Annotated in this window: 51 protein-coding genes (2 of these 51 running past the window's edge); 34 read left to right on the top strand and 17 right to left on the bottom strand. The window is 70.7% G+C overall.

Features of this window, described 5'->3' with window-relative positions:
- The 6 genes from BST11_RS01070 to BST11_RS01045 form a co-directional block, all read left to right on the top strand.
- Positions 1–1,163 carry the 3' portion of a glutamyl-tRNA reductase gene (locus BST11_RS01070; RefSeq protein ID WP_083136169.1) on the top strand. The gene continues 217 nt to the left of window position 1, outside the view, so 1,163 of the gene's 1,380 nt are visible here — the last part of the coding sequence; its start codon lies off the left edge, out of view; it ends in the stop codon at positions 1,161–1,163.
- A gap of 13 nt (positions 1,164–1,176) precedes the next feature.
- Complete coding sequence (gene hemC, locus BST11_RS01065; RefSeq protein WP_083136234.1) at positions 1,177–2,124, top strand: hydroxymethylbilane synthase; 948 nt, start codon at positions 1,177–1,179, stop codon at positions 2,122–2,124.
- Between the two features lie 54 nt (positions 2,125–2,178).
- On the top strand, positions 2,179–3,846 hold the full coding sequence (locus tag BST11_RS01060) for a bifunctional uroporphyrinogen-III C-methyltransferase/uroporphyrinogen-III synthase (RefSeq protein WP_142276153.1): 1,668 nt from the start codon (positions 2,179–2,181) through the stop codon (positions 3,844–3,846).
- A 91-nt stretch (positions 3,847–3,937) separates the two neighbouring features.
- Entirely contained in the window at positions 3,938–4,927 is a 990-nt protein-coding gene (gene hemB, locus BST11_RS01055) for a porphobilinogen synthase (RefSeq protein ID WP_083136167.1), read from the top strand.
- A 23-nt stretch (positions 4,928–4,950) separates the two neighbouring features.
- Complete coding sequence (locus BST11_RS01050; RefSeq protein ID WP_083136233.1) at positions 4,951–5,475, top strand: DUF3093 domain-containing protein; 525 nt, start codon at positions 4,951–4,953, stop codon at positions 5,473–5,475.
- Positions 5,472–5,735, top strand: a complete 264-nt coding sequence (locus BST11_RS01045) for a hypothetical protein (protein WP_083136166.1) — start codon at positions 5,472–5,474, stop codon at positions 5,733–5,735. Before BST11_RS01050 ends, BST11_RS01045 begins: the two co-directional genes overlap by 4 nt.
- Here BST11_RS01045 and BST11_RS01040 read toward each other — a convergent pair.
- Positions 5,732–6,184, bottom strand: coding sequence for an STAS domain-containing protein (locus BST11_RS01040; protein ID WP_083136165.1), 453 nt, complete (start codon positions 6,182–6,184; stop codon positions 5,732–5,734). The two genes, BST11_RS01045 and BST11_RS01040, sit on opposite strands and share 4 nt — an antisense overlap.
- Positions 6,185–6,448: 264 nt before the next feature.
- Here BST11_RS01040 and BST11_RS01035 point away from each other — a divergent pair, with 264 nt between their 5' ends.
- From BST11_RS01035 to BST11_RS01025, 3 genes are all read left to right on the top strand, one after another.
- Positions 6,449–7,687, top strand: a complete 1,239-nt coding sequence (locus BST11_RS01035; RefSeq protein WP_083136164.1) for an acyltransferase family protein — start codon at positions 6,449–6,451, stop codon at positions 7,685–7,687.
- A 5-nt stretch (positions 7,688–7,692) separates the two neighbouring features.
- Complete coding sequence (locus tag BST11_RS01030) at positions 7,693–8,388, top strand: Rv0518 family GDSL lipase (RefSeq protein WP_083136232.1); 696 nt, start codon at positions 7,693–7,695, stop codon at positions 8,386–8,388.
- Positions 8,389–8,450: 62 nt separating this feature from the next.
- Complete coding sequence (locus BST11_RS01025) at positions 8,451–9,602, top strand: NDMA-dependent alcohol dehydrogenase (RefSeq protein WP_083136230.1); 1,152 nt, start codon at positions 8,451–8,453, stop codon at positions 9,600–9,602.
- Here the strand turns inward: BST11_RS01025 and BST11_RS01020 are convergent.
- From BST11_RS01020 to BST11_RS01000, 5 genes are read right to left on the bottom strand one after another with little or no spacing between them, the layout of a single operon-like run.
- On the bottom strand, positions 9,571–11,067 hold the full coding sequence (locus tag BST11_RS01020) for an AMP-binding protein (protein ID WP_083136231.1): 1,497 nt from the start codon (positions 11,065–11,067) through the stop codon (positions 9,571–9,573). The two genes, BST11_RS01025 and BST11_RS01020, sit on opposite strands and share 32 nt — an antisense overlap.
- On the bottom strand, positions 11,064–11,846 hold the full coding sequence (locus tag BST11_RS01015) for an SDR family NAD(P)-dependent oxidoreductase (RefSeq protein ID WP_083136163.1): 783 nt from the start codon (positions 11,844–11,846) through the stop codon (positions 11,064–11,066). The genes BST11_RS01020 and BST11_RS01015 overlap by 4 nt, the downstream gene beginning before the upstream one ends.
- Entirely contained in the window at positions 11,839–13,446 is a 1,608-nt protein-coding gene (locus tag BST11_RS01010; RefSeq protein ID WP_083136162.1) for an AMP-binding protein, read from the bottom strand. Before BST11_RS01010 ends, BST11_RS01015 begins: the two co-directional genes overlap by 8 nt.
- Positions 13,439–14,179, bottom strand: a complete 741-nt coding sequence (locus BST11_RS01005) for a GntR family transcriptional regulator (RefSeq protein ID WP_083136161.1) — start codon at positions 14,177–14,179, stop codon at positions 13,439–13,441. Before BST11_RS01005 ends, BST11_RS01010 begins: the two co-directional genes overlap by 8 nt.
- Positions 14,179–15,810: an SMP-30/gluconolactonase/LRE family protein gene (locus tag BST11_RS01000; protein ID WP_083136160.1), complete on the bottom strand. Its 1,632-nt coding sequence runs from the start codon at positions 15,808–15,810 to the stop codon at positions 14,179–14,181. The genes BST11_RS01005 and BST11_RS01000 overlap by 1 nt, the downstream gene beginning before the upstream one ends.
- A gap of 207 nt (positions 15,811–16,017) precedes the next feature.
- Here BST11_RS01000 and BST11_RS00995 point away from each other — a divergent pair, with 207 nt between their 5' ends.
- Genes BST11_RS00995 through BST11_RS00950 form a run of 10 tightly spaced genes read left to right on the top strand, consistent with a single transcriptional unit; the run spans position 16,018 to position 29,216 of the window.
- Positions 16,018–16,872, top strand: a complete 855-nt coding sequence (locus BST11_RS00995; RefSeq protein ID WP_083136159.1) for an SDR family NAD(P)-dependent oxidoreductase — start codon at positions 16,018–16,020, stop codon at positions 16,870–16,872.
- Positions 16,872–18,260 (top strand): aromatic ring-hydroxylating oxygenase subunit alpha, encoded by a 1,389-nt coding sequence (locus tag BST11_RS00990; protein WP_083136158.1) that lies wholly within the window; start codon positions 16,872–16,874, stop codon positions 18,258–18,260. Before BST11_RS00995 ends, BST11_RS00990 begins: the two co-directional genes overlap by 1 nt.
- Before the next feature lie 4 nt (positions 18,261–18,264).
- Positions 18,265–20,115: a flavin-containing monooxygenase gene (locus BST11_RS00985; protein ID WP_083136157.1), complete on the top strand. Its 1,851-nt coding sequence runs from the start codon at positions 18,265–18,267 to the stop codon at positions 20,113–20,115.
- Positions 20,116–21,051: an SDR family NAD(P)-dependent oxidoreductase gene (locus tag BST11_RS00980; protein ID WP_083136156.1), complete on the top strand. Its 936-nt coding sequence runs from the start codon at positions 20,116–20,118 to the stop codon at positions 21,049–21,051.
- Positions 21,044–22,210, top strand: a complete 1,167-nt coding sequence (locus BST11_RS00975) for a CaiB/BaiF CoA transferase family protein (RefSeq protein WP_083136155.1) — start codon at positions 21,044–21,046, stop codon at positions 22,208–22,210. The genes BST11_RS00980 and BST11_RS00975 overlap by 8 nt, the downstream gene beginning before the upstream one ends.
- Before the next feature lie 2 nt (positions 22,211–22,212).
- Positions 22,213–23,925 (top strand): thiamine pyrophosphate-binding protein, encoded by a 1,713-nt coding sequence (locus BST11_RS00970; RefSeq protein WP_083136154.1) that lies wholly within the window; start codon positions 22,213–22,215, stop codon positions 23,923–23,925.
- Positions 23,926–23,940: 15 nt separating this feature from the next.
- Positions 23,941–25,386, top strand: a complete 1,446-nt coding sequence (locus tag BST11_RS00965) for an aldehyde dehydrogenase family protein (protein ID WP_083136153.1) — start codon at positions 23,941–23,943, stop codon at positions 25,384–25,386.
- A 7-nt stretch (positions 25,387–25,393) separates the two neighbouring features.
- Positions 25,394–26,377: an acrylyl-CoA reductase (NADPH) gene (gene acuI, locus BST11_RS00960; protein WP_083136152.1), complete on the top strand. Its 984-nt coding sequence runs from the start codon at positions 25,394–25,396 to the stop codon at positions 26,375–26,377.
- 11 nt (positions 26,378–26,388) lie between these two features.
- Positions 26,389–27,579, top strand: a complete 1,191-nt coding sequence (locus BST11_RS00955; protein WP_083136151.1) for an FAS1-like dehydratase domain-containing protein — start codon at positions 26,389–26,391, stop codon at positions 27,577–27,579.
- A 17-nt stretch (positions 27,580–27,596) separates the two neighbouring features.
- Positions 27,597–29,216, top strand: a complete 1,620-nt coding sequence (locus BST11_RS00950; protein WP_244897438.1) for a class I adenylate-forming enzyme family protein — start codon at positions 27,597–27,599, stop codon at positions 29,214–29,216.
- Between the two features lie 85 nt (positions 29,217–29,301).
- On the opposite strand, the gene BST11_RS00945 is transcribed toward BST11_RS00950, so the two are convergent.
- From BST11_RS00945 to BST11_RS00935, 3 genes are all read right to left on the bottom strand, one after another.
- Positions 29,302–32,592 carry a helix-turn-helix transcriptional regulator gene (locus tag BST11_RS00945; RefSeq protein ID WP_083136149.1) on the bottom strand — a complete coding sequence of 1,097 codons (3,291 nt, stop codon included), beginning with the start codon at positions 32,590–32,592 and terminating at the stop codon, positions 29,302–29,304.
- Positions 32,593–32,842: 250 nt separating this feature from the next.
- Positions 32,843–34,948, bottom strand: a complete 2,106-nt coding sequence (locus BST11_RS00940) for an acyltransferase family protein (RefSeq protein ID WP_244897436.1) — start codon at positions 34,946–34,948, stop codon at positions 32,843–32,845.
- 48 nt (positions 34,949–34,996) lie between these two features.
- Positions 34,997–35,857 carry an alpha/beta hydrolase gene (locus BST11_RS00935; protein WP_142276142.1) on the bottom strand — a complete coding sequence of 287 codons (861 nt, stop codon included), beginning with the start codon at positions 35,855–35,857 and terminating at the stop codon, positions 34,997–34,999.
- Between the two features lie 216 nt (positions 35,858–36,073).
- On the opposite strand from BST11_RS00935, the gene BST11_RS00930 reads away from it, so the two are divergent.
- Positions 36,074–37,432 (top strand): amino acid permease, encoded by a 1,359-nt coding sequence (locus BST11_RS00930; protein WP_083136147.1) that lies wholly within the window; start codon positions 36,074–36,076, stop codon positions 37,430–37,432.
- On the opposite strand, the gene BST11_RS00925 is transcribed toward BST11_RS00930, so the two are convergent.
- Positions 37,429–37,641 (bottom strand): hypothetical protein, encoded by a 213-nt coding sequence (locus BST11_RS00925; RefSeq protein ID WP_083136146.1) that lies wholly within the window; start codon positions 37,639–37,641, stop codon positions 37,429–37,431. The genes BST11_RS00930 and BST11_RS00925 overlap by 4 nt on opposite strands.
- Positions 37,642–37,798: 157 nt before the next feature.
- Positions 37,799–38,194, bottom strand: coding sequence for a nitroreductase family deazaflavin-dependent oxidoreductase (locus tag BST11_RS00920; protein ID WP_083136228.1), 396 nt, complete (start codon positions 38,192–38,194; stop codon positions 37,799–37,801).
- A gap of 73 nt (positions 38,195–38,267) precedes the next feature.
- Here BST11_RS00920 and BST11_RS00915 point away from each other — a divergent pair, with 73 nt between their 5' ends.
- From BST11_RS00915 to BST11_RS00880, 8 genes are read left to right on the top strand one after another with little or no spacing between them, the layout of a single operon-like run.
- Entirely contained in the window at positions 38,268–38,609 is a 342-nt protein-coding gene (locus BST11_RS00915) for a hypothetical protein (protein WP_083136145.1), read from the top strand.
- 51 nt (positions 38,610–38,660) lie between these two features.
- The gene (hemL, locus tag BST11_RS00910) at positions 38,661–39,998 is read left to right on the top strand and encodes a glutamate-1-semialdehyde 2,1-aminomutase (protein WP_083136144.1); all 1,338 of its coding nucleotides are present in this window, start codon (positions 38,661–38,663) and stop codon (positions 39,996–39,998) included.
- Positions 39,998–40,606, top strand: a complete 609-nt coding sequence (locus BST11_RS00905; protein WP_083136143.1) for a histidine phosphatase family protein — start codon at positions 39,998–40,000, stop codon at positions 40,604–40,606. Before hemL ends, BST11_RS00905 begins: the two co-directional genes overlap by 1 nt.
- A gap of 38 nt (positions 40,607–40,644) precedes the next feature.
- Complete coding sequence (locus BST11_RS00900) at positions 40,645–41,199, top strand: TlpA disulfide reductase family protein (RefSeq protein ID WP_158086759.1); 555 nt, start codon at positions 40,645–40,647, stop codon at positions 41,197–41,199.
- Positions 41,196–41,981, top strand: coding sequence for a cytochrome c biogenesis CcdA family protein (locus BST11_RS00895; protein WP_083136141.1), 786 nt, complete (start codon positions 41,196–41,198; stop codon positions 41,979–41,981). Before BST11_RS00900 ends, BST11_RS00895 begins: the two co-directional genes overlap by 4 nt.
- 56 nt (positions 41,982–42,037) lie before the next feature.
- Positions 42,038–43,618: a cytochrome c biogenesis protein ResB gene (locus tag BST11_RS00890; RefSeq protein ID WP_083136227.1), complete on the top strand. Its 1,581-nt coding sequence runs from the start codon at positions 42,038–42,040 to the stop codon at positions 43,616–43,618.
- Positions 43,615–44,616: a c-type cytochrome biogenesis protein CcsB gene (gene ccsB, locus BST11_RS00885; protein ID WP_083136140.1), complete on the top strand. Its 1,002-nt coding sequence runs from the start codon at positions 43,615–43,617 to the stop codon at positions 44,614–44,616. The genes BST11_RS00890 and ccsB overlap by 4 nt, the downstream gene beginning before the upstream one ends.
- 43 nt (positions 44,617–44,659) lie before the next feature.
- Positions 44,660–45,946, top strand: coding sequence for a MinD/ParA family ATP-binding protein (locus BST11_RS00880; protein ID WP_372509618.1), 1,287 nt, complete (start codon positions 44,660–44,662; stop codon positions 45,944–45,946).
- A gap of 41 nt (positions 45,947–45,987) precedes the next feature.
- Here the strand turns inward: BST11_RS00880 and BST11_RS26965 are convergent, their stop codons facing one another.
- Complete coding sequence (locus BST11_RS26965; RefSeq protein WP_120313655.1) at positions 45,988–46,146, bottom strand: hypothetical protein; 159 nt, start codon at positions 46,144–46,146, stop codon at positions 45,988–45,990.
- 46 nt (positions 46,147–46,192) lie between these two features.
- Here BST11_RS26965 and BST11_RS00875 point away from each other — a divergent pair, with 46 nt between their 5' ends.
- A complete protein-coding gene (locus BST11_RS00875; protein WP_083136138.1) occupies positions 46,193–46,525 on the top strand; it encodes a DUF4229 domain-containing protein in 333 nt (110 codons plus the stop codon).
- A 14-nt stretch (positions 46,526–46,539) separates the two neighbouring features.
- On the opposite strand, the gene BST11_RS00870 is transcribed toward BST11_RS00875, so the two are convergent.
- Positions 46,540–47,412, bottom strand: a complete 873-nt coding sequence (locus BST11_RS00870) for a 1,4-dihydroxy-2-naphthoate polyprenyltransferase (RefSeq protein WP_083136137.1) — start codon at positions 47,410–47,412, stop codon at positions 46,540–46,542.
- 16 nt (positions 47,413–47,428) lie between these two features.
- On the opposite strand from BST11_RS00870, the gene BST11_RS00865 reads away from it, so the two are divergent.
- Together BST11_RS00865 and BST11_RS00860 are read left to right on the top strand one after the other, a co-directional pair.
- A complete protein-coding gene (locus BST11_RS00865) occupies positions 47,429–48,232 on the top strand; it encodes an S-methyl-5'-thioadenosine phosphorylase (protein ID WP_083136136.1) in 804 nt (267 codons plus the stop codon).
- Positions 48,233–48,240: 8 nt separating this feature from the next.
- On the top strand, positions 48,241–49,287 hold the full coding sequence (locus BST11_RS00860) for an NAD-dependent epimerase/dehydratase family protein (protein ID WP_083136135.1): 1,047 nt from the start codon (positions 48,241–48,243) through the stop codon (positions 49,285–49,287).
- Here BST11_RS00860 and BST11_RS00855 read toward each other — a convergent pair.
- Positions 49,284–50,774 carry a DUF7937 domain-containing protein gene (locus BST11_RS00855; RefSeq protein ID WP_244897433.1) on the bottom strand — a complete coding sequence of 497 codons (1,491 nt, stop codon included), beginning with the start codon at positions 50,772–50,774 and terminating at the stop codon, positions 49,284–49,286. The two genes, BST11_RS00860 and BST11_RS00855, sit on opposite strands and share 4 nt — an antisense overlap.
- A gap of 416 nt (positions 50,775–51,190) precedes the next feature.
- Between BST11_RS00855 and BST11_RS00850 the strand changes: the two genes are divergently transcribed.
- On the top strand, positions 51,191–52,918 hold the full coding sequence (locus BST11_RS00850; protein ID WP_083136133.1) for a DUF7159 family protein: 1,728 nt from the start codon (positions 51,191–51,193) through the stop codon (positions 52,916–52,918).
- 41 nt (positions 52,919–52,959) lie between these two features.
- Here the strand turns inward: BST11_RS00850 and BST11_RS00845 are convergent, their stop codons facing one another.
- The gene (locus tag BST11_RS00845) at positions 52,960–54,597 is read right to left on the bottom strand and encodes a PPE family protein (protein ID WP_083136132.1); all 1,638 of its coding nucleotides are present in this window, start codon (positions 54,595–54,597) and stop codon (positions 52,960–52,962) included.
- A 235-nt stretch (positions 54,598–54,832) separates the two neighbouring features.
- Here BST11_RS00845 and BST11_RS00840 point away from each other — a divergent pair, with 235 nt between their 5' ends.
- The gene (locus tag BST11_RS00840; RefSeq protein WP_083136131.1) at positions 54,833–55,489 is read left to right on the top strand and encodes a glycosyltransferase family 2 protein; all 657 of its coding nucleotides are present in this window, start codon (positions 54,833–54,835) and stop codon (positions 55,487–55,489) included.
- Positions 55,486–56,148, top strand: coding sequence for a TIGR04282 family arsenosugar biosynthesis glycosyltransferase (locus BST11_RS00835; protein ID WP_083136130.1), 663 nt, complete (start codon positions 55,486–55,488; stop codon positions 56,146–56,148). The genes BST11_RS00840 and BST11_RS00835 overlap by 4 nt, the downstream gene beginning before the upstream one ends.
- A 90-nt stretch (positions 56,149–56,238) precedes the next feature.
- Here BST11_RS00835 and BST11_RS00830 read toward each other — a convergent pair whose 3' ends face one another.
- Together BST11_RS00830 and menE are read right to left on the bottom strand one after the other, a co-directional pair.
- Complete coding sequence (locus BST11_RS00830) at positions 56,239–57,591, bottom strand: hypothetical protein (RefSeq protein WP_083136226.1); 1,353 nt, start codon at positions 57,589–57,591, stop codon at positions 56,239–56,241.
- An 11-nt stretch (positions 57,592–57,602) separates the two neighbouring features.
- Positions 57,603–57,671, bottom strand: partial view of an o-succinylbenzoate--CoA ligase gene (gene menE / locus BST11_RS00825; RefSeq protein WP_244897431.1) — the end only. 1,002 nt of this gene lie beyond the right edge of the window; 69 of the gene's 1,071 nt are visible here — the last part of the coding sequence; the start codon falls outside the window, past its right edge; it ends in the stop codon at positions 57,603–57,605.

Raw genomic sequence — 57,671 nt, 5'->3', positions numbered from 1 at the left:
TGTCGGACCATTCCGGGATGTCGATGGGCGACCTGACCAAGTACGCCTACGTGCGCTACAGCGAGGCCGCCGTCGAGCACCTGTTTACGGTGGCCAGCGGCCTGGACTCGGCGGTGGTCGGCGAGCAGCAGGTGCTGGGCCAGGTGCGCCGCGCCTACGCGGCCGCCGAGACCAACCGCACCGTCGGCCGCGTTCTGCACGAGCTGGCCCAGCGGGCGCTGTCGGTGGGCAAGCGGGTCCATTCCGAGACCGCCATCGACGCCGCCGGCGCCTCGGTGGTGTCGGTCGCCCTGAGCATCGCCGAACGCAGGCTGGGCCGACTGGCCGGCAAGAACGCCGTGGTCATCGGCGCCGGATCGATGGGTGCGCTGTCATCGGCGCACCTGGCCCGGGCCGGCATCGAGCGCATCCGGGTGCTCAACCGGTCGCTGCCGCGGGCCCAGCGGCTGGCCCGCAAGATCCGCGAAGCCGGCGTGCGGGCCGATGCGCTGACCCTGGACCGGCTGGCCGACGCGCTGGCCGACGCCGATGTGGTGGTCAGCTGCACGGGTGCGGTCAGCCCGGTGGTTTCGCTGGCCGACGTGCACCACGCGCTGGCGGCCACCGGCCGTGACGAATCGGCCCATCCCCTGGTGATCTGCGACCTGGGCATGCCGCGCGACGTCGATCCGGCGGTGACCGGGCTGCCCGGCGTCTGGGTGGTCGACGTGGACCGCGTGCAGCGCGAACCGTCGGCCCACGCCGCGGCCGCCGACGTCGACGCCGCCCGCCACATCGTGGCGGCCGAGGTCGCCACCTACCTGGCCACGCAGCGCATGGCCGAGGTCACCCCGACCGTGACCGCCCTGCGCCAGCGCGCCGCCGACGTCGTCGAGGCGGAGCTGCTGCGCCTGGACAACCGCTTGCCGGGCCTCGACAGCACCCACCGCGAGGAGGTGGCCCGCACCGTGCGGCGGGTGGTCGACAAGCTGCTGCACGCGCCCACGGTGCGCATCAAGCAGCTCGCCAGCGCCCCGGGCGGGGACAGCTACGCCGAGGCCCTGCGCGAGCTGTTCGAACTCGACCAGACCGCCATCGACTCGGTGGCCGCCGTCGCCGCAGCCGAATTGCCAGTCATGCCAACCGGATTCGACGCGGGCGCCCAGGCCCAGCCGGGCGAGTAGCCGATTGGCGCACGTGATCCGGATAGGCACGCGGGGCAGCCTGTTGGCCACCACCCAGGCCGGGGTCGTCAGGGACGCTTTGATCGCCAACGGCCACCCCGCGGAGCTGGTCACCATCAGCACCGCCGGCGATCGGTCGTCGGCACCCATCCAGACCCTGGGCGTGGGCGCGTTCACCACCGCGCTGCGGGAGGCCATCGAGGACGGCCGCGTCGACGCCGCGGTGCACTCCCACAAGGATTTGCCGACCGCCGATGACCCCCGGTTCACCATCGCGGCGATACCCCCGCGCAACGACCCCCGCGACGCGCTCGTCGCCCGCGACGGGCTGGTGCTCGGGGAGTTGCCGGCGGGCTCGCTGGTGGGCACGTCGTCGCCCCGGCGGGCCGCACAGCTTAGAGCATTGGGTCTCGGTTTGGAAATCCGCCCCCTACGAGGCAACCTAGATACCAGGTTGAACAGGGTAAGCAGTGGTGAACTAGACGCCATCGTGGTGGCCCGGGCCGGTCTCGCCCGGCTGGGCCGCCTCGGCGATGTCACCGAGACGCTAGAGCCGGTGCAGATGTTGCCCGCACCGGCTCAGGGAGCGCTCGCCGTCGAATGCCGGGCCGGTGATCAGCTGGCCGCGGTCCTGGCGGAGTTGGACGACGCCGACACCCGCGCGGCGGTCACCGCGGAGCGAGCCCTGCTGGCCGAACTGGAGGCCGGTTGCTCCGCGCCGGTGGGCGCCATCGCCGAGGTGGTCGAGTCCATCGATGAGGAAGGCCGCGTCTTCGAAGAGCTGTCGCTGCGCGGCTGCGTGGCGGCGCTGGACGGGTCCGATGTGATCCGCGCGTCCGGCATCGGCACTCCCGGTCGGGCTCGAGAGCTTGGGCTTTCGGTCGCCGCGGAGCTGTTCGAACTGGGGGCGCGGGAGCTGATGTCGGCGGCGCGGCAGGGCCCGCCCACCGAAAGCGAATGACTTGAAAAAGTTGAGTGAGATGAACTGGGAGCGACAATGACTCGCCAACCGAGCATGCGTGGGCGCAAACCGAGGCCGGGCCACATCACGTTCGTGGGATCCGGCCCCGGCGATCCCGGCCTGTTGACGGCTCGGGCCGCCTCGGTGCTGGCCAACGCCGTCCTGGTGTTCACCGACCCCGACGTGCCCGAAACCGTGCTCGCGCTGATCGGCAAGGACCTGCCACCCGTGTCCGGCCCGGCGCCGGCCGACCCGGCCCCCGCCAACGGCGAGGGCGCCCCCGACGGCGACCCCGGCCAGGCCGCGCCCGCGGTGATCCCCGGCGGACCCGACATCCGCCCGGCCCTGGGCGAACCCGCCGAGGTCGCCAAGACGCTGACCGCCGAGGCCCGTTCCGGCGCCGACGTGGTGCGGCTGGTGGCCGGGGACCCACTGACGGTCGATGCGGTGATCGCCGAGGTGAACGCCGTCGCGCGCAGCCACCTGCGCATCGAGATCGTGCCCGGCCTGGCCGCCACCAGCGCCGTCCCCACCTACGCGGGGCTGCCGTTGGGCTCGTCGCACACGGTGGCCGACGTGCGCGTCGACGCCAAGGACATCGACTACGAAGCGCTGGCCGCGGCCCCCGGGCCACTGATCCTGCAGGCAGGCGCGGCGGACCTGCCCGACGCCGCCCGCGCCCTGATCGAGCACGAGCTGGCCGAGACGACCCCCTGCGTGGTGACCGCGCAGGGCACCACCTGCCAGCAGCGTTCGGTGGAGACGACGCTGGCGGGCCTGACCGATCCGGCCGCGCTGGGCGGGAGCGACCCGGCCGGCCCGATGACCGGTCCGCTGGTCGTGACCATCGGCAAGACGGTGGCCAGCCGGGCGAAGCTGAACTGGTGGGAAAGCCGCGCGCTGTACGGCTGGACGGTGCTGGTGCCGCGCACCAAGGACCAGGCCGGCGAGATGAGCGAGCGCCTGACCTCTTACGGCGCGGTGCCGATCGAGGTGCCGACCATCGCCGTCGAGCCGCCGCGCAGCCCCGCCCAGATGGAGCGGGCGGTCAAGGGGCTGGTCGACGGCCGATTCCAGTGGGTGGTCTTCACCTCCACCAACGCGGTGCGCGCGGTGTGGGAGAAGTTCGGCGAGTTCGGCCTGGACGCCCGCGCGTTCTCCGGGGTGAAGATCGCCTGCGTCGGCGAGTCGACCGCCGACCGGGTCCGCGCCTTCGGCATCAGCCCGGAGCTGGTGCCGGCCGGGGAACAGTCCTCGCTGGGCCTGCTCGACGACTTCCCGCCCTACGACAGCGTTTTCGACCCGGTGAACCGGGTCCTGCTGCCGCGGGCCGATATCGCCACCGAGACGCTGGCCGAGGGGCTGCGCGAGCGCGGCTGGGAGATCGAGGACGTCACCGCCTACCGGACCGTGCGCGCCGCGCCGCCGCCGGCGGCCACCCGCGAGATGATCAAGACGGGCGGCTTCGACGCGGTGTGCTTCACCTCCAGCTCGACCGTGCGCAACCTGGTCGGCATCGCCGGAAAGCCGCACGCGCGCACGATCATCGCCTGCATCGGCCCCAAGACCGCCGAGACCGCCGCCGAGTTCGGCCTGCGGGTGGACGTCCAGCCCGACACCGCCGCCGTCGGCCCCCTGGTCGACGCGCTGGCCGAGCACGCCGCGCGGCTGCGCGCCGAGGGGGCGCTGCCGCCGCCGCGCAAGAAGAGCCGCAGGCGCTAGTGGCGCCCCCGCCGGCGAGCGAGCGTGTCTATACAGCGACACGCCGTCGAGGCTGGCATTTTGCGGACGCTCGCGGCTGCGAAACCGCGCGATGAGCATGGACGCCTACCCCCGGCAGCGCCCGCGACGGCTCCGCTCGACCGCCGCGCTGCGTCGCCTGGTGGCGCAAACGTCTCTGGAGCCAAGGCATTTGGTGTTGCCGATGTTTGTCGCCGACGGCATCGACGAGCCTAGGCCCATCCCATCCATGCCCAAGGTTGTTCAGCACAGCCGGGATTCGCTGCGCAAGGCCGCCGAAGCCGCCGTCGCCGCCGGGGTGGGCGGGCTGATGCTGTTCGGGGTGCCGCGCGACCAGGACAAGGACTCGACCGGCTCGGCCGGCGCCGACCCCGACGGCATCCTCAACGTCGCGCTGCGCGAGCTGGCCAAGGACCTCGGCGACTCCACCGTGTTGATGGCCGACACCTGCCTCGACGAGTTCACCGATCACGGGCACTGCGGGATATTGGACCGGGCGGGCAGGGTCGACAACGACGCCACGCTGGCGCAGTACGTCAAACTTGCGGTGGCGCAAGCGGAATCGGGTGCCCACGTGGTCGGACCGAGCGGGATGATGGACGGCCAGGTGGCGGCGATCCGCGACGGCCTGGACGCCGCGGGCCACAGCGACGTGGTGATCCTGGCGTACGCCGCCAAGTTCGCCTCGGCGTTCTACGGACCCTTCCGCGAGGCGGTGAGCTCGAGCCTGTCCGGGGACCGGCGCACCTACCAGCAGGAGCCGGGCAACTTCCGCGAGGCGCTGCGCGAGGTCCGGCTCGATCTGGACGAGGGCGCCGACATCGTGATGGTCAAGCCCGCGATGGGCTATCTGGATGTGGTGTCGGCCGCGGCCTCGATCTCGCCGGTGCCGGTGGCCGCCTATCAGGTCTCGGGGGAGTACGCGATGATCTGCGCGGCGGCCGCTAACGACTGGATCGACGAGCGGGCCGCGGCGCTGGAATCGTTGACCAGCATCCGGCGCGCCGGCGCGGACATCGTGCTCACCTACTGGGCCGCGGATGCGGCAGGCTGGCTTTCGTGACAGCAGACAACCAACAAGAGCCGCTGTTCTACGAGCGCGGCGCCAGCTGGTGGTGGGTGGCGCTGGGCCCGGCCGCGGCCGGGGCCATGGTCGTGATTCAGATCTGGAGCGGCGCCCCGGTGTCGTTCGTCGTCCCGGCGATCTTTTTGGTGCTGGTGTCGTCGTTCGTCGGACTGCAGGTGAAGGCGGCCCGGATCCATGTCTCGGTCGAGCTCACCCCGGAGGCCCTGCGCCAGGGCACCGAAACCATCCTGGTGCGCGAGATCGTCAAGGTCTATCCGGAGCCCGAGCACCACGAGGCCTCCGGCAAGGAGCTCGCGCGCTGGCAGTCGGCGCGGGCGCTCGGCGAGCTGACCGGGGTGCCACGCCACCGGATCGGCATCGGGCTCAAGCTCACGGGGGATCGCACCGCCCAGGCCTGGGCGCGTCGCCACCGCCAGCTGCGGGCGGCGCTGACCCCGCTCGTCCAGGAACGGGTCGAACCCGCCGGATCCGACGTCCCCGACGACGCCGGCGACGACCGGTTCGACGACGGGCCACTGCCGTGACCGCCCGCCTCGGCGGCGTCAAGGCCTGGATCCAGCTCGTGCTGGCCTGCACCGCGCTGGTGGGCGCGGGCGTTTGCTGGATGCACGCGCGCCGCATAGTGAGCGTGGCGCCGATCGCGGACGGGGAGCCGTCCACGACGTCGCTGGTCTATAGCCCGCAGATGCTGCTGCTGACCACGGTGCTGGCGACGACCGCCGGAGTGCTGGCGGTGCTGGGGGCCGCCCGGCTGGTGCGGGGGCGGCGGGCCGGCAAAGGCTAAGCCGTCTTCTTGATGAGCGGCAGCACGAGCTGACGGCGGTCGACGATCGCGTCCGCCAGGGTGCGAAGCGCCTCGCGCACCGAGCGCGCGATCGGGAACATCTCCGCGGTGTCGTCCTGGTCGCGGCGGACGCCCAGCAGCTCCATGGCCGCCGGGCCGGCGACCAGTGTCCACTCCACCCCGGCGGCGCGGCAGGCCTCGTCGAGCCGGTGCACCAGCGAAATGCCCGCCGCGGCAAAGTGATTGACGTCGCTCAGGTCGAGCACCAGCGGGTTGCCCCCGAGGACGAAGCGCCGAACGTGCTCGCCGACCCGGTCGACGTTGACGGCGTCGATGTCACCGCGGATGGTCACCACGGTCGCCAGGTGCCGGCAATGGGCCCGGATCTGGGCGCCATCGCACTCAATCGTGCCGTAACCGCGTCGAGTCGCGACGTGTGCGATTGTCATGTGCGCCCCATTCGAAGAACCTGTCTACTACGGTGCCCGCAAAACCTAAGGGGACCGAAAGCCGCCTCTAACTCTTTGCTAAGAAGCCACTCGAGGCGTTTTCGGCCACCACGCCACGGCCCCTCACGCCGTCGCCGCGCCGGCGCTGTTAGGCTGCGTGGGCTGCCGGGTGCTCGGTCGGGGGGCTGCTGTGATGCCGAGATCGCCCGGTCGCCAGGCTAATCGGATACGAAAGCGGCGCGGCCCAGACGGAAAGAAAGCCCTGTGGGGACGATAGAGATCAAGGGCGAGATCAAGGCACTGACGGGACTTCGCATCGTCGCCGCGGTGTGGGTGGTGCTGTTCCACTTCCGGCCGATGCTGGGCGACGCCTCGCCCGGCCTCCTGCAGGCCCTGGCGCCGGTGCTCAATTGCGGGGCCCAGGGCGTCGACCTCTTCTTCATCCTCAGCGGATTCGTCCTCACCTGGAACTACCTCGAGCGCCTGGGCCGGAGGTGGTCGACGCGTGCCACCCTGCACTTCCTGTGGCTGCGGCTGGCCCGGGTGTGGCCGGTGTACCTGGTCACGCTGCACCTCGCCGCCCTGTGGGTGATCTTCACGCTCCACGTCGGTCACGTGCCGTCGCCCGACGCCGGCCAGCTCACCGCGGTCAGCTACGTGCGCCAGATCCTGTTGGTGCAGTTGTGGTTTGTGCCGTTCTTCGACGACTCCAGCTGGGACGGGCCCGCCTGGTCGATCAGCGCGGAATGGCTGGCGTACCTGCTGTTCGGCCTGCTGGTGCTGGTGATCTTGCGGATGAAGCAGACGACCAGGGCGCGCAACCTGATGTTGCTGGCGTTCGCGGCGTCGCTGCCGCCGATGGTCATGTTGCTGGCCAGCGGCCACTTCTACACGCCGTGGAGCTGGCTGCCGCGCATCGTGACGCAGTTCACCGCCGGCGCCCTGGCCTGCGCGGCCGTGCGCAGGCTGCGGATGACCGATCGCGGTCGCCGCGTCGCCGGCCACGTCGCCCTGTTGCTGTTGGCGGCCATGGTCGGCGTCCTCTACTGGTTCGACGCGCACCCGATAGCGGGCGTCGTGGAGAACGACAGCGGCGGGGTGGTCGACGTGCTGTTCGTTCCGCTGGTGATCGCCCTGGCGATCGGCCTGGGCGGCCTGCCGCGGCTGCTGTCGACGCGGGCGATGGTGTACGGCGGACAGATCTCGTTTTGCCTGTACATGGTCCACGAGCTGGTGCACACGGGTTGGGGGTGGGCGGTCGAGCAGTTCGAGCTCGCCCCGCAGGACAATCCGTGGAAATGGAACGTCGTCGGCCTGCTGGCGATCGCGGTGGTCCTCTCGATCCTGATGTATCACTTCGTCGAGGAGCCCGCCCGCCGATGGATGCGCAAGATGGTCCACATCCGCCCCGCCGACGACAAAGTCGAGTCCGCCGAGCCGGTCAGCGCCAAGCTGCACCCGATCGACGGTGGGCTGGAAGCGGTTTCGGCCCGAGCGGTGTGACGCTCGTGAGTCGCCTGGTCACCTTCGCCGTCAGCTTGGCCGTTGTGGTCGCCACCTTCCTCGGCAAGCATCCACATTCGGCACCCGCGCGCGGCTACAACATCCTGACCATCGACATGCGGCTCAATCACGTCGCCGTCGTCAGCGACTCCTACACCACCGGCACCGAGGAGGGCGGGCTGGGGCCGCGGTCGTGGCCCGCCCGCGCCTGGCAGATGCTGGGCGCCGAAGGCGAGCGGATCGCGCCCGACGTGGCCGCGGAGAAACGGGCCGGCTACGTCACCCCGGGCGACCACCACAGCATCTTCTACGACCTGACCGACAGGGCGGTGAAGGACGACGACGCGCTGGTGGTGTTCTTCGGCTCCCGCAACGACGAGAGCGCCGACCCGCAACTGCTGGCCGGGAAGGTCCGCGACACCTTCGGGCTGGCGCGCACCCGCGCACCGGCGGCGCGGCTGCTGGTGATCGGGCCGGCGTGGCCGACCGCTGACGTGCCCGCCACGATATTGCGGATACGCGACGTGCTCTTCGGCGCGGCCCTGGGCGCGGGGGCGGCGTGGGTCGACCCGATCGCCGAGCGCTGGTTTGTCGGCCGGCCCGAGCTGATCGGCGCCGACGGCGTGCACCCCACCGACGCGGGACACCAGTACCTGGCGGACATGATCGCGCCGCTGATCCGGGCGCAGCTGTCCACCTGAACGAGCCTGAACGAGCCTGGACGAGCCTGAACAAGGAGGTCGCCATGAAGTGTCGCGCCGCCGTGCTGCGCGGTGTGGGCGAGGACTGGGAGGTCCGCGAGGTGGTTCTCGACCCGCCGCACGCCGGTGAGGTACTGGTGCGGATGGCCGTCGCCGGCGTCTGCCACTCCGACGACCACCTCGCCACCGGCGACGTGGTGCCCACCCCCGAGGTGCTGGCCGCGACCGGAATGCCCGCGCCCGACTGGTTCCCGGTGCTCGGCGGTCACGAGGGCGCCGGGGTCGTCGAGGAGGTCGGGCCCGGCGTGACGGCGGTGCGGCCGGGCGACCACGTGGCGATGTCGTTCATTCCCGCCTGCGGGCGCTGCCGATTCTGTGTCAACGGCCAGAGCTACATCTGTGATGCCGGCGCGAGCCTGTTCGCCAAGGAGATGCCCTCCGACGGGACCTGCCGCCGGCATCTCGGCGACGAAAACCTGTTGGCCTATGGCCAACTCGGCACGTTCGCCGAATACGCGGTGCTCTCGGAAATGTCGGTCATCAAGATCGACGACGCGATCCCGTTCCACGCCGCCTCCCTGGTGTCCTGCGGCGTCAGCACCGGCTGGGGCTCGGCCACGATCTCGGCGGGCACCGAGCCCGGCGACACCGTCGTCGTCCTGGGCACCGGCGGAGTCGGGATGAACGCACTGCAGGGGGCGCGCGCCGCCGGCGCGACCTACGTCGTCGGGGTGGATCCCGTTGAGTACAAGCGGGATTCGGCCAAGATCTTCGGCGCGACCCACACCGCGGCATCCGCCGAGGAGGCGCTGCCGCTGGTGTCGGAGATCACCGCCGGGGTGATGGCCGACCGCGTCGTGGTGACCGTCGGTGTCCTGCATGTGGACCTGATCCCGTTGGCGCTGAGGCTACTTCGCAAGGGCGGCACGTGCGTGCTCACCGGCATCACCCCGTTCAGCGAGCCCCTGGTCCCGCTGATCCTGCAGGAGATGGTGCTCTCGGCCAAGCAACTCAAGGGGGTGCTCTACGGCGGGATGAATCCGCGTACCAGCGTGCCGACGCTGCTGTCGATGTATCGGGCGGGCGCGCTGAAGCTCGACGAGCTGGTCACCCGCCACTACCGGCTGGACCAGATCAACGAGGCGTTCGCGGACCTGCGCGAGGGCCGCAACATCCGCGGAGTCATCGACTTCGCGCACGCAGTTCCCGCCTGAGCACCTTGCCGTAGCTGTTCTTCGGCAGCTCGTCGACGAATTCGTAGCGCTTGGGCCGCTTGAAGCGCGCGATCCGGGTCAACAGGTGGGCGTCCAGCTCCGCTGGGTCGACGGCACCGCCGGTGCCGTCCGCGCCGACGATGAATGCGACCACCACCTCGCCCCACTCGGCGTCGGGCGCGCCGACCACGCACGCCTCCGACACGGACGGGTGCTCGAGCAGGACCTCTTCCACCTCGCGCGGGTAGATGTTGGTGCCGCCGCTGATGACGACGTCCTTGGAGCGGTCCCGCAGTGTCAAGAACCCGCGCGCGTCGAACGAGCCCATGTCGCCGGTGTAGAGCCAGCCGTCCTTCAGGGTGGCACGGGTCGCGTCCGGGTTGCGCCAGTAGCCCGACATGACCGCGTCGCCCCGGCACACGATTTCGCCGATCTCGCCGGGGGACGCGGGGCGGCCGTCCGCGCGCAGCACCGCGACCTCCATCCCCGAGCGCGGATAGCCGACCGAGCCGAGGATCGCGTCGTCGCCGGGCTGCGCGGACTCGTGGTCGGCGCGGCGCAAACCGGTGATCGTCATCGGCGCCTCGCCCTGCCCGTAGATCTGCGCGAAGATCGGGCCGAACGCCGCCATCGCGCCCTTCAGGCTGTCGACGTACATGGGACCGCCGCCGTAGACGATGGTCCGGAGGTTGGCCGGGCGCCCGCGTCCGGTGCGCACCAGGCGCTGGACCATCGTCGGGGCGAGAAAGGCGCTGGCGGCGGGGTGGTTTCCGCACAGGTCGAGGAACTCGTCGGGGTCGAAGGCACCCGACTCGGGCACCACCTGGCGGGCCGCGCGCAGCACGTAGGGAACGACGTAGAGCCCCGAGCCGTGCGACATCGGGGCCGCGTGCACCAGGCTGCAGTCCTCGTTCGGTGCGTCGATGTCGGCCAGGTGGGCGACGGCCATCGCGGTGAGGCTGCGATGCGACAGCATCGCGCCCTTGGGCCGGCCCGTGGTTCCGCTGGTGTAGAACAGCCATGCCAGGGTGGACGGGTCCGTGTGCGGCGGGGCCGACGGGTCGGCCTCGAAGCGGCGCGAATAGCCCTCGGAGTCAAGGGTTTCGACCGGCGCGGAGGTGACCGACGCGAGCCCGGCGCCGATCGTCGGGGAGGTGAAGACCTGCGACGCGCCGGCGTCGTCGAGGATCTGGGCCATCTCCAGGGGATGCAGCTTGTAGTTGATCGGGACGACGACGCATTCGGCGGCCCAGGTCGCGAACATCAACTCGACGATTTCGGGGCGGTTGTGGCTCGCGATCGCGACGCGCGCACCGGCGCCCACCCGCTCCCGGATGGACGTCGCCAAACGCAGTGCGCGGTCGCGCAATTCGCCCCACGTGCACACCAGGCGGTCCCCGTGGTACACCGCTCCCCGGTCGGCGAACCGGCGCGCGGCCTGATCGAGCGCCGCGAACAGGTTCACCGAGGGGTCCACTCCGAGTTCAGCGCGAAGTCCGACAGATACTTTGTCGAACTCCATCCACCGTCGACGACGATCGTCTGCCCGTTGATGAAACTTCCGCCCGGCGAACACAGGAACGCGACGGTGCTGGCGATGTCGTCGACGCGGCCCAGCCGCTGATGCGGCGTCATCTCGGTGTTGATCTTGCGGAATCGCTCGTCCTCGAGGCGCTTTTCGACCATCGGGGTCAGCGTCACCCCGGGCGCGACGGCGTTGCAGCGGATGCCGGACGCCCCGTACTGGCAGGCGATGTGCGTGGTCAGCGCGGTCAGCCCGCCCTTGGCCGCCGAGTAGGCGCCGCCGCGCAGGCCCCCGACGACCGCGAACGTCGACGTGACGTTGATGATCGCCGAACCGGGCCGCATGTGGGGCAGCACGTCGCGCGCGAGCCGGAACGGGGCGCGCAGCATCAAACCCAGGAACTCGTCCAGCGTTTCGTCGTCGGTCTCGTGCAGCGGCTTGGGGTTGCCCACCCCGGCGTTGTTGACCAGGAAGTCGATGCGGCCCCACCGGGACACGGCGAGGCCGACGATGCGTCGCGGCGCGTCGTCGTCGGTGAGGTCGACGGCGAGGGTCGCGACGCGATCCGGATCGCCGACGGCGCTTTCGAGGGCGGCCAGCCTGGCTTCGTCGCGCCCGGTGCCCAGGACCGCCATGCCCATCCCGGCGAGCCTCGTCGCGCAGCCCAGGCCGATGCCGCTGCTCGCACCCGTGACGATCGCGACCTGCATCTCACCCATCCTCGGTCTCCGCCCGTGTCGCCGCCTGTGTTAAAGCCGCCCGGATCTCATGCTTGAGTATCTTCCCCGCGTCGTTCTTCGGCAGCGAATCCCAGATGACCACGCGTTCGGGCGCCTTGAACTTCGCGACTCCCTTGCTTTCCAGCAGCGAAAGCAGGCTCGCGACGTCGGGCCGCGCCGCGCCCGCGGGCACGATCACCGCGCACGCGCGCTCGCCGGTGCGCTCGTCGGGCAGTCCGACGACCGCGATCTCGGCGATGCCCGGGTGGTCGGCGAGCAGGTCCTCGACCTCCCTCGCCGAGATGTTCTCGCCGTTGCGGATGATCACGTCCTTGGCCCGGCCGGTCACGAGCAGGTATTGCCCGTCGACCCAGCGGCCCAGATCCCCGGTGCGGAAATATCCCTCGGCGTCGAAAGATTCGGCGTCGTCTTCGGGATGCCGATAGCCGAGCAGCATCTGCGGGCCGCGCACGCGGATCTCGCCGGTGCCCGGCGCGAGTCTGACGTCGGCCACGCCGACCCGCCCATCGGTGTCCGCGGCGCGGTCGGCGTCGTCCAGCGAGCCCACCGTCGTGACCGGCACTTCCGTCGAGCCGTACACGCGGGTGACGGCCGCGGATTCGAAATAGGCCGCGGCCCTGCGGATCAGCGGCGGCGACACCGCGGCGCCGCCGCAGATGAACACCCTCAGCTCCGGCAGGCGGGTGCCGGCGCGCTCGGCGGCCGACAACAGCTGCTGGAGGAACGGCGTGGCCCCGGCCATGTGGGTGCACCGCTCGGCGCTGATCAGCGCCACCGCCGCCGCCGGGTCCCACCGGTCCATCAGCACCGCGGTGGTGCCCAGCAGCAGCGGGCACTCGAACGCGTAGATCGAGCCGCCGATGTGGGCGATCGGCGACGGGACCAAAAAGGTGTCGCCCGGTTCGATGGCCCAGTAGTCGCGGAGCTGACGGATCAGGGCGTGTATCGAATTGTGGCTGTGCAGCACGCCTTTGGGCCGGCCGGTGGTGCCCGACGTGTAGAGAACCATCCGCACGGCGTCGGGGTCCAGCGCCGGCAGCCGCCCGGCGTCCGGCCGCTCGCCCAGCAGCCCGGCGTACGGCGTGTGCGCACCGGCGGTTTCAGGGCCCCGCAGCACCACGACCTCGGGGGCCGCGGGCCCCATCGCCCCGGTCACGCGTTCGAGCATCGCCGCGTAGTCGTGGCCGCCGAAGCGGTGCGGGACGAAGATCATCGCCGTTTGGGCGTCCTCGAGGATGAAACGCAGGTCGTTGTCGCGCAGCGACGGCAGGATCGGGTTCACCACCATCCCGGCCAGCGTCGCCCCCAGATAGATCACGGCGGCCTCGTGCCAGTTCGGCAGCATGAACGACACGACGCTGCCGGCGGGCACGCGCGCCAGCAGGGCGCCGGCCAGCGCGCCGGCCCGAACCTGCAGTGTGGCGCAGTCGAGGCGGGTGTCGTTGTCCACCAACACCGTTCGCTCCGAGGTGGCCTCCGCCGCCGAGCGCAGCGTGTCGGCCAGCGTGGTGTGCACCCACAGCCCGCGCCGGTATGCGTCTGCCGCGCGTGCGGGGTCCGTTCGGGTCGGCCTAGCCATTCACGCGTCGCATGGTCATCGCGTAGCGGAAGCTCGACGACAGGTGGGTGTTGATCGTGACTTGCGCGATCTCGCCGTCGGAGGTCCGGTAGGTGCGCCGCATCTGCAGCGCGGCGGTCCCCGCCTCGGCGCCGAGGCCGGCGGCCAGCTCCGGAGACAGCAGCACCGCGGCGATCTCCTGGCGCAGCTCGGCGACGCTCACGCCGAACAGGTCCTCGATCAACGGGAAGATCGGTCCGGTGTGGCGCTGCAGCAGCCTGCCGACCGCGGCGAAGGTGCGGTTGATGTAGTACTCCGCGCGGCACAGCGGCAGCGGCGCGCCGTCGGCCTGCCGGTAGCCCCGCACGGACAGCCACTGGCTGCCGGCCTCCAGCCCGCTCCGGGCGGCGAGGTCGTCGTCGACGGTCACCATCTCGTTGGACTCGATGGTGAGCTGGGCGCCGGACGCGAACGCGAGCAGGTCGTCGATCGACATCGCGTCCTGCGCATACGAACTCGACGCCGGCCGGGGAACCACCCGGGTACCCGCCCGCGGCCGCGATGCGACCAGGTTGTCCTCCCGCAGCCGGCGCAGCGCCTCGCGGATGGTATAGCGGCTGACCGCGAACCGCTCACACAGCTGGTGTTCGGTCGGCAGCTGCGAGCCCACCGGATACACCCCGTCGACGATCTCCTTGCGCAGCGTGCGCGCGATCTGCAGGTAGCGGTGGTCGCTGGAGATGGTTTGGGGCATCAGCGGCCGCCCGGATCCGGGCGCAGGGCCAGCACGCTGCCTTCGCCGTCGGCCGAGAGGTACAGCGTCCCGTCGGGCGCGGCGGCGATACCGGCAAACGGGCCCTGCGGGCCGGAGAACGGCGGCATCCCCTTGAGCGGCTTGGGCACCACCCCCGGTGGGGGGCCGACCGGCAACCCGGACGCGATGGTGCGCGCGGCGTTCTTTTCCCGGTTGTTCAGGTCAAAAGCGATCAACTCCCTGGCGCCGGCGTCGACGATGTAGAGCACGCCGTCGCGCACCGAGATGCCTTGCGGGCGTTGCAGATCGGCGACGACGGTGTCGGTCTTGGATCCGTCGACCCTGACCACGCGCCCGGCGCCCGACTCCGCCACCAGGCACGCCCCGTCCGCGCCGATTGCGACGCCCACCGGGTCGCGCAGGCCGGCGGCCAGCACCTCGATGTTCCCCGCCCGCAACGACAACACCCGCCCGGTGCCCAGCTCGGCGAAGACCGTCGCGGTGGGGCTCACCGCGACGCCGTAGAGCTGATCGAAACCGTCGGCCAGCACCTCGCTTTCGCTCGCCGCCGGGCGGTAGCGCGCGACCTGGCCCCCCGACGTCGTCACCACGAACTCGCCCGGCCCGCCGGCGGCGACGCCGCGCAGGAACCCGGGATAGCCGGGGCTGAACAGCATCCCGACGGTTCGCAGCGATCCGTCGGGTGCGGCGGCGTAAAAGTACGTGCCGTCGGCGATGTGGAGATCGCCCTCGTCGCCCACGGCCAGGTCCAGCGGCCAGTTCAGCCCGCCGGGCAACACCGTGCGCGTCGCGCCGTCCGGCGATATCTCGGTGATCTCGCCGGTGAAGTTGGACACCAGCACCGTCTCACCGACGAAGGTGCAGTTGTCCAGCCCCGGATTGAGCTGGGCCAGCAGCCGCCGTTCCCCGCTGCGCGGATCGATGCGCAGCACCTGCCCGCTGGCCACCTGGGTCGAGACGAGGTGGCCGTGCGGGTCGAACTTCACCGAGTCGGGAACACCGAGACCGGCCGCGACGCATTGTGGTTCGCCGCCGTCGGGGTCGATGCGCCAGATCTCGTTGGCGCCCATCACCGGGAAATACAGCAGGCCGTCCGGCCCGACCTCCATCGCGTTCGGCGAGGGCACGTTCGCCAGCAGCACCCGCGGCGGCCCGCCGCCCAGGTCGAATTCCAGCAGGCGCCCACCCTCGCGGCATTCGCCGACGAACAGCCGGCCCCGATGAAAGGTGATGCCGTTGGCCGACGGGATGTCGTCGCGCAGCACGCGGGTGCGGCCGGCGGTGTCGAGCATGCTGACGCGGCCGTCCATCACCTCGGTCGCATAAAGGTTGCCGCTCGCGTCGAATGCGACGTCGTCGGGCGCGACGATGTCGCCGCCCTTGGCGCTCACGGTCTCCAGGTGGCCGGTGCGGTGATCGAGCGCGCTGATCTGGCTGCCCGTCACCTGCGCGATGTAGATGCGGCCGTCGGGACCCGTCCGCAGGCCGTTGGCGCCGAACAGGCGGCTGGGCGCGGTGACCCGTTCGAGGCGCCAGCCGTTCGCCACGTCGACCGGCCGACGGACCGCGGGATCCACCGCGTACCGCGACGGATGCGTCGTGCTGGACATGTTTTCGCCGAGATCCTTCCCGCCGGCCCGAAGTGCCCGTTGGGGCTGGACGTTATCAACTCCGGCTAGTCCAGACAATAGCCGCCAAAGCCCCCGCAACGCCCTTGACAGGCATGTCCGCCGATGGGAATAGTGTTCTCCGAGGGACAGAACCCAATATGTTGTCCGGACAATTGCGGGAGTTTTCGCCGCGGACGAAAGCAGGTAATGCAGGACTTCCTCGGACACCTCAGGCTGGACGGTCGCATCGTGGTGGTGTCCGGCGCCGGCGGCGGCGGCATCGGCACGACCGTGACCGCGATGGCGGCCGGGGCCGGAGCGACGGTGATCGCGGTGAGCCGCTCGAAGGAAAACCTCGACGAGCACGTCGCGCCGCTCGCGCGGCAGGGCCTGGCGGTGCTGCCCGTCGCGGCAGACGCGTCCACCGACGACGGCATCGCCGCGGTCCTCGACCGGGCGCGGCGCGCCGAGGGGATCCTGTACGGGTTGGTCAACGTCGCCGGTGGCGCCGACCCGTCGACGTGGATGCCGTCGACCCGCGTCACGCGCGAGGACTGGCGCAAGATCTTCGCCGACAACCTCGAGACGGCGTTCTTCATGAGCCGGGCCGTGGCGGCCGAACTCGTCGCGCAGCAGCGGCCCGGATCGATCGTGTCGATCTCCTCGATCAGCGGCATGAACACCGCCCCGTTCCACATCGCCTACGGGACCGCCAAGGCGGCGATCGCGGCGATGACCCGCACCATGGCGCTGGAGCTGGCGCTGGCCGGGATCCGGGTCAACGCCGTGGCGCCGGGCGTCACCGAGACCGCGGCGTCGCGCACCTACGTCGACGAGGACCCCGAGCGCGATCGCCAGGCGATCGCGATGGGCCGCCGCGGACGCCCCGAGGAGCAGGCCGGCGCCATCCTGTTCCTGCTCTCGGAGCTGTCGAGCTACGTCACCGGCCAGACGCTGCTCGTCGACGGCGGGCTCGACCTCAGGTGGAGCCACCTCGGCGCCGACAACACCTCGCTGTTCCTCAAAGACGAATCCTTCCGCGCGGCCATAAGGAGGATGTGATGACCGATCTGGCCAAGGACGCGAAACCCGCGGCGAACGGCCCAGGGGCCGAGGAACTTTCGAAGCCGATGACGATCGGCGTCGAGGCGTACGTCAGCGAGGACTACGCCCGCGCGGAGCGCGACAGGCTTTGGCGCAAGGTCTGGCAGCAGGTGGGCCGCGTCGAGGAGCTGCCCGAGGTCGGCAGCTACCTGACCTACGACATCCTCGACGACTCGATCATCGTGGTGCGCAGCGGAGCCAACGAATTTCGGGCCCACCACAACGTCTGCATGCACCGCGGCCGCCGCCTGATCGACACGCCCGAGGGCGCGAAGAACGCGTGCGGCCGCACCCGCAAGTCGTTCGTGTGCGGCTTCCACGGCTGGACCTACGGCCTGGACGGGGCCTGCACCCACATCCGCGAGCGGCAGGACTGGCAGGACACGCTGACGCCGGACAACACCCACCTGCGCCCGGTCAGGGTCGACACGTGGGGCGGCTGGCTGTGGATCAACATGGACCCGGACTGCGAGCCGCTGGCCGACTACCTATTCCCGGCCGCGAAGATCCTCGACCCGTTCGGCCTGGAGAACATGCGCTACAAATGGCGCAAATGGCTGACGTTCGACTGCAATTGGAAGGTCGCGCTGGAGGCCTTCAACGAGACCTACCACGTATTCACCACGCACCCGGAGTTCAACAAGTTCGGCGAATTCAAGGGCTGGGCCAAGGCGCAGGGCAAGCACAGCAACATCGGCTACGACGCCCCGGACGATCTCGCCGCGACCAAGTCCAAGATCCGCCTCGGCACCGGCGCCGATCCGCGGGTGTCGACCGCGGAGATGCAGATCTACACGATGGAAGAAACGAACACCTCCACCACCGAGACATTGGTGAACGCCGCCAAGCGGCTGGTCGACGAGTTGCCCGAGGGCACACCGGCCGACAAGGTCCTCGAGCACTGGCTGGCGTCGGCGCGCCGCGACGACGAGGCCCGCGGCGTGATCTGGCCGACGATTCCGCCCGACATCCTCGGGCAGGCGGGCACCGCGTGGCAGATCTTCCCGAACTTCCAGATCGGCCAGGGCCTGACGGTCGCGCTCTGCTACGGCGCGCGGCCGCACCCCAGCTACAACCCCGACAAGTGCATCTTCGAGGTGTCGGTGTTCGAGCTATACCCGAAGGGCCAAGAGCCGCAAACGGAATGGGAACACACACCGGTCGGCGACCCCAGGTGGCTGTCGGTCTTGCCCCAGGACTTCTCCAACATGGCCGCCGTGCAACAGGGCATGAAATCCCTGGGCTTTCCGGGCACCAAGCCCAACCCCTACCGCGAGCGCAGCACGGTCAACCTGCACTACCAATTGTCCAAGTACATGGGCACCGGCGAACCGCGGGAGCTTTAGACGTATGACACTTTTCGAGACGTGCGGACCGACGCGGACGCCCGACGACATCGACATCGACGCGCTGCGCGCCAAGTACCTTCACGAACGCGACAAGCGCCTGCGCCCGGAGGGTTCGAAGCAGTACCTGGAGCTCAAGGACGAGTTCGCCGAATTCGCCGAGGTCGATCCCCACACGCCGGTGACGCCGCGGACGCCGCTTTCCGAAGACGTCGAGGTGGCGGTGCTCGGCGGCGGCATCGCCGGGCTGCTGGCCGGCGCGTACCTGAAGAAGGCCGGCGTCGGCGACGTCCACGTCATCGAGATGGGCGGGGACTTCGGCGGGGTCTGGTATTGGAATCGATTTCCCGGAATCCAGTGCGACAACGACGCCTACTGCTACATGCCGATGCTGGAAGAACTCAACTACATGCCGTCGAAAAAGTTCGCCGACGGCGCCGAGATCTACGAGCATTGCCGGCGTATCGCAAAGCATTTCGGGCTCTACGACGGCGCGATCCTGTCGACCCAGGTGCGCCAGGCGCGGTGGGACGAGACGATCAAGCGCTGGCGGTTGAGCACCAACCGCGGCGACGACATCCGCGCCCGGTTCGTGGTGATGGCGCAGGGCTCGTTCAATCGACCGAAGCTGCCCGGCGTTCCAGGCATCAAGGACTTCAAGGGGCACATGTTCCATTCCGCCCGCTGGGACTACGACTACACGGGCGGGGACGCCAACGGTGGGCTGCACAGGCTGCACGACAAGCGGGTCGCGCTGGTCGGCACCGGCGCGACCGGCGTGCAGCTGGTTCCCCATCTGGGCCGGGATGCCCAGCACCTCTTCGTGTTTCAGCGGACGCCGTCGTCGGTCGACGTTCGCGGCAACGAGCCGACCGACCCCCAGTGGGCTGCGTCGCTGCGGCCGGGCTGGCAGGAGGAACGCAAGCGCAATTTCCACCGCTGGTCGCCGCTGGGCGAGGGCGCGGTGTTCGACGAGCCGGATCTGGTGTGTGACTTCTGGACCGAGCTGGGGCGCAACCTGACCGCGCGGATCGCGGCCGCCGACGATCCCGCGTCGCTGACCATCGAGCAGATCATGGCCATCCGCGAAGAAGAGGATTACAAGGTCATGGAGCGGTTGCGGCGCCGCGTCGGGGAACTCGTCGACGACTCGGAGACGGCCGAGGCGCTCAAACCGTATTACCGCTTCATGTGCAAGCGTCCCTGCAGCAGCGACGAATACCTGCCGACGTTCAACCGCCCGAACGTCACGCTGGTCGACGTGTCGGAATCCAAAGGCGTGGAACGGCTCACCGAAAAGGGGATCGTCGCGGGCGGCGTCGAGTACGAAGTCGACTGCATCATCTTCGCCAGCGGCTTCGAGATCACCACGGATATCAGCCGTCGTTACGCGATCGAGGTGATCGAGGGCCGCGACGGCCTGTCGCTCTTCGATCACTGGCGCGACGGCTACAAGTCACTGCACGGGATGACCAGCGTGGGCTTCCCCAACCAGTTCTTCACCGGCTTCATTCAGGGCGGGGTGGCGGGCAACACCACCGCGATGCTCGAGCAGCAGGCCGAACACATCGCATACCTCATCTCCGAGGCGATAGCGCGCGGCGCGACAACCGTCGAGCCGAGCCAGGAGGCCCAGGACAACTGGATCAGGACGATCCGCGAAACCTCGATCGACGCCTCGGATTTCGCGGTCTCCTGCACGCCGGGCTACTACAACAACGAGGGCGGCGGTGGCGGCGAGGGCATCCGCTCGGCCATCGGAGACCCCTACATGCCGGGCTTCTACGTGTTCGACGACCTGCTCAAACAGTGGCGCGCCAAGGGTGATCTCGATGGCCTCGAACTCGGGCGCTAAATGGCCGAGTTGAGATTCGACGATCGGGTCGCCGTCGTGACCGGGGCCGGCCGAGGGCTCGGCCGCTCCTATGCCCTGCTGCTCGCCTCGCGCGGGGCGAAGGTCGTCGTCAACGACCCCGGGGGCGCGCTGACCGGCGACGGCGGCGACGCGGGACCCGCCGACGACGTGGTCGCCGAGATCACCGCGGCCGGCGGGGACGCCGTCGCGTGCACCGAGTCGGTCGCGACCCGGGCGGGCGGCGACGCCATCGTCGCGACCGCGCTCGACCGCTACGGCCGCATCGACGTGCTGATCCACAACGCCGGCAACGTGCGCCGCGGCTCGCTGAAACAGATGAGCGACGAGGACTTCGACGCCGTGCTCGACGTCCACCTGCGCGGCGCGTTCCACGTCGTGCGCCCGGCGTTTCCGGTGATGTGCGGGGCCGGTTACGGGCGCATCGTGCTCACCTCGTCGATCGGCGGCCTGTACGGAAACCACGACGTGGCCAACTATGCGGCCGCCAAGGCCGGCGTGATCGGGCTGGCCAACGTCGCGGCGCTCGAGGGTGCCGCCGAGGGTGTGACGTGCAACGTGATCGTGCCGGCCGCGGTGACCAGGATGGCCGAGGGCATCGACATCTCGGCCTACCCGCCGATGGGCCCGGAACTCGTTGCGCCCGTGGTGGGTTGGCTCGCGCACGAAGCCTGCTCGGTCACCGGCGAGATCTTCATCGCGCTGGCGGGCCGGGTGGCGCGGGCCGTCGTCGCCGAAAGCCCGGGCGTGTACCGGCCCTCGTGGACGGTCGAGGAGGTGGGCGAGCACCTCGACGCGATCCGCAACGTCGAGGCGCCGCTGGTCTTCCCGGTCGTGCCCGACGGCCACGACCGCCACATCCGCTACAGCTTCGATCTGGCGCACCGCTGCAGCGAACGGGGCGCGTTGCATGGCTGACCGGACAGGCGCGGGCCCGCTGGCCGGCGTGCGGGTGATCGACCTCACCGCGATGGTGATGGGACCGTACTGTACGCAGATCATGGCCGACATGGGCGCCGACGTGATCAAAGTCGAACCGCCGCAGGGCGACAACACCCGATACATCTCGGTCGGGCCCGCGCCGGGAATGAGCGGCGTGTTCGTCAACGTCAACCGCGGCAAGCGCAGCGTCGTGCTCGACCTGCGGACCGACGCCGGAACGGCCGCGCTGCGCGCGCTGGTGCAGACCGCGGACGTGTTCATCCACTCGATGCGCGCCAAGGCGATCGCCAAGCTCGGCTTCGGCTACGACGACGTCGCCGCGCTCAACCCGGCGATCGTCTACACCAACTGCTACGGCTACGGGCACCGCGGACCCGACCGCGACCGGCCGGCCTACGACGACACGATCCAGGCCGAATGCGGGCTGCCGGCCGTCCAGCAGCAACTGACCGGCGAGGCCGACTACGTCGGAACGATCATGGCCGACAAGGTCGCCGGCCTGACGGCGCTGTATGCGACCACCATGGCGCTGTTCCACCGCGAACGCACCGGGCAGGGCCAGGAGGTCGAGGTCGCCATGTTCGAGACCATGGCCTCGTTCATCCTCGTCGAACACGCCAACGGCGCCATGTTCGACCCCCCGCTGGGGCCCGCGGTGTACCCGCGCACGGTGGCGCCCAACCGCCGCCCCTACCGCACCAGCGACGGGCACATCGCCGCGCTGATCTACAACGACAAGCACTGGAACGCCTTCGTGGCGGCCGTGCAGCCACCGTGGGCCGGCGAGCTGTACGCGACGCTCGAACAGCGCGCGCACCAGATCGATACCGTCTACGGGCTGCTCGCCGAGACGATGAAGGAGCGATCGACGCAGGAGTGGCTGGAGCTGTTCCACGAACTCGAGATACCGGCCGCGCCCCTGAACACGCCCGGCGCGCTGTTCGACGACCCGCATCTGAACGCCGTCGGCATGTTCGAGACGGTGGACACCCAGCACGGGCCGGTGCGATTCCCCGGCGTGCCCACCTGGTTCTCCCGGACGCCGGGTCGGGTCGCGGGGCCCGCGCCGGAGCTCGGCGCCCACACCGACGAAGTACTCGCCGAACTCGGCGCGCGCGGGAGAAAGGAACTTTGACCATGGCCGTGCCCGTCTACAAGCGCATCCTCGACCTGTTCGAGGCCGAGGGCGTGAACACGCTGTTCGGCATACCGGATCCGAACTTCGTGCACATGTTCATGGAGGCGGATTCGCGCGGATGGTCCGTGGTCGCGCCGCATCACGAACTGAGCGCGGGGTTCATGGCCGAGGCGGCGTCGCGCATCACGGGCAAGCCGGGCCTGTGCATCGGCACGCTGGGGCCGGGCATGGCCAACATCGCGGGGGCGATCCAGTGCGCGCTCGTGGAGAACTCGCCGGTGATCTTTCTCGGCGGCCAGCGCGCCCGCGTCACCGAGCGCCGGGTTCGGCGCGGGCGCATTCAATTCGTCCGTCAGGAACCGCTTTTCGCCGCGTCCGTCAAGTACAGCGCGTCCATCGAGTACGCGGACCAAACCGATGAGATCGTCCGCGAGGCGATCCGCCGGGCCATGTCGGGAACACCCGGCCCGGCCTACATCGAGTACCCGTCGCACGTCATCCTCGAGGAGCTCGACGTGCCGGATCCGTTGCCGCCCAACCGGTACCGGCTCGTCAACCAGGGGGCCGGCGCCCCCGAGATCGCCGAGGCCGCGAAACTGATCCGGGAGGCCAAGAGCCCCATCCTGTTGGTCGGGCACGCCGTCCACACCTCGCGCACCGGTGCGGCGGTCAAAGAGCTGGCCGAGCTGATGGCCTGCCCGGTCATCCAGACCTCCGGCGGCACCTCGTACATCCCCGGCCTAGAGGAGCGCACCTTCGCCTACCTGTTCTCCCCGGCCGCCAACGAGGCCGTCGAGGAATCCGACCTGTGCGTCGCGCTGGGAACCGAACTCGGTGAGCCCATGCACTACGGCCGGACCCAGCATTGGGCGGGCAACGATGCGAACCGCAAATGGGTGTACGTCGAGCAGGACCCGGCCGCAATCGGCGTCAACCGCCAGTTCGACGTGCCGCTGGTGGGGGACCTGCGCGGCGTCGTGCCGCAGCTCGTCGACGCGCTGCGGGACACGCCGCGCACTCCGTCGGCGAACCTCGAGAAGTTGGTCAGCGCAGACGCCGAGGAACTCGCGCAGCTTGCCGAGAGTGCGCCGTCGGGCCGTTCGCCGATCCACCCGGCGCGATTCATCGTCGAGGCCACCAAGGCGTTCAACGATCTCGACGACGGCATCATGGTCCGCGATGGCGGCGCGACCGTCATCTTCGGGTGGACCTACTCGCAGGCCAAGCCGCGCGACGTCATCTGGAACCAGAACTTCGGTCACCTGGGCACCGGCCTGCCCTACGCGGTCGGGGCATCGGTCGCCGAGGGCCGCAAGCGCCCGGTGATGCTGATGACCAGTGATTCGGCGTTCCTGTTCCACATCGCCGAACTGGAAACCGCTGCGCGGCAAAATCTTCCGTTGGTCTGCGTGGTGGGGGTCGACCACCAGTGGGGCCTTGAGGTGGGCGTCTACAAGCGCACATTCGAGCAGCCGTCGCCGCAGCCCGGCGTGCACTGGAGCAAGGACGTCCGCCTCGACAAGGTCGCCGAGGGTTTCGGGTGCCACGGCGAGTTCGTCGAAAAGGAAGACGAGATCCGCCCGGCGATCGCCCGCGCCTACGCCAGCGGCAAAGTCGGTGTGGTACACGTGTGCATCGACCCGAAGGCCAACTCCGAGGAGATGCCGAAGTACGACCGATTCCGCACCTGGTATGCCGAAGGTACCCAGTAAGAGAAGGATGAGCTGATGCGCGAATACCTGAAGTTCTACATCGACGGACAGTGGGTGGACCCCGTGCGGCCCAACCCCTTTGACGTCGAGAACCCGGCGACCGAGCAGGTCGGCGGCAAGATCTCGCTCGGGTCGGCCGCCGACGTCGACGTGGCGGTCAACGCCGCCCGACGAGCCTTCGCGAGCTGGTCGCAGAGCAGCCGCGAGCAACGCCTGGACCTGCTGCAGGCCATCCTCGCCGAATACCAGAAGCGCGCGGGCGACCTCGCGGACGCGGTCACCGAGGAAATGGGCGCCCCGCCCTCGCTGGCCGCCGGCCCGCAGGTCCAACTCGGGATCGGGCACCTGGCGACGGCGATCGACGTGCTGAAGAACTACCCGTTCGAGGAACAGCACGGCGCCACGCTGATCGTCAAGGAACCGATCGGCGTGTGCGGGCTGATCACGCCGTGGAACTGGCCGCTGAACCAGATCGCGGTCAAGGTGTACCCGGCGCTGGCGACCGGGTGCACCATGATCCTCAAACCCTCCGAGGTGGCGCCGTTCTCGGCCTACATCTTCACCGAGATCCTCGACGCCGCCGGCGTGCCCGCCGGGGTGTACAACCTGGTCAACGGCGACGGGCCCGGGGTGGGTGTCGCCCTGGCCGCCCACCCCGACATCGACATGGTCTCGTTCACCGGATCCACCCGGGCGGGCGTCGAGGTGGCCCGCAACGCCGCCGCGACGGTGAAGCGGGTGACCCAGGAGCTCGGCGGCAAGAGCCCCAACGTCGTGCTCGACGATGCGGGCTTCGCCGACAGCGTGCGCGCGGGCGTGACGAACATGATGCCGAACTCCGGGCAGAGCTGCAACGCGCCGTCGCGCATGTTGGTACCGAATTCGCGCATGGCCGAAGCGATCTCGATCGCGCGCGAGGTCGCCGAACAGGTACGGGTGGGCAGCGCCGACGACGCGAGGGCGATCGGGCCGGTGGCGTCGAAGGCGCAGTTCGAAAAGGTCCAACGCCTGATCCAGCAGGGCATCGACGAGGGTGCGAGCGTTGTCGCCGGCGGCCCGGGCCGTCCGGCGGGGCTGGAAACGGGCTACTACGTAAAGCCGACCGTCTTCGCGAACGTCACCAACGACATGACGATCGCGCGCGAGGAGATCTTCGGCCCGGTGCTGTGCATGCTCGGCTACGACGACCTCGACCAGGCCGTCGAGATCGCCAACGACACCGACTACGGCCTGGCCGGGTACGTCTCGGGCGCCGACCTCGACAAGGCGCGGGAGGTGGCCCGCAAGATCCGGGCGGGGTGGGTGACGATCAACCACGCCTTCGACATGAACGCGCCGTTCGGCGGCTACAAGCGCAGCGGCAACGGCCGGGAGTGGTGCGAGTTCGGGTTCCACGAATACCTGGAAGTCAAGAGCACATTGGGCTACGGGCCTGAAGAAGCGCCCGAGCAGAAGGGATGAGACACAGGTGTTTTCAGCAGTTCTGATCGAAAAGGGTGATACGGGCCAGTCCGTCGGGGTCACCGACGTGGACGAGGCGCAGCTGCCCGAGGGCGACGTTGCGGTCGACGTCGAGTACTCCACCCTGAACTACAAGGACGGCCTGGCGATCACGGGCAAATCGCCGGTGGTGCGCAAGTTCCCGATGGTCCCCGGCATCGACCTCGCGGGCGTGGTGACCGACAGCAGCCACGCCGACTGGAAGAAGGGCGACCGTGTGGTCCTCAACGGCTGGGGCGTGGGCGAAACGCATTGGGGCGGGCTGGCTCAGCGCGCCCGCCTCAACGGCGACTGGCTGGTGCCCTTGCCGTCCGCATTCACCACCCGCCAGGCGATGGCGATCGGCACCGCCGGCTACACCGCCAGCCTGTGCGTGGACGCCCTGCTGCAGCACGGGGTGTCCCCCGAGCAGGGCGAGGTGCTGGTGACCGGCGCGACGGGCGGCGTCGGTAGCGTCGCGATCGCGTTGCTCACCGCGGCCGGGTTCAAAGTGGCTGCCGCGACCGGGAAGTCGTCGGAACAGGCGTACCTGCAGCAACTCGGCGCCGTCACGGTGCTGGATCGCGCCGAGCTCGGCGAGGCCGGCAAGCCGCTGCAGAAGGAGCGCTGGGCCGGCGTCGTCGACACCGCCGGCAGCCACACCCTGGCGAACGCCTGCGCGCAGACGCGGTACGGCGGCGCGGTGGCCGCCTGCGGTCTGGCCCAGGGCATGGATTTCCCGGCCACGGTCGCGCCGTTCATCCTGCGCGGCGTTTCGCTGCTCGGCATCGACAGCGTGATGGCGCCCAAGCAGCGGCGCCTGACGGCCTGGGAGCGCCTCGCGCGCGACCTGGATACCGGCGCGCTGGATTCGATCGCCCGCGACATCGCGCTGGGCGAGGCCATCGCCGCGGCCGGCGAACTCATGAACGGCAAGGTGCGGGGCCGCATCGTCGTCGACGTCAACCGCTAGTGGGACGGGAGATGGCTGATAGCGGCGCCAAGAGCGTCCAGCTGGATCTGTCCGACGTCGATCACCGGGTGGGTAAGCCGGTGGGCGGGGGACAGCTGTGGGATCCCTGTAGTTCCTCGGACATTCGGCGCTGGGTGATGGCGATGGACTACCCCAACCCGCTGCACTGGGACGAGCAGTTCGCCCGCGCCTCGAAGTTCGGCGGGATCGTCGCGCCGCAGTCCATCGCGGTGGCCCTGGACTACGGGCACGGCGCCGCGCCGGCGTGCGTGGGCCACATTCCCAACAGCCACTTGATCTTCGGCGGCGAGGAATGGTGGTTCTACGGCTGCCCGGTGCGGCCCGGCGACAAGTTGTTCCAGCAGCGCCGGTTCCACGACTACAAGGTGACCGAGACGAAATTCGCCGGCCCCACGATGTTCTCGCGGGGTGACACCGTCCACACCAACCAGCACGGCGCCCTGGTGGCACGCGAGCGGTCCACCGCCATCCGCTACCTCTACGAGGAGGCGACCAAGCGCGGGATGTTCGAAAACCAGCTGGGCGAGATCAAACGCTGGACGCAGCCGGAGCTCGAGGCCGTCGAGCGGCTCCGCCGGGAATGGCTCGAGTCCAACCGGCTGGGCGTCTCGCCGCGCTTCGACGAGGTGAAGGTCGGGGACACGCTGCCGCGCCGGGTGATCGGCCCGCACAGCATCGCGAGCTTCACCACCGAATACCGCGCCTTCCTGTTCAACATCTGGGGCACCTTCGAATGGGTGGCGCCGCCGGGCATCGAGGACCCCTGGGTGTATCAGGATCCGGGCTGGGGCAAGGACTTCGCGTTCGACGAGGAGGACGCGAAGATCGACCCGCGCAAGCGCGACGGGTTGTACGTCGGCCCCTCGCGCGGGCACATCGATGCCGAGCGGGCCAGCGAGGTCGGCATGGCGCGCGCCTACGGCTACGGCGCGACGATGGGCGCGTGGTGCACCGACTACCTCGCGTACTGGGCCGGCCACGACGGCATGGTGCGCCACTCCAAGGCCGACTTCCGCACGCCCGCCTTCGAGGGCGACGTCACCTATTTCGACGCCGAGATCGTCGACAAGCAACCGGAGTCGACGTGGGGCGTGCCGCTCGTACAGGTGAAGCTGCGCCTGACCAACCAGAACGGGGACATGCTGGTGGGTTGCACGGCCGAGGTCGAGCTGCCGCTGTAGCGATGCAACAGCTTTCGATGGTGTCCGGGCCGCCCCTCGCGGAGGAGCCTGGGCTGGGGCCGCTGACGCTGCCCGGCTTCCTGCGCGAGGTGACGCGGGCGTACGGCGAGCGGGAGGCGGTGGTGTGGCGCACCGCCGACGGCGTCGTGCGCTGGACGTACGCGCAGCTGTGGGAACGCGCGATGGAGGTGGCGCGCGCGCTGCGCGGCTGCGGGCTGGGCAAGGACGGCCGCGTCGGGATCCTGATGACCAACCGGCCGGAATGGCTTGCCGCGGTGTTCGGTACGTCGCTGGCGGGCGGGCTGGCCGTCACCCTCAGCACGTTTTCCACGCCGTCCGAGCTGGACTACCTGCTGCGGGCGTCGGCCGTTTCGGTACTGCTGTTCGAGCGCAAGGTGCCATCGAAGGACTTCGCGGCCATCCTGGCCGGGCTGGACCCGGCGAACTATCCCTTCCTGCGTCGCCTCGTCGCGGTCGGCGAGCCGGCGGAGGGCATCGAATCCTGGGACGAGTTTCTGGCGTCCGGCGACGCGGTACCCCGCGAGTTGGTCCAGGCGACCGCCGCGGCCGCGCTGCCCAGCGACCCCGCCGTGCTGTTCTTCTCGTCGGGCTCTACGAGCAAGCCCAAGGGCATCCTCAGCGCGCATCGCGGCGTGTGCATCCAGCTCTGGCGTTTCCGGCGCATGTACGGGTTCACCCCGGACGACCACGTCCGGGGATGGACCGCGAACGGCTTTTTCTGGTCCGGCAATTTTGCCATGGTGCTCGGCTCGACGCTGGCCAGCGGCGGGGCGCTGGTGCTGCAGTCGACGTTCGACGCGGCCGAGGCGCTCGAGCTCATGCAGGCCGAGCGGGTGAACTTCCCATTCGCCTGGCCGCACCAGTGGGCCCAGCTGGAGGGCGCGCCCAACTGGGACCGGGTGGATCTGAGCAGCGTGCGGTTCGCGGACTTCAAGACCCCGATCGCCCACCATCCCACGGTGTCGGGCGAGTGGCACGAGCCCGGGCACGCCTACGGCAACACCGAAACGTTCACGATCACAACGGGTTACCCCGCCAACACCCCGCCCGACGTCCACGCCGACAGCTTCGGGGTGGCGCTGCCGGGCGTGACCCTCAAGATCACCGACCCGCTGACCGGCGCCATCGTGGCCCGCGGCCAGCCGGGCGAGATCCACGTCAAGGGCCCCACCCTGATGCTCGGCTACATCGGCGTGCCGCTCGACGAAACCCTCGACGCCGAGGGCTTTTTCCCCACCGGTGACGGCGGCTACCTCGACGACGAGGGCCGGCTGTACTGGCAGGGCCGGCTCACCGACATCATCAAGACCGGCGGGGCCAATGTCTCGCCCCGCGAGGTCGACGAGGCCCTGATGGCGCACCCCGGCGTCAAGGTGGCGCAGACCGTCGGCGTTCCGCACGAGACGCTCGGCGAGGCCGTCGTCGCCTGCGTGGTGCCGCACGACGGCGTGATCGTCGACACCGAAGAGCTTTTGGGTTTCCTGCGCCAGCGCCTGGCGAGCTACAAGGTGCCCCGTCATGTGCTGTTCTTCCGTGAGGACGAGGTGGCGGTGACCGGCAACGCCAAGATCAAGGCCGGCGAGCTTCGCGAGTTGGCCGCCAAACGGCTGGCGTGAGCTCGGGGGCGCCGCCCTCGCCGAGCGTGCAGCTGCTGCGAAAAATCGCGAAAATTATCGCGGTAGCTTCACATTCGGCGCAACGCTAGGCGTGCCGGTCGGCTTCGCGGAGGAGTTGCACCCGCGACGACACCCCGAGCTTCGCGTAGACATGCGTAAGGTGCGAATGCACGGTGCGCGGCGAGATGAACAACCGGGCGGCAATGTCTTTGTTGGACAGCCCTTCTCCCACCAACCGAACGACGTCGCGCTCGCTGGGCGTCAGGGACTCCCAGCCGCTGGCCGGGCGCCCGCGCGCCCCGCGGCCGCGCCGCGCGTAGGCGATGGCCTCGCCGGTGGTAAGCGCGCTTCCTTCAGACCAGGCGACGTCAAAGGACCCCTGTCCCCCCAACGCATCACGCACCGCCGCGACCGACGCGTCATAGTCCTCTTGGAAGACCTTGAAGCGCACCTCGCCGTGCCGCTGTCGCATGCCCTCGGCCGCGCCGAACAGGCGCGCGGCGTGCTCGGGGTCGCCAACCAGCCCGGCCAGGCATTCGAGCGCATCGGGCAGGCGCAGGTACCCGCCGGTGCGCTCGGCGACCTCGATGGCGTGGTGCAGGTCGCGCTCGGCCTGCTGCGGCTCGCCCTGGGCCATCGCGACGCGGGCGCGCGCGATAAGGGCCCACGCCCGGTAGGCCCCCGGGACGACCGCGACGGTGCCGTCCGCCCAGCCGCGGGCGGCGCTCAGATCGCCGCAGCACATGGCCGCCTCGGCCATCGGTACCAGGCTCCGGGTGAACAGTTCCTTCAGCGGATAGGTGTGTCGCCAGGCCGCATCGCAGAACTCCTTCGCCGCGGCGGCGTCGCCACGGGCCAGCGCGGAATAGGCCAGGCCCACATAGACGCTGTCCTCGTGGAAGCCCCCCATCGCGGCGCCGACTTCGAGCGCGGCCTGCGCGGCCGCGCGCGCGGCGGCGGCATCGCCCGTGTACACGAGCGGGTTCCCCAAGGACATCAGACCGAACGCCTCCATCGTGCGGTCCCCGGCCGCCCGCGCCTCGTCCACCAGCGAACGGGCCACGAGAAGGCTTTCGGCCAGTTTGCCCTGCAGCGCCAGCGAGCCGACGAGGAACGTCCGGGTGTACCGGGACATGAAGCTGTCGCCGAGCGCGTCGGCCACAGCAATCGCCTCCTCGCCCGCCGCTTGCGAGGCGATGGGGTCGCCGGCGGCATTGCGGGCGAAGCATTCGTAGGCGCGCACCAGGTAAAGGCCGGAACGGTCGCCCGACGCGCGGACCAACTCGACCGCCTCGCCCAAATACGGCGTGGCCAACTCGGCGTCGTTGAAGGCCAGCATGCCGCAGGTCATCAGCGCGTGCACGATGAGCGACCGATCGCCGAGTTCGCGCGCCGCGGTCAGCGCTTCCTCAGCCCGTTGCAGGCTGAACGGGACGGAGAACCAGACTCCTAGCAGCCCGGCGTCGGCGACCGCTCGTATCCAGATGTCGTGGGCGACGTCGTCGTCGCGGTAGCGCTCATCGTCGAACACGGCGGCGAACCCGGCCACGCCCTCGCGGAACCGCCCGCGCGTCACCCACACCCGCTGCAACGCCGACACCAGCCGCAGCGCCGGCTCGAATTCCCCGGCGTCGCAACTCCACGCGTGCGCGGCCCGCAGATTATCCATCTCGAGTTCGGCCCAGGGCACCAACGGCGTTCCGTCGCCGCCCGTCCGAGATTCCTGCGTCGCCGCGGTGGCGGTGTAGTGGTCGCGGTGCCGGGTCCGCACCGCCTCGGCTTCGCCCGACTCCGCAAGCTTTTCCAGGCCGTACTGGCGCACGGTTTCCAGCAGGCGGTAGCGCATCGTGCCCTGGATTTCCTCGGCGACGACCAGTGACTTGTCCACCAGCAGCCCGAGCAGATCGATCAGCTGGAAGTGCTCCACGCCGGCGTCGGCGCCCGCGGCGTGCGCGGCGTCGAGGTCGAAGCCGCCCATGAACACCGCGAGGCGGCGAAACAGGATGCGTTCCGGCTCGGTGAGCATGGCGTGCGACCAGTCGATGGACGCGCGCAGCGTCTGCTGGCGGCGTACCGCGGTGCGCGCGCCCCCGGCGAGCAGGCGGAAGTTGTGGTGGAGGCCGTCGACGATCTGGCTCAGCGACAGGGTGCGGGTGCGCGCGGCCGCCAGCTCGATCGCCAGCGGCATGCCGTCCAGGCGCCGGCAGATCTCACCGATCGCGGACGAATTGTCCTCGGTGAGGCGGAAATCCGGCCTGGTGCGGCGGGCCCGGTCAACGAACAACGACACGGCCTCGCCGCCCACCGACAGCGACGGCACCCGCCAGGTCAGCTCCCCGGCGATGCCGATCGGCTCGCGGCTGGTGGCCAGCACCGTGACATCCGGGCCGGCCTCGAGCAGGGCGACGGCCAGGGCCGCGCTGGCGTCGAGAAGATGTTCGCAATTATCCAAGAGCAGCAAAATCTTTCGGCCGCTGACGAATTTGGACACCGTCTCAATGGTGGAGCGGCCCGGCTGGTCGGCAAGGCCCAGGGTGCGCGCCAGGACGACGGGCACGACGAGCGGATTGGTGACCGGCGCGAGATCGACAAACCAAACCCCGCCGCCGAACTCGCGCGCCGCTTCTCCGGCGACCTGAATCGCCAACCGGGTTTTGCCCACCCCTCCGGCGCCGGTCAGGGTCACCAGCCTGTTCTCCTTCAACAGCTGCCCGATGTCACCGACCTGCGAGCCACGGCCTACGAAGCTGGTCAGCTGGGCTGGAAGATGAGTTCCTGCAAGGTCATTCGCGGTGCGCAGCGGCGCGAAGTCGTTGCGCAAATCGGGGTGGTTGAGTTGCACGACACGTTCCGGTCGCGGCAGGTCGCGCAGCGGATGGACACCCAAATCGGTCAACCAGGCATCGGCCGGTAACCGGTCGACCACCAACGGTTCGGTGGCACCGGACAGCACGGTCTGCCCACCGTGCGCGAGGTCGCGCAGCCGCGCGGTCCGGTTGATGGTGGGTCCGGCGTAGTTGCCGGCATCGCGCAACTGCACCTCGCCGGTGTGCACGCCGATGCGCAGCCGGATCGGCGCCAGCGGCGCGAGTTGCAGCCCGAGGGCGCAGGCCACGGCGTCGCTGGCGCGCGCGAACGCGAGCACGAAGCTATCGCCCTCGCCCTGCTCGACCGGCCGCACCCCGCCGTGGGTGGCGACCAGCTCGTCCACCGTTCGATTGAGGCGCTCGAGCGCGGCCGCCATGACGTCGGACTGGGTTTCCCACAACCGGGTGGAGCCTTCGACGTCGGCAAGCAGCAACGTCACGGTCCCAATGGGCAGCTCGCTCACGCTTTGCTCGCTCCAGTCCACCAGCGGCATATCGATCTCGCTCATGTTAGCCAGCGTGCGGGCGCGACGAGGCGCAAAACATCGGCATAAATGCGTAGACCGCGGCCGCGGGCGGGCGGATGGTCAGTCCTCGGCGTGCCGCTCGTAGTCCCATCGCTCCAGGCGCGCCTGCAACTGCATGAGACCCGCGCCGACCACGGGGGTGGCGGCCGCAATGCAGGCCAGCAGTAGCGCACTCATCTCGAAAACCTCCAAATACCTTTCACTGGTAAGACGTTCGCGGGCGGCATCGAGTTCACCGGGGTGTCAGGGCGCGGTCCGCCAGCGCGCCGAACACCGGCGCCAGCAGCTGCGCGTACTCGGTTGTCACGTGGTTGTCGTCGCGGAAGACCAGGGTGTCCCCGACGATCATCGGGCAGCGGTCGGGGGTGCAGAACAGGTCGGTCAGGTCGGCGTACTGGCCACCCGCGGCGTTGGTCGCCGCCCGCTCGGCGCCGATGCCCCCGTCGTTCACCGCGGCCGACCGCGCCGGCGCGCACGCGGCGGCGTCGTCGAGATGTGCCGACAGGCAGACGGGGGCGGAAGCCTGCGGATCCGGCGCCGGCCCCAGCACCAGAACCGTCGCGCCGGCCTGCCGCAGCAGCGCCACGGTGCGGCCCAGCGTGTCGATCCAGGCCGGGTCATAGGACACGAAACCGAAATCCGCGCCGTAGCGGCGGCTCATGTCGATCACCACCAGGCGGGGGTGCTCGGCCCGCAGCCGGTCCACGATCTGCGCGCGCCACTGTTCGCACTCGGTGTACTCGCGGCCCAGATACGGGCTGGTGATCCGCAGGTCCTGCAGCGGGCAGGTCACCTTGGCCAGCGTCTCCAGCCGCCAGTGCCGCTGCTCGGCGGCCCGCTGGAATGCCGGCTGCCACATGGCGGCGTGCGAGTCGCCGACCAGCGCCACCGTCGTCGGCGAGGCGGTGTCGCCAGTCGCGCACTCGCTCTGGCCGACGTCGCGCCACGAGCGCACGCACCCGTTGACGAAGACGGCCGCCTTGTCGGCCGGGGCCCGCGCGAGCGGCGGGTCCAGGTTGGCCGGGACGGCCCGCAGGCCCGCCGACGCCGCCACCGCGTCGCGCACCTGCGCGAAGGCCCGCTCGACCGGGCCGACCGCGCGGTCAGGAGCGGGGGGCAGCGCGACGATGTTGGCCTTCGGGGCCGCCGCGCCGTGACCGGTCGGCACCGGCGTCAGCGTCAGCAGCAGCGCGCACGCGAAGGCCGCCGCCGCGCTGGCGGCGCCGGCCACGGCCAGGCTCGCCCGCGCGGATCGGCGCAGCGCGGCGGCGAACCGGCCGGGGTTTTCGACCAGGTGCAAGGTGATCACGGCCAGCCCGGCCGAGACGGCCACGGCGCTCAGCCGGGCCGGCAACCCGTCGGGCTCGCCCAGCAGCCGCGGCAACAGCAGCAGCACGGGCCAGTGCCACAGGTACCACGAGTAGGACACCCGGCCGATCGCCCGCATCGCGGGCCGGCACAGCAGGCGGCCAGCGCCCAGGCCGCCTGCGGCGCAGCCGGCGCCGATCACCAGCGCGGTGCCCAGCACGGGCAGCAGCGCCGCGGTGCCGGGGTAGGGCGTGCGGGGGCCCAGTTGCGTGCAGGTGAGCGCGATGAGAGCCAAACCACCCCATCCGACGATCGCGGCGGGCAGCAGGGGCAGCCGCCGCCAGTGGCCGATCGACAGGGCCACCAGCCCGCCGGCGGCCAGCTCCCAGGCGCGGGTGGGCAGGGAGAAGAACGCCCACGAGGGCGACGTGCGGGTCCACGCCAGGCCCGCCGCCAGTGACGCCGCCCCGACCAGCGCCAGCGCCACCCCGTACGGGAGGGCTCGCGCGGCGGCGCCGTCGCTGCGGCGGCGGGCCAGCCAGGCCGTGCCGATGATCAGCACCGGCCACACCAGGTAGAACTGTTCCTCGACACCCAGCGACCAGTAGTGCTGGAACGGCGACGGCGCGCCGGGGGCCAGGTAGTCGGTGCCCTGCCCGGCGAACCGGTAGTTGCCCACGTACAGGGCGCTGGCGACGCCGTCCAGCAGGACGGCGCGCGCCTGCAACGGCGGCAGCGCGATGGTCGCGGCTGCGGCGGTGGCGGCGCCGACGACGGCCGCGGCCGGCAGCAGGCGCCGGGCCCGCACGCCGTAAAAGCGGCCCAGCGCAACGGTATTGGTGCCGGTGACCTCGCGCCAGAGCAGGCCGGTGATGAGGAAGCCGGAGATGACGAAGAAGACGTCCACGCCGATGTAGCCACCCGCGACACCCGGGAGGCCCGCGTGATACGCCACGACCGCGATCACCGCGATCGCGCGCAAACCCTCGATGTCCGGGCGGAATCCCTTACGGGAAGGCCGCCGCTGCACCCGGCGTGGGCTGCTGGCGACCGCTTCCTGGACTGTCATCGGCGTGGGCTAGGTCGCCATCCAGGTCAGCTCGCCGGGCAGTTGCGTGCGCCAGTAACCGACGTCGTGTCCGCCCAGGGAGAAGCTGCCGGCCGGCTTGGTCTTCAGCTGGCCGACGAATTGCTTTGTGGCGAAATAGAAACGGTCGAAGGTGCCGCAGTCCACGCGCAGCGGAATCGTGTTGAGGGCGGGCAGCCCCATCACGTTGTTCTGCACCCAGTCGTCGTAGTTGTCGAACGCTCCCGGCGCGCTGCCCGCGAACGAGGTGTACAGCGCGGGGCTGACCGCGCAGATCCCGGCGGTGCGCGACGGGCCCAGCTTGGCGCCCAGGCGCAGCGCCCCGTACCCGCCCATCGACCAGCCCAAAAAACCCACCCGCGAGGTGTCGAAACCCATCGTGGACAGCATCGGCAGCAGTTCGTCGAGGACCATCGCGCCGGAGTCCACCCCGGAAGCCCTTTTGTGCCAATAGGTGTTGCCGCCGTCGACACCCACCACCGCGAACGGCGGCTTGCCCTCCTTGACCAGCCGGGCCAGGCCCTCCGGGACTCCCATGTCCAGCATCTGGTTGGCGTCGCCGTCCACGCCGTGCAGCGCGATCACCGGCCGCAGCGCCCCGGTCTGGCCGGGCGGCACGGCGATCACATAGTTGGTCTTGATGCCCCCGCGGGCGGCCGACACGAACGAGCCGGTGAGCTTGGTCGGCAGGGTGCCGGCGGTCGGCGGCTCGAACGGGGCGGGGCCCAGCGGCGCCGGCGCGGCTTGCGTCCTGACCGGATCCAACAGGGCGCTGAACGCGAACATGCCAGCGGCTCCCAGGCTGGCACCGGCGCCCATCCGCAGCACCGCCCGGCGGGTGAGATCAGGCATGATCGCAATAATGCCGGGCCGATCGGTCGATATCGGCCGAGCCACGCCGAATTGGAAGCATTGCGTGATCTGGCGTGATCGCGCGGCCGCGAAGCGGTGACCTTTACCCGCCCGGGCCGCGATGCACTCCCTAACCCCCACCGGGCCTGCTGTGCGCAGCCTCGGCGCAAAAGCGCCCACCGTGGCGCGGCGCTTTCCGATGTGCTGTGGTTAGCCATGGCCAGCGCTTCGCAACTGCGGCAAGGGCTGTCGCAGCGGCAGCTCAGCATGATCGCCCTCGGCGGGGTGATCGGCGCCGGTCTGTTCGTCGGCTCCGGCGTGGTGATCAAGGACACCGGCCCCGCCGCGTTCCTGACGTACGCGCTGTGTGGACTGCTGATCGTCCTGGTGATGCGGATGCTCGGCGAGATGGCCGCCGCCAATCCCTCGACGGGGTCGTTCGCCGACTACGCGGGCCGCGCCCTCGGCGGCTGGGCGGGATTTTCGGTCGCCTGGCTCTATTGGTACTTCTGGGTGATCGTGGTCGGGTTCGAAGCGGTCGCCGGAGCAAAGGTCCTCGGCTACTGGTTCCACGCGCCGCTGTGGCTGCTGTCGCTGTGCCTGATGCTGTTGATGACCGCGACGAACCTGTTCTCGGTGACATCGTTCGGCGAATTCGAATTCTGGTTCGCCGGAATCAAAGTCGCCACCATCGTGGTGTTCCTCGCCATCGGCTCGCTTTACGTGCTGGGCTTGTTGCCGGGCCATCACACGGACTTCAGCAACCTCACCTCGCACGGCGGGCCCTTTCCGAAGGGGGTCGGCGCGGTCTTCGCGGCCATCGTCGTCGTGATCTTCTCCATGGTCGGGGCCGAGATCGTCACCGTCGCGGCCGCCGAAAGCCGCGATCCCGAGTTCGCGGTCCAACGGGCGACGCGGTCGGTGGTGGCGCGCATCGGGATCTTCTTCGTCGGTTCGGTGTTTTTGCTCGTGCTGATCCTGCCGTGGAATTCCCTGGAGACGGGCGCCTCGCCCTACGTCGCCGCGCTCAAGCACATGGGTCTGCGCGGCGCGGATCAGGTCATGAACGCCGTTGTGCTCACCGCCGTGCTGTCCTGCCTGAACTCAGGGCTCTACACGGCGTCGCGGATGCTGTTCGTGCTCGCCGACCGGCGCGAGGCACCGGAACGGTTGGTCCGGCTCAGCGGGCGCGGGGTCCCGCACCTTGCCATCTTGTGCTCGTCGGCGATCGGCTTCGGGTGCGTCGTCATGGCGTGGGTCGCGCCGAATACCGTGTTTCTCTTCCTGCTCAACTCCTCGGGCGCGGTCATCCTGTTCGTCTATTGGCTGATCGCGCTGTCACAGATCATCCTGCGTCGCCGCACACCCGACGAAGAGCTGCGGATCAAGATGTGGTTCCACCCCGTCCTGTCGGTGCTGACGCTCGCGGGAATCACCGCCGTATTGGTGCAGATGGCGTTCGACCGGTCGGCGCGCAGCCAGCTGTGGCTCAGCCTGCTGTCCTGGGCGGTGGTGATCGGGCTGTACTTTTTCGGGCGGGTCCGCGGCCGAAGCCGCGCCGGGCGCGCGGCTTAGTGCCAGGCCGGCGCGCGCAGCTCGTAGTCGTTGTAGGCGTTCAGCAACCCGCCCAACACCTCGGCGGTCACCTCGAAAAGGGCCTGCCCCTTGGGGTCTTCGATCTTGGCGATGTCCTCACGCGCGTGTCGGCACGCCTCCTCGAGCATCGCCTTCAATTTGAGCGTGTGATGGCGGGGATCGCTCCTGTGGTCCTCCGGTTCGGGCATGCTGGCTCTCCTTTCTGCTGGGTGCGTTCGGGCAACCTGCGCTCCCGCGCGGGCCAGGGGTCCCGGCCGGCGGATTGCGCTGCGGCACCCAACTTTTCGACCGGCCCGGTGGCGGTGCCGGTCACTGAGGCCGTATACCCGCTCGGCCCCGGTCCAGTCAGCCCGACTTGGTGAGCACCACGGCGTGTTCGAACGGCAGCCGGGAAAAGACCGGCCGCGCCGCGTTGCTGACCTGAGCCGCCGCCTCGTCGCGGGTGACCACCCGCGGATCGGAAACGTCGAAGCTCTTGCCGTTGCGGCGCATCCGCCCGCCCCCCGCGGCGGTGAGATTCTTCAGCCAGTCGCGGTCGGGCCCGTAGGTCAGCACGATCGCCACGCCCGGCTTGCCGTCGACGGTGGCGTTGAACACGTTCACCGGGGTGCGGTACCGCTTGCCCGAGCGGCGCCCGACGTGCTCGACGATCCCGAACGGTGGGAGCCAACCGGCCCACAACCGCTGGACGGGATTGGTGACGTGCCGGTTGAAGCGCGCGAGTCGTTGAGGAAGTTGCATGCTGCCCATCCAACTCGCGGGGCCGATCGCCATCAAGGCATGCGGCGCGACCCCGCGAGCGTAGTGTGACTCCATGGCCGATTCACCGGGTGACGAGGCCGGCCAACGCGCCGAGCAATTGCTGCTCAGGGGCGAAGAGCTCGCCGCCCGCAAGGCCGTCACGGCCGAGGATGTCCAGCGGGCCGCGCGGCACGCCGAGCGCGGCCGCGAACGCGACCGGGCGGCCCATGACCGCGCGGCCCGTCGCCATTACCAGGCCGGCGCCGCGCACGAACGCGCCGCCGAGGTGCACGAACGGGCGGTCCTCGAGGGCCTCGGCGACGTCGCCGCCCACCGGCTTGCGGCCGAACGGGAACGCGAAGCCGCGCGGCACAACCTGCAGGCCGCCCAGGAAGCCGACCGGCAGGGCGCCTGACTGCTACACCCTGTAGTTGAACGGTCGGCGGCGGCTGGAACACTGGTCGGCATGGGTAGTGACCAGGCCGCGCGCGCCCCGGCGGCGGTGACCGCGTCGGCGAAGCTGTTCGAGGACGCGTGCGCCGTCATTCCGGGCGGGGTGAACTCCCCGGTGCGGGCGTTCACGGCGGTCGGCGGCACCCCGCGCTTCATCACCGGGGCCCGCGGGTGCTGGCTCACCGACGCCGACGGCAACCGCTACGTCGACCTGGTCTGTTCCTGGGGGCCGATGATCCTGGGGCACGCCCACCCGGCCGTGGTCGACGCCGTCGCCGGGGCCGCCGCGTCGGGCCTGTCCTTCGGGGCGCCGACGCCGGCGGAGAGCGAGCTGGCCGGCGAGATCATCGGGCGGGTGGCGCCGGTCGAGCGGATCCGGCTGGTGAACTCCGGCACCGAGGCCACCATGAGCGCGGTGCGGTTGGCCCGGGGATTCACCGGCAGGGCCAAGGTCGTCAAGTTCGCCGGGTGCTACCACGGCCACGTTGACGCGCTGCTCGCCGACGCGGGCTCCGGGGTGGCGACGCTGGGCTTGCCGTCCTCCCCGGGGGTGACCGGCGCGGCGGCCGCTGACACAATCGTGTTGCCCTACAACGACATCGACGCCGTGCGGCAGACCTTCGCCCGCCTCGGCGAGGAGATCGCCGCCGTGATCACCGAGGCCAGCCCGGGCAACATGGGGGTCGTCCCCCCGGCCCCGGGTTACAACGCGGCGCTGCGCGCGGCCACCGCCGAGCACGGCGCGCTGCTCATCGTCGACGAGGTGATGACCGGGTTCCGCGTCAGCCGAAGCGGTTGGTACGGAATCGATCCCGTCGCCGCCGACCTGTTCACCTTCGGCAAGGTGATGAGCGGCGGGCTGCCGGCCGCCGCGTTCGGCGGCCGGGCCGACGTGATGGAGCGGCTGGCGCCGCTGGGCCCGGTGTATCAGGCCGGGACGCTGTCGGGTAACCCCGTGGCGGTGGCCGCCGGGCTGGCCACGCTGCGCGCCGCCGACGACGCGGCCTACGCCGCGCTGGACGCCAACGCCGACCGCCTGGCCGCGTTGCTGTCCGGGGTCCTGACCAAAGAGGGTGTGCCACATCAGGTTTCGCGTGCCGGCAACATGCTCAGCGTGTTCTTCGGCGAGGCACCGGTCACCGACTTCGCGTCCGCGCGGGCGAGCCAGACGTGGCGCTACCCGCCGTTCTTTCACGGCCTGCTGGAGGCAGGCGTCTACCCGCCGTGCAGCGCCTTCGAGGCGTGGTTCGTCTCGACGGCGCTGGACGACGCCGCGTTCGAGCGGATCGCCGCGGCGCTGCCGTTCGCGGCCCGCCGGGCCGCCGAGGCCACCCGGGAGGACGGGCCCTGATGGCCGAGACAACCCGGGTCCACGTGGTGCGCCACGGGGAGGTGCACAACCCCAGCGGCGTCCTCTACGGGCGGCTGCCCGGATTTCACCTGTCCGACAACGGCAGGGCGCAGGCTGATGCGGTCGCCGCGGCGCTGGCCGACCGGGACATCGTCGCGGTCATCGCCTCCCCGCTGCAGCGGGCCCAGGAGACCGCCGCGCCCGTCGCCGCCAAGCATGGCCTGCCCGTCGACACCGACCCCGACCTGATCGAATCGGCCAACTTCTTCGAGGGCCGCCGCGTCGGCCCCGGCGACGGCGCGTGGCGCGATCCGCGGTTCTGGTGGCGGCTGCGGAACCCGTTCACCCCGTCGTGGGGCGAGCCCTACGCCGAGGTCGCGGCACGGATGGCGACCGCGGTGGACAAGGCGCGTGCCCGCGGGACCGGCCACGAGGTGGTGTGCGTCAGCCACCAGCTGCCGGTGTGGACGCTGCGGCTGCACCTGACCGGCAGGCGGCTGTGGCACGACCCGCGCCGGCGGGAATGCGGGCTCGGCTCGGTCACCACCTTCGTCTACGACGGCGACCGGCTGGTCGACGTCGAGTATCGGCAACCGGCGGGCGGTTAGGCGTGCGACGGCTGGTGGTGGCCGGGGCGGCAGTGCCCATGTTGCTGGTCATGCTGCTGGCCGGCTGCTCCGGGCGCGATGCCGTCGCGCAGGGCGGCACGTTCGAATTCGTCTCGCCCGGCGGCAAGACCGACATCTACTACGATCCGCCCGCAAGCCGCGGGCGCCCGGGCCCGCTGTCCGGCCCCGACCTCGCCGACCCGGCGCACACGCGATCCCTCGACGACTTCGCGAACCAGGTCGTCGTCGTCAACATCTGGGGGCAGTGGTGCGGGCCGTGCCGGGCCGAGGTCGCCCAGCTGCAGCAGGTGTACGACGCCACCCGGGGCGCCGGGGTGGCGTTTTTGGGCATCGACGTCCGCGACAACAACCGTCAGGCCGCCCTGGACTTCGTCGACGACCACCACGTGAGCTACCCGTCGATCTACGATCCGGCGATGCGCACCCTGATCGCGTTCGGCGGCAGGTACCCCACCACCGTGATCCCGTCCACGCTGGTGCTGGACCGCCAGCACCGGGTGGCCGCGGTGTTCCTGCGCGAGCTGCTGGCCCAGGACCTGCAGCCCGTGGTGCAAAGGGTGGCCCGAGAGTGACCGGCTTCGCGCAGATCGCCGCCGCCGGGCCGCTGCTGGTGGCGCTGGGCGTGTGCCTGCTGGCCGGGCTGGTCTCGTTCGCCTCGCCGTGCGTGGTGCCGCTGGTGCCCGGCTACCTGTCGTATCTGGCGGCGGTGGTGGGTGTGACTGAAAGCGAGGCGGAACCGCCGGGCGCGATCGAGGCCCCGCCGGCCGCCCGGTGGCGGGTCGCCGGCTCGGCGGCGCTGTTCGTGGCCGGGTTCACCACGGTGTTCGTGCTCGGCACCGTCGCCGTCCTGGGCATGACCACCACGCTGATCACCAACCAGCTGGTGCTGCAGCGGGCCGGGGGCGTGCTGACCATCGTCATGGGGCTGGTGTTCGTGGGCCTGATCCCGGCGCTGCAGCGCCAGGCCCGGTTCAGCCCGCGGCAGTTGACCACGGTCGCGGGGGCGCCGATGCTCGGCGCGGTGTTCGCGCTCGGGTGGACGCCGTGCCTCGGGCCCACGCTGACGGGGGTGATCACGGTCGCCTCGGCCACCGACGGCGCGAACGTCGCGCGCGGGGTCGCGCTGGTGATCGCCTACTGCCTGGGGCTGGGGATCCCGTTCGTGTTGCTGGCGTTCGGCTCGGCGGGCGCGGTGGGGGCGCTGGGCTGGCTGCGGCGGCACACCCGCGCCATCCAGGTCTTCGGCGGGGCGCTGCTGATCGCGGTCGGCGCGCTGCTGGTCACCGGGGTGTGGAACGACTTCGTCTCCTGGCTGCGCGACGCGTTCGTCTCCGACGTGAGGCTGCCGATTTGAGCGCGCGAGTGGCGCCGCTCGCGTGGGGGCGCAACGCCTGGCGCGCGCTGACGTCCATGGGCACCGCGCTGGTGCTGCTGTTCCTGCTCGCCCTGGGCGCGATCCCCGGCGCGCTGCTGCCGCAGCGCAGCCTCAACGCCGGCAAGGTCGACGACTACCTCAGAACGCATCGCATGATCGGGCCCTGGCTGGAACGGGTGCAGGCCTTCGACGTGTTCTCCAGCTTCTGGTTCACCGCGATCTACGTGCTGCTGTTCGTCTCGCTGGTCGGCTGCCTGACCCCGCGGATGATCGAGCACGCGCGCAGCCTGCGCGCCACCCCGGTCGCGGCGCCGCGCAACCTGGCCCGGCTGCCCAAGCACGCCGGCGCCACGCTCCAGGCCGGCCCCGAGCGGCTCAACGCCCTGGCCAACAGGGTCACCGGCCGGCTGCGCGGCTGGCGCACGGCGATCCGTCACCACGACACCGAGACCGTCGAGGTGTCCGCCGAGAAGGGCTACCTGCGCGAGTTCGGCAACATCGCCTTCCACTTCTCGCTGCTGGGCCTGCTGGTGGCGGTGGCCGTCGGCAAGCTGTTCGGCTACGAGGGCAACGTCATCGTCATCGCCGACGGCGGTCCCGGCTTCTGCTCGGCGTCGCCGGCCGCGTTCGACTCGTTCCGCGCCGGCAACACCGTCGACGGCACGTCGCTGCACCCAATCTGCATACGCGTCAACGACTTTGCGGCCCACTACCTGCCGTCGGGCCAGGCCACGTCGTTCGCGGCCGACATCGACTACCAGGACCACCCGGCCGCGCGCGACATGACCGCGAACAGTTGGCGGCCCTACCGGCTGGAGGTCAACCACCCGCTGCGGGTCGGCGGTGACCGGGTGTACCTGCAGGGCCACGGCTACGCGCCCACCTTCACCGTGACGTTCCCCGACGGGCGGACGCGCACGTCGACCGTGCAGTGGCGACCGGACAACCCGCAGACCCTGCTCTCGTCGGGCGTGGCGCGCATCGACCCGCCCGCCGGCAGCTACCCCGCCGCGGCCGACCGCCGCCAACACGAAATCGCGATCCAGGGCCTGCTGGCGCCCACCGAGCAACTCGACGGCACCCTGCTGTCGTCGCGGTTCCCGGCGCTCAACGCCCCCGCGGTGGCCGTCGACATCTACCGCGGCGACACCGGCCTGGACACCGGGCGGCCGCAGTCGCTGTTCACGCTGGACCCGCGGCTCGTCGAGCAGGGCCGGCTGACCAAGGTGAAGCGGGTCAACCTGCGCGCCGGCCAGGAGGTGCGGCTCGACCAGGACGGCACCGTCGTCCGCTTCGACGGGGCGGTGCCGTTCGTCAACCTGCAGGTCTCCCACGACCCGGGCCAGCGTTGGGTGCTGGTCTTCGCCGTCACGATGATGGCCGGACTGCTGGTGTCGTTGCTGGTGCGCCGCCGCCGGGTGTGGGTCAGGCTCACCGCGGCGGGCGGCGAGGCGACCGGTACGGTGAACGTCGAGGTGGGCGGGCTGGCGCGCACCGACAACTCCGGGTGGGGCGACGAGTTCGAGCGGTTGACCGAGCGGTTACTCGACGGGCTCGGCGAGCCGGCCCCGGAGCCGGCCCCCCAACCGGCCACGAGCCCACAGGACGTCACATGAACACCACACACATCAACATCGGGCTGGCCCGCTACTCGGACTGGGCCTTCACCTCGGCGGTGGTCGCCCTGGTCGTCGCGCTGCTGCTGCTGGCCTTCGAGCTGGCCTACCGAGCCGACCGGGCGGGCGCCCGCCGCGCCGACCACCGCGCGGCGGTGTTGGCCGGCTCGGTCGCCGTCGACAGCGCCGTCCCGGGCATCGTGGCGGACGGCGACCGGCGGCCGGTCGACGAACGCGTCGGGCGCGCCGGGCTGGCCGTGGTCTACCTCGGCATCGGCCTGCTGCTGGCCTGCATCCTGTTGCGCGGCCTGGCCACCCTGCGGGTGCCCTGGGGCAACATGTACGAATTCATCAACCTGACCTGCTGTTGCGGCCTGCTCGCCGGCGCGGTGGTGTTGCGCCGCCCGCAACACCGCGCCCTGTGGGTATTCCTGCTCGTCCCGGTGCTGATCCTGCTCACGGTCTCCGGACGCTGGCTCTACGCGAACGCCGCGCCGGTGATGCCCGCGTTGCAGTCCTACTGGCTGCCCATCCACGTGTCGGTGGTCAGCTTGGGTTCCGGCGTGTTCATGGTCGCCGGCATCGCCAGCATCCTGTTCCTGCTGCGCACGTCCCGCCTGGGCGAATCCCAGGGGGAAACCCAGGCCGACGGGGTCTTGGCCCGGATGGTGCAGCGGTTGCCCGACGCGCAGACCCTGGACCGCATCGCCTACCGCACCACGATCTTCGGGTTCCCGGTGTTCGGTTTCGGGGTCATCTTCGGCGCCATCTGGGCCGAGGAGGCCTGGGGCCGGTACTGGGGCTGGGACCCCAAAGAGACGGTTTCGTTCGTCGCCTGGGTGGTCTACGCCGCGTACCTGCACGCCAGGTCGACCGCGGGATGGCGGGACAGGAAGGCGGCGTGGATCAACGTGGTGGGTTTCGTCGCCATGGTCTTCAATCTGTTCTTCGTTAACCTGGTCACTGTGGGCCTGCATTCGTATGCGGGTGTGGGATGACGATCAGCAACCGACCGAAGTAATCGCAACAAGGGGGATGCAGGTGTCCGACCATCCAACGACGGGCGTGGGGACGCCCGAACCGCCGACCACACAGATGGCCCCGCAGCAGCCCGCCGAACCGACGGCCGACGGCGGCGAGGCGCCGACCCGCGCGTTCGCCGGATTCCGCACCGAGCGCCGGGTGCCCGCACCCGAGCGGCGCAAGGCCGCGGCGCCCACCGCGCCGGGCGGGGTGCCCACCGGGATGCCGCCGTGGGAGTCCACGCCGGCGACCGGCATCGCCCGCGTCGACCCGACCGCGTTCGGGGCCTACTACAACGGCCCCGCCGAGGCGCCGCCCGCAGAGGCCCCGCCCGCCCCGTACCACCGCGAGTCCCTGCCGCACACCCCGTACCCGGAACTGTCGACCGGCATGTTGTTGCGCCCGGTCAAGCCGCCGCCATCGGAGGGCTGGCGCAAGCTGGTCTACCAGCTGTCGGGTCGCCTGATCAACCTGGGCGAGAGCCCCCGGGCCGCGCGCCACAACAACCTGGTGGCCCAGGTCAACCGGCCGTTGCGGGGTTGCTACCGGATCGCGCTGCTGTCGCTGAAGGGTGGCGTCGGCAAGACCACGATCACCGCGACGCTCGGGTCGACCTTCGCCGCCATCCGCGGCGACCGGGTGGTCGCGGTGGACGCCAACCCCGACCGCGGCACGCTGAGCCAGAAGATCCCGCTGGAGACCGCGGCGACCGTGCGTCAGCTGCTGCACGACGCGGGAACCATCGAGCGCTACAGCGACGTCCGCCGCTACACGTCGAAGGGTCCGAGCGGCCTGGAGGTGCTGGCGTCGGAGACCGACCCGGCCGTGACCGAGGCGTTCGGCGCCGACGACTACGGCCGCGTCCTGAACATCCTGGAGCGGTTCTACGGCCTGGTGCTCACCGACTGCGGGCCCGGGCTGCTGCACTCGGCGATGTCGTCGGTGCTGGAGAAGGCCGACGTGTTGCTCGTCGTCGCGTCGGGATCCATCGACGGTGCGCGCAGCGCCTCGGCCACGCTGGACTGGCTGGACGCGCACGGGCACGAAGCGCTGGTCCGCAACTCCATCGCCGTCATCAACGGCGTGCGGCCGCGCCCCGGCAAGGTCGACATGAACAAGGTGATCGATCACTTCTCGCGCCGCTGCCGCGCCGTGCGGCTGATCCCGTTCGACCCGCACCTGGAGGAGGGCGCCGAGATCAGCCTGGACCAGTTGCGGCGGGGAACCCGGGAGGCGCTCGCCGAACTGGCTGCTGCCGTGGCCGACGGGTTTCCCGGCGATCAGCGCAATCCCGGCCTGGCCTGACGCGGACCCGACGAGCGTTCGCCGACGGAAGCTAACGGGACCTAAAGCGAATTGTCCCCGTGGCCTAACCGCCGCAAGAACTCTGGATCGTCGTCGGGACCGATGACGCGCGTCTTCGGCCGGTGGGTCTGTGACCGCGCCGCGCGCCAGCCAACGTAGATCAGCGTCCCCAGGATCAGGACGAGCAGCAGGTAGAGCACTCAACACCTCCTTCGAGCGAATATACCTGCGCCGTAGGCTCGGGGTGTGTCCGAAGCTCCCGACCACAACGGCGCCCGCGGCCGTGCCGTCATCGACGTCCTGCTCTACACGGCGGCGCGCTTGGGTCTGGTGGTCGTTCTCAGCGGCACGATCTACGGGGTCGCGCTGCTGCTCGGGGTCGGCCAGTTCCCCGTCGTTGTCGCGGTGTTGTTCGCGTTGATCATCGCGATGCCCTTGGGCATGTGGCTGTTCGGGCCGCTGCGCCGGCGCGCGACCGCCTCGCTGGCGGTGGCCGGCGAGCGCCGCCGCCGGGAGCGCGAGCAGTTACAGGCGCGGCTGCGCGGGGAGGCGCCGCCCGACGGGGGCGACGCGGGCTGACATCGCGGGCGCGACTAGCCCGCGAGCGCCAGCGCGGCCGCCACCGCGACCGCCCACAGCACCATCGCCAGCCCGGTGTCGCGCAGCACCGGGATCAGTTCGGGCCCGCCGCGGCCGGAACGCACCGGGGCCGCCGCGCGCAGCGCCAGCGGCGCGGCGACCAATCCCGCCGCGCACCACGGCGTCGCCGCCATCAGCGCCAGGGTCAGCGCCACGGCCGCGGCCAGCAGCCCCTGGTACAGCAGCCGGGTGCGGGCATCACCGAGCCGCACGGCCAGGGTGACCTTCCGCGACCGGGTGTCGGTGGGGATGTCCCGAAGGTTGTTGGCCACCAGCACCGACGACGACAGCGCGCCCACCGCCGCCGCCAACACCAGCCCGACCCAATCCACCCGCAACGCCTGGGTGTACTGGGTGCCCAGCACCGCGACCAGGCCGAAGAACACGAACACCGCGACCTCGCCAAAACCGGCGTAGCCGTACGGTTTTGACCCGCCCGTGTACAGCCACGCCCCGGCGATGCAGGCCGCGCCGACCGCGATCAGCCACGGCGCGCTCAGCAGCGACAGCGCCAGCCCGGCCACCGCGCCCACCGACAGGCTCGTCACCGCCGCGGCCAACACCGAACGCGGGCTGGCCAACCGCGAGCCCACCAGCCGCACCGGCCCGGCGCGGTCGTCGTCGGTGCCGCGGATGCCGTCGGAGTAGTCGTTGGCGTAGTTGACGCCGACGACGAACGCCACCGCGACGGCCAGCGCCAGCAGCGCCTTCCACCACACCGCGGAGTGCAGCCACGCCGCGGCGCCGGTGCCCGCGATGACCGGCGCCACCGCGTTGGGCAGCGTCCGGGGCCGGGCGCCGGAGACCCACTGCGCGAAACTGGCCACCAGGGCATCCTGCCCTATGCACCACAATGGTCGGATGCTCGGAGTCATCGGCGGCAGCGGCTTCTACACGTTCTTCGAGTCCGGCACCCGCGACGTCGACGTCGACACCCCCTACGGCCGGCCCAGCGCCCCCGTCACCCTGGGCACCGTCGGCGGCCGCGAGGTCGCCTTCCTGCCGCGTCACGGCGCGACGCACGAGTTCTCGGCGCACACCGTGCCGTACCGGGCCAACATGTGGGCGCTGCGCAAGCTCGGCGTGCGGCGGGTGTTCGGCCCCTGCGCCGCGGGCAGCCTGGACCCTGCCAACGGCCCGGGCGCGGTCGTGGTGCCCGACCAGCTGGTGGACCGCACCAGCGGCCGCGCCGACACCTACTTCGACTCCGGCGCCGTGCACGTCGACTTCGCCGATCCGTACTGCCCGACGCTGCGGGCCTCGATCAAGGGAGTCACTGGCCTGCCCGACGTCGTCGACGGCGGCACGATGGTGGTGATCCAGGGGCCGCGCTTTTCCACCCGGGCGGAGAGCCGCTGGTTCGCCGCGGCGGGGTTCGGCCTGGTCAACATGACCGGATACCCGGAGGCTGTGCTGGCGCGTGAACTCGAAATATGTTACGCGGCAATAGCTTTGGTGACCGACCTGGATGCCGGCGTCACGGCCGGAGAGGGTGTGAAGGCCGTCGACGTGTTCGCCCAATTCCAACGGAACATGGGGCCGTTCAAAGAGCTGGTGCGCGCGGCGATCGGGCGGGTCACCGACGAGCGCACGTGCACGCACTGCCGGCCGCACACCGGCGTCACGCTGCCGGTGAATTTGCCGTAAGGGGTGCCATGAGGGTTCTGCTGACCGGGGCCGCCGGATTCATCGGGTCGCGGGTGGACGCCGCGCTGCGGGCGGCGGGCCACGAGGTGGTCGGTGTCGACGCGTTGCTGCCCGCCGCGCACGGCCCGGATGCGGTGCTGCCGCCGGGATGTCGCCGGGTCGACGTCCGCGACGGCGCTGCGCTGGCCCCGCTGCTGGACGGAGTGGACGTCGTCTGCCATCAGGCGGCGATGGTGGGTGCGGGCGTCGACGCCTCCGACGCGCCCGCCTACGGCGGCCACAACGACTTCGCGACCACCGTGCTGCTGGCCGAGATGTTCGCCGCCGGGGTGCGCCGGCTGCTGCTGGCGTCCTCGATGGTGGTCTACGGGCAGGGCCACTACGCATGCCCCGAACACGGGCTTGTCGATCCGCCGCCGCGGCGGCGCGCCGACCTCGACGCCGGGATATTCGAAAACCGTTGTCCGGCATGTGGGCTCGCCGTGGCCTGGCGGTTGGTCGACGAGGACGCCCCACTGCGGCCGCGCAGCCTGTACGCGGCCAGCAAGACCGCGCAGGAGCATTACGCGCTGGCGTGGGCGGAGGCGACGGGTGGCTCGGTGATGGCGCTGCGTTACCACAACGTCTACGGGCCCGGGATGCCGCGCGACACACCGTATTCCGGGGTGGCGGCGATCTTCCGTTCATCGCTGGAAAAGGGCGAATCGCCAAGGGTTTTCGAGGACGGCGGTCAGATGCGTGACTTTGTCCACGTCGACGACGTGGCCGCCGCCAACCTCGCGGCTGTTTCGGCGGCGACTGAGCGCCCCGACCTGGAGGGTTTCACCGCGGTCAACGTCTGTTCCGGGCGCCCGATCTCGATCCTGGAGGTGGCCACCGCGCTGTGCGACGCGCGGGACGGTTCGGTCGCCCCGGTGATCACGGGCCAGTATCGCAGCGGGGACGTACGTCACATCGTCGCCGACCCCACCCGCGCGGCCGCGACGCTGGGATTCCGGGCATCCGTCGACCCCCGCGAAGGTCTGCGCGAATTCGCCTTCGCCGCTTTACGCTAACTCGGCGGCCGGAAGATCCGGGGCTTCTGCGGGGGGATCCGCCGCGTGGCGGAGTCGTCACCGCGGAAGATGCGCGGCGCACCGGCCGGCTGGGGCGACGCGCCGGTCGGGATGCGCGTCGTCGGGGCGGCCGCCGATGCGGCGCGCCGGCGCGCGGCGAGGCGCTGCCGGCGTCGGCGCCGTCGACCGCTGAGGTGTCCGGTGACGACCGCCGCCGCGAGGATGCACAGGGCCAGCACGCACAGCGCGACGTCGAAGGTGCTGGTGATCTGTTGCGCAAGGTTGTTGCCGTACACCGGGTTCGGCGGAGGCGCGTTGGGTGACTCCGCGAACCGCGGCGCCAGCGCGACTCCCACGACGACGCGCGAAATGGCCAGCGTGGCCACGAGCCCGCACAGCGACGAGATCAGCCGCGCGGAGACGGCGTCGTTGCCGAGGTTGATGCGCAACCAGATCGCGAGCACCGCGGTCGCCAGATCGAACGCGGCCAGCACCAGGGTGTCGTAGCGCGAGAACGGGTAGTTCAGGCTCACGGCGACGGCGAGATCGGTGAACCGCATGAGCATCGACCCCAGGCCCCAAACGATGATGAGCAGCAACCCATTTCGGGCCGCCGCGCGCCAGGCGTTCTCCTCGGTGGCCGAGGAGTCGCGGCGGGCCAGCAGCGTCCGGGGTGCGAAGATCGCCGCGGCCGCCGCCCACGCGAGGTAGCCCTCGAAGCCGACGCCGGCCGTCGACGTATTCTGCGCGATGCCGTGGAACGCGTCGATGTCGCGTCCGACGGGAAGGATCCACACAAGGACCCCGGCCACCAACGTGGACACGCCGAGGGCCGCGGTCGCCAGCCGCGACGCCCGGGTGGCGCGCGACAGCCAGCGCGACGCGACCAGGACGGTGACCAGCGCCACCACCCCGTAGACCACCGCCGTCACGATGACGGCGATGTTCTGCTTGCCGAAGTCGGAGGAACCGTTGGCACCGTGCAGCGCGTAGCGCACCCGCCAGTACAGGTTGAACACGAAGCTCAGCGCCGCACCCGCCATCGACGCGTAGCCGATGATCCGGACGGGCCGGGCGCTGTCGTCGCCGGCGGGGCCGGTGATCACCGGGTGCGCGCTCAACAGGGCGCCGGCGATGCCCAGCCACGCCCCCGGCCCGACGCCGCCGGGCACGTTGACGGTGCCGCCGAACCGGACGGTCTCCACGACGTCGAACACGACGAAGCCGAGGACCAGCAGCCCGTAGGGGACGTTGAGCGCCAGGCGCAGCCGCCCGGCCAGCGCAGGATCGAACCGCGCGCTCGACGACCGCCAGGACCCGGCCACGGCGATCGAGGCGAGCGACAGCAACGTCACCGCGAACAGCAGCGCCAGCACGACCATGTTGCTGCGCGGGATCCCGAGACCGAAATACAGGTTCCACGGCAACAGCAGCGCCACCACGAGCAGGGTGGCCGCGATCAGGTCGCCGGCGACGTTCCACCGCAGGCTGGGCGCCTGCGCACCGCCGGGCGCGGGCCGGTTGCCGGCGGGGGGCGCGGCCGGCGTCCGCCCGCGGATGGGGCCCGTAGGGGCGTCGTCGCTGGTCTGACTCACGGTTCCCCCCGGACATCGAGGACGGCCATCGGTGGCGCAACTTTGGCCACGAGGCTGGGGAACCCCCTGCCGCGCCGACTTCGTTGCTTACTTGAAAACATAATCTCCGTTCGGGCGACGCGGCAGTGCGGAGGACGTGCGGTTCCGCGGTCGATCTGGCGCGGTTTGCCAGGCCGGTTACGCTGCGCTCACGGGCTGACACCGGAAACCACGGGAACCGCGGGAAACATGGTCGCCCCGACGGTATCGCAGTGTAATGATGCCGGAACATGCTGGTTGTGGGGTAGCCAGGCCGAAGGAGAGCCCGGATGGACGTCGTTTTGGGGGTCGCGGTCGCGGGTCCCGTTGCCCGATTGGCGCTCGTCGGATCGGGCGCGGACGTGATCGACCAGTCCGCCGTCGAACTGGGCGGCAACCCGATCGGCACCCTGACCGAGACCGTGGTCGGGACCAACCGGCTGCTGGCCGACGAGAACCATCGGCTCGTCGCCACCCGGCTCTGCTGGCCCGACGCCCAGAAGGCCGACCAACTCCGCCGGGCGCTGGAGGATTCCGGCGTGCACAACGTGGCGGTGCTCTCGGAGTCGGCGGCGGTGACGGCGCTGATGCGCGCGGCGGGTCGGACCGGCGGTGTCCTGGTGGTCGACGACGAGACGGCGACGCTGTCGGTGGTCGGTTCGGCGGGCGACGACGCGGCGCCGACGATGCTGGCCCAACAGCCCCTCGCGGGCGGTTCGGAACCCGAAGCCACCGCCGCGTTGGACACGATGATGGCCCGGTTGGGCGACCAGCCCGGCGCCCCGCAGGACGTGTATCTCGTTGGCGCGTCGTCGAACCTGGGCAGGGTCGCAGACCAGCTTCGCGACGCGTCGACCATGCGGGTGGAGATTCCCGACGACCCGACCTTTGCGCTGGCGCGCGGCGCGGCGCTGGCCGCCGCGGCCACCGCGGCGCTCGGGGCCGCGGCCGGGGACGCGACCGCGATGGCGCCGGCGCTCACCGGCGACGCGACGGCGATGGCCCCGGCGGCGCGCCGCACCGGGGACGAGACCGCGTTCGCCCCCGCGCCCGATCCCGCCGGTGCCGAACAGCAGCTGGCTTACTCGATGGCGGACGAGGGCGAGCCCTTCGGTGCGGACGAATTCGGTTCGGAATACGGTGAATACGATCTTGACGAGGACGTCGCCGCGACCACCCGGATGCCGCTGAGCCGACGGTCCCTGGTGCTCGGCAACGCCGTGATCGCCTTCGCCGTCATCGGATTCGCGTCGCTGGCGGCGGCGGTGGCCATCGCCGTGCGGCCGACCGCCAGCGCGCAGCCTGTGGTCGGCCATCAGAACGCCGCCCCCGGCAAGTTCATGCCGCTGCTGCCGACGCAGCAGCAGGCGCCGGTGCCGCCGCCGCCGCCCGAGGCGCCCTACGCCGGGTTCCAGGGCGGCGTCATCCCGGCCACGGGCGGGGGCGGGATCCCGCCGGTCGCCCCCGCGCCGGTCGGGCCGGAGACACCGGGAACGCCCGGCTTCGTGCCCAACCCGAACCCGGGCGTGCCGATCCCGGTGCCGATCATCGTTCCGTTCCCGGGCTGGCACCCGCCGTACCAGCCGCCGTATACGCCGCCCACGGCGCCGCCGACGCCGTCGACGCCTACGGTGACCACGCCAACGACGACACCGCCCACGCCGACCACGACCCCGCCGACCACGACGCAGGCGCCGACCACGACCCAGGCGCCGACCACGACCCAGGCGCCGACCACCACGCAGGCGCCGACCACCACGGAGGCGCCGGTGACGACGACGCAGGCGCCGGTGACGACGACGCAGGCGCCGATCACCACGCAGGCGCCGGTGACCACGCAGGCGCCGGTGACCACGCAGGCGCCGGTGACCACGCAGGCGCCGGTGACCACGCAGGCGCCGAAGCCGACCCAGCAGACGGTGGCGCCGAAGCCGCCCACGCAGCAGCAGACGGTGGCCCCCAAGCCGGCGCAGCCCACGCAACAGGCCCCGAAGCCGGGGCACCTGCCGGGATTCTGATCCGCGTTGTCAGCGGTACGACGCGTTGAACGGGTCGGCTATTACCGCGGGGCCACCAGTTGCTCGATGCTGAACACGCCCGAGATGAAGCTCCCGGTGTTCAACAAGCCGGAGACGCTGCCGCTGCTGCCGGGGCCAAAGATGGTGCCGGGAACGCCGGTGTTGAAGAAGCCCGAGATGCTGCCGTTGATTGCGGTACCGCCGCCGGACTTGTTGAAGAAGCCCGAGACATTGCCGGCGTTGGGGCCGCTGGGCTGGTTGAAGAACCCCGAGTTGTTGAGGCCGGTGTTGCCGAAGCCCGAGTTGAGAGCTCCGGTATCGGTGGCCGACCCGAAGCCGGTGTTCGCGTTGCCCGAGTTCCACGCCCCCGTGTTTACGTTGCCCGAGTTGCCCCACCCGGTGTTCAGCGTGCCCCCGTTCCCGAAGCCCGTGTTCAAGCCGCCCGCGTTCCCGAAACCGGTGTTGAAGCTGCCCGCATTTCCCCAACCGGTGTCCAGCTGGCCCGCGTTCCCGAAGCCGAAGTCGCCCGGCCCCGCATTGCCCATGCCGATGTCGCCGATGCCCGAGTTTCCGATGCCGAAGCTGTTGAGGTGGCCCGGCATGAGGACGTTGGTGCCGGTGCTGAACAAGCCGACGTTGCCGACACCGGAGTTGAAGAACCCGATGTTGTTGGTGCCCGAGTTTCCGATGCCGATGTTGCCGCTGCCGGAGTTCAGCCCACCGAAGTTGAACTGACCGGTTGCGGTGTTGTAGTACGTGTTTCCGATGCCGATCTCGTTGTTGCCGGTCAGGCCGAACCCGATGTTGTTGTTGCCGGTGTTGCCCCCGCCGATGTTTGCGTTGCCGTTGTTGCCGCCGCCGTAATTTCCGTTGCCGAGGTTTCCCAGACCCCAGTTGCTGTTGCCCGAGTTACCCATGCCCACGTTGTTCCCGCCCGTGAGGCTGAGATTCCCGAAGCCGATGTTCCCCTTGCCGATGTTCCCGGAGCCGAAGTTGTTGCTGCCGTTGTTCCCGGAGCCGACGTTGTTGTCTCCGATGTTGCCGCCGCCGATGTTGCCGCCGCCGATGTTTCCGCTGCCGACGTTGGCGGCGCCGGTGTTGCCGTTGCCGATGTTGCCGGTGCCGCCCTTGTTGCCGACGCCGATGTTGGGCAGGTTCTGCAGCAGCTGCGCGAACGGGTTCAGCTGCGCGGCCGCCGAGACGGCGGCGGCCTGGTAGCCGGTCATCGCCGAGACGTCGGCGGCCCACATCTCTTCGTATTGGGCCTCGGCCTCGGCGATGGCCGGTCCGGCCAGGCCGAGGAAGTTCGAGCGCACCAGTTGCACGAACGCGTTGCGGTTGACTTCCACCGCCAGCGGGTGGACGGTCGCCCGCCGGGCGGCCTCGAACGCGCCGGCCACCACCTGGGCCTGCCCGGCCGCGCCCGCGGCCTGCGCCGACGCGGCGCTGAGCCACCCCGCATAGGGGGTGGCCGCGGCGGTCATCGCCGCCGAGGCCGGACCCTGCCAGGCCTGCCCCGCCAGCCCGGAAGTCACCGAGGCAAACGAGCCCGCCGCCGCCGCCAACTCGTCGGCCAAGCCGTTCCAGGCCGCCGCGGCCTGCAGCATCGGCGCAGATCCCGCACCGCTGAACATCAGCAACGAATTGATCTCCGGAGGGAGCATCGGGAAAGTGACCATGTCGACCTCCTACCCGTTCCTATCGGCGGTCGTCCAGGCCACCGGTGCGCGACGAGAAGCGGGTAATCCGAAAAAAATGCTACGACCGATTAAGCGCCGGGAAATGGCTTTTCGTTGCACACTGCAACGTTTGTAGCCAAATACTGTACACATGCGCCACATTCGTCCCTCATGTCCCGTTCAGAACTTTCGATGAGCGCCAAATCGCGTGGCTTTGCCCCTAATCTCGGTGGGCATGGCCGGAGATTCCGTCACGGTGGTGCTGCCGTGCCTCAACGAGGAAGAGTCGCTGCCGGCGGTGCTGGGGGCCGTCCCGGCCGGTTACCGATCGCTGGTGGTGGACAACAACAGCACCGATGACACCGCGTCCGTGGCGATCCGGCACGGCGCCCGGGTGGTCAGCGAACCGCGGCCCGGCTACGGGTCGGCGGTGCACGCCGGCGTGGTCGCCGCGACGACGCCGATCGTCGCGGTCATCGACGCCGACGGCTCGATGGACCCCGGCGACCTGCCCCGGCTGGTTGCCGCGCTCGACGACGGCGCCGATCTGGTGATCGGCCGCCGCCGACCGGTGCCCGGCCTGCACTGGCCGTGGGTGGCGCGGGTGGGCACCGTGGTGATGAGCTGGCGGCTGCGCACCCGCCACGGCCTGCCGGTGCACGACATCGCGCCGATGCGGGTCGCGCGCCGGGAGGCGCTGCTGAACCTCGGCGTGGCCGACCGCCGATCGGGCTACCCGCTGGAGCTGTTGGTCCGGGCGGCGGCGGCCGGCTGGCGGGTGGTCGAGCTCGACGTCAGCTACGGCCCCCGCACCGGCGGCAAGTCGAAGGTCAGCGGGTCGCTGCGGGGCAGCGTCACCGCCGTCCTGGACTTCTGGAAGGTCATTTCGTGAGCGTGTTGCCGGTGGGCCTGCTGGTGGTCGCCAAGGCGCCCGAGCCCGGCCGGGCCAAGACGCGGCTCGCGGCGGCGGTCGGCGACCGCGTGGCCGCCGACATCGCCGCCGCGGCGCTGCTGGACACGCTGGACGCGGTGGCCGCCGCGCCCGTGGCGGCGCGGGTGGTGGCCCTCACCGGCGACCTCGACGCGGCGGCGTCCGCCGCCGAGATCCGGGCGAGACTCGAGTCTTTCGCGGTGATCCCGCAGCGCGGCGAGGGGTTCGCCGACCGGCTCGCCAACGCCCACGCCGATGCGGCCGACGCGTATCCGGTGCTGCAGATCGGGATGGACACCCCGCAGGTCAGCGCCGAACTGCTGGCCGAGTGCGCGCGCCGGTTGCTGGACGCGCCGGCCATCCTCGGGTTGGCCCACGACGGCGGGTGGTGGGCGCTCGGGGTCGGATCGCCGGCGATGGCCGAATGCCTGCGCGCGGTGCCGATGTCTCAACCCGACACCGGGGCGCTTACGTTGAAGGCGTTGCGCGACAGCGGCGTTGACGTGGCATCCGTGCAAGCCCTGGCCGACGTCGACGTCGTCGACGACGTCGCGGCGGTGCGCGACGCGTGCGGGGCCGCCAGCCGCTTCGCACGGGTCACCCGCGCGGCCGGGCTGTGAATCCCGGGATCTGACGCCGGCGCGAGCGACCGCGCGGGTACGCACTTTGCGGCGTGTCACCGTACAGACACGGTCACTCGCGGTACTCGTCTACCAGTTGGTCACCATGACGGTGTTGACGAGCAGCGCCCCAGCGGCGTTGACCGCCAGCCACCAGCGATGTGAACGCACCGGCAGCAGGGCGGGCGCCGCGGTCAGCCAGACGGTGAACGGCAGCCAAATCCGTTCCACCTCGGCCTTGCTCAACATGCTCAAGTCGGCGCAGACGATTGCGCCCAGCATCGCCAGCAGCACCAGGTAGAAGCCGGAGCGGCGTCGGATGGCCGCCCGGTCGAAGACCCGGCCGATGCCGGCGACGCTGCCCAACCCGATCGCGCACGCCACGCAGGCCAGGTTGGCCCAGCTCCAGTACCCGAACGGCCGTTCCTTGGCGATGCCCTGCCAATACCGTTGCTGCACAAGGGCATAGCCATCGAACCAGTAGAACCCCGCGACGGCGAAGGCCACCGCCACCGACAGCGATGCCAACGCCGCCGGGCCGAGCGCGCGCAGGACCGCGCGCCAGTCGGAGGCCGAGACCAGCACCGCCAGTGCGGGCAGCCCCAGCAGGATCAGGCCGTAGCTGCAGAAAACGCTCCAGCCCAGCAGCAGGCCCGCCCCGGCCGCGATCGGCGCCGGGTAGCGAACGGGGCGGTGCACCGCCACGGCCAGCAGCGCCAGGCCCCACGCCGCCACACCCGCGAAATAGCCGTCGGCCGAGACCGCCACCCACACCGCCGTCGGTGCGACGGCGAGGAACGGTGCCGCGCGGCGCGCGGTCTGCTCGTCGGCGAGCGCGCGCACGGCGATCACCACGGCCGCGGCGGCGCTGGAGCCGGCCAGCAGGCACAGCAGGCCGGCCCAGGCGCCGCCGTGCAGCCCGATCCGGTCCAGCCACACGAACGTCAACAGCGCGCCCGGCGGATGTCCCGAGACGTGGGTGACCCACGAGTCGGGTTGGTAGTCGACGATCCGGCCCGCGAACCCACGCAGCGTGCCCGGGATGTCCGTGATGGTGGGAACCTGCGACAGGTACTCGTCGCGTGTGGTCAGCCGCCCGGCGAAACCGCGCTGCCAGCCGTCGATCATCGCCAGCGCAAACGCCCACCCGCAGGCGGTGGCCCAGGTGCCCAGCGCGAGCGTTCGCCACGAAAGACGTTGCGCGACAGTCGGACCCCACACCACCGCGGCCAAGGCAATCAGAATGGCCGGCCCCGTTCCCCAGCTGGCGTGGATCTCCCACGCCCCGAAGATCGGCGCGGCGCCGGCGTGCGTGGCGAACCGCTCGGGGCCGACGTCGAGCCGCGGCCTGACGCCCCAGTGCAGGCGCGGCAGCACGAACGCCGCCGCCACCAGCACGACCCCGACCGCGACGGCCGCCAGCTCCCGTCGCGCGATCTTCACGATCGACAAGCCTATTGTTCGAACCGGCGCGCCAGCGCCGCCCGGTCGAGCTTGCCGATGCCGCGGCGCGGCAGCGCGTC

The sequence above is a fragment of the Mycobacterium alsense genome (assembly GCF_002086635.1).
GTDB lineage: Bacteria > Actinomycetota > Actinomycetes > Mycobacteriales > Mycobacteriaceae > Mycobacterium > Mycobacterium alsense.
This window is presented reverse-complemented; position numbering and strand designations above follow the sequence as displayed.

Bases quoted from the DNA above. Each gene is read 5' to 3' on its own strand.
- BST11_RS00965 (WP_083136153.1), top strand. From the start codon at position 23,941: ATGCGCGAATACCTGAAGTTCTACATCGACGGACAGTGGGTGGACCCC.
- BST11_RS00900 (WP_158086759.1), top strand. From the start codon at position 40,645: ATGTTGCTGGTCATGCTGCTGGCCGGCTGCTCCGGGCGCGATGCCGTC.
- BST11_RS00980 (WP_083136156.1), top strand. From the start codon at position 20,116: ATGGCCGAGTTGAGATTCGACGATCGGGTCGCCGTCGTGACCGGGGCC.
- BST11_RS00945 (WP_083136149.1), bottom strand. From the start codon at position 32,592: ATGAGCGAGATCGATATGCCGCTGGTGGACTGGAGCGAGCAAAGCGTG.
- BST11_RS00930 (WP_083136147.1), top strand. From the start codon at position 36,074: ATGGCCAGCGCTTCGCAACTGCGGCAAGGGCTGTCGCAGCGGCAGCTC.
- BST11_RS00905 (WP_083136143.1), top strand. From the start codon at position 39,998: ATGGCCGAGACAACCCGGGTCCACGTGGTGCGCCACGGGGAGGTGCAC.
- BST11_RS00955 (WP_083136151.1), top strand. From the start codon at position 26,389: ATGGCTGATAGCGGCGCCAAGAGCGTCCAGCTGGATCTGTCCGACGTC.
- BST11_RS01005 (WP_083136161.1), bottom strand. From the start codon at position 14,179: ATGCCCCAAACCATCTCCAGCGACCACCGCTACCTGCAGATCGCGCGC.
- BST11_RS00860 (WP_083136135.1), top strand. From the start codon at position 48,241: ATGAGGGTTCTGCTGACCGGGGCCGCCGGATTCATCGGGTCGCGGGTG.
- BST11_RS01040 (WP_083136165.1), bottom strand. From the start codon at position 6,184: ATGACAATCGCACACGTCGCGACTCGACGCGGTTACGGCACGATTGAG.
- BST11_RS00975 (WP_083136155.1), top strand. From the start codon at position 21,044: ATGGCTGACCGGACAGGCGCGGGCCCGCTGGCCGGCGTGCGGGTGATC.
- hemL (WP_083136144.1), top strand. From the start codon at position 38,661: ATGGGTAGTGACCAGGCCGCGCGCGCCCCGGCGGCGGTGACCGCGTCG.
- BST11_RS00915 (WP_083136145.1), top strand. From the start codon at position 38,268: ATGGCCGATTCACCGGGTGACGAGGCCGGCCAACGCGCCGAGCAATTG.
- ccsB (WP_083136140.1), top strand. From the start codon at position 43,615: ATGAACACCACACACATCAACATCGGGCTGGCCCGCTACTCGGACTGG.
- BST11_RS01000 (WP_083136160.1), bottom strand. From the start codon at position 15,810: ATGTCCAGCACGACGCATCCGTCGCGGTACGCGGTGGATCCCGCGGTC.
- BST11_RS00935 (WP_142276142.1), bottom strand. From the start codon at position 35,857: ATGCCTGATCTCACCCGCCGGGCGGTGCTGCGGATGGGCGCCGGTGCC.
- BST11_RS00990 (WP_083136158.1), top strand. From the start codon at position 16,872: ATGACCGATCTGGCCAAGGACGCGAAACCCGCGGCGAACGGCCCAGGG.
- BST11_RS00850 (WP_083136133.1), top strand. From the start codon at position 51,191: ATGGACGTCGTTTTGGGGGTCGCGGTCGCGGGTCCCGTTGCCCGATTG.
- hemB (WP_083136167.1), top strand. From the start codon at position 3,938: ATGAGCATGGACGCCTACCCCCGGCAGCGCCCGCGACGGCTCCGCTCG.
- BST11_RS01015 (WP_083136163.1), bottom strand. From the start codon at position 11,846: ATGGGTGAGATGCAGGTCGCGATCGTCACGGGTGCGAGCAGCGGCATC.
- BST11_RS01060 (WP_142276153.1), top strand. From the start codon at position 2,179: ATGCGTGGGCGCAAACCGAGGCCGGGCCACATCACGTTCGTGGGATCC.
- BST11_RS00890 (WP_083136227.1), top strand. From the start codon at position 42,038: ATGGGCACCGCGCTGGTGCTGCTGTTCCTGCTCGCCCTGGGCGCGATC.
- BST11_RS00920 (WP_083136228.1), bottom strand. From the start codon at position 38,194: ATGCAACTTCCTCAACGACTCGCGCGCTTCAACCGGCACGTCACCAAT.
- BST11_RS00925 (WP_083136146.1), bottom strand. From the start codon at position 37,641: ATGCCCGAACCGGAGGACCACAGGAGCGATCCCCGCCATCACACGCTC.
- BST11_RS00845 (WP_083136132.1), bottom strand. From the start codon at position 54,597: ATGGTCACTTTCCCGATGCTCCCTCCGGAGATCAATTCGTTGCTGATG.
- BST11_RS00995 (WP_083136159.1), top strand. From the start codon at position 16,018: ATGCAGGACTTCCTCGGACACCTCAGGCTGGACGGTCGCATCGTGGTG.
- BST11_RS00865 (WP_083136136.1), top strand. From the start codon at position 47,429: ATGCACCACAATGGTCGGATGCTCGGAGTCATCGGCGGCAGCGGCTTC.
- BST11_RS00985 (WP_083136157.1), top strand. From the start codon at position 18,265: ATGACACTTTTCGAGACGTGCGGACCGACGCGGACGCCCGACGACATC.
- BST11_RS00840 (WP_083136131.1), top strand. From the start codon at position 54,833: ATGGCCGGAGATTCCGTCACGGTGGTGCTGCCGTGCCTCAACGAGGAA.
- BST11_RS00970 (WP_083136154.1), top strand. From the start codon at position 22,213: ATGGCCGTGCCCGTCTACAAGCGCATCCTCGACCTGTTCGAGGCCGAG.
- BST11_RS00950 (WP_244897438.1), top strand. From the start codon at position 27,597: ATGGTGTCCGGGCCGCCCCTCGCGGAGGAGCCTGGGCTGGGGCCGCTG.
- BST11_RS01010 (WP_083136162.1), bottom strand. From the start codon at position 13,446: ATGGCTAGGCCGACCCGAACGGACCCCGCACGCGCGGCAGACGCATAC.